Genomic DNA, 49262 nt, shown 5'->3' on the forward strand with positions numbered 1-49262 from the left:
GAGGGCCGCAGCGAACATCAGATACATGTTCGGGGTGGTGCCGAAGTAGCCGCCGCCGTGCAGATACAGGATGGTCTTGTCGCGCGCCTTCACCTCCGGATCGGCCTCGCGCACGGCGACCTTCTCACGGCACCAGACGCCCTCCTGGCCGCCGACGACGTCGCTCTCGATCTCGACGCCGCCGAAGTATCCGACCACCGGATGGAGGATGGCCCCGCACACGGTGTCGAGGATCTTCTCCATGGAGCGGAAGTCCTCGATCGGCAGGCTGACCGAGTATCCCAGGAACGATCGGACCGTGGCCCGGGTGACGGACTGACCTATGTTGTCGAGGATTCCCCCTGCGCCCTGGAAAGGCCGACTGAAGGGCACCCGAGCCAGCCCGTTGAGCATGTTGTCGACCAGACCCAGCACCGTCAGCGCGGTGATCGGTCCGGAGGCTGTCTTCACACCGTCGCGGTCTGCCATAACCATGGCTCTCAGGATAGTGACAAGACCGTGCCGGACCGCGGTATCGGCCGACCACCGCATTCTCGATCCGATGCGGCGTCGGGGTTTGACGCCCGTGCACACGGGTACTCACTGACTGTGGGGGAGAACGCCCCACCTGAGGGAAGGAGAGTTCTCATGGCAGATCCGAACAACCCCGGCCAGTTCGGTAACCGGTCGGACACAGAGGAGCAGGCCCGCAAGGGCGGAGAGTCCAGCCCCGGTCAGTTCGGTTCGTCCGAAGGCGCAGACCCGCATGAGGCGGGCAAGAAGGGCGCCGAGAACGAGCCCCACGAGGCCAAGGTCCGCGGCGGCGAGCACAGCCACGGCGGCGGAGGCGGTCAGAGCTGAGTCGACTGACCGTCGGCGGCGGACGGGGATCTCCCTGTCCGCCGCCTTCTGGCCGTTGCACAGCAGACCGACGGAAGGAGAGCCGACATGGCGGTCTGTGACATATGCGGAAACGAGTACAAACATGCGCTGCTGATCTCGGTGGAGGGCCGTGAAGGACGCGGCGTCTACGACAGCTTCGAGTGCGCGATTGCGGGACACGCGCCCCGCTGCACGGTCTGCGACACGCCGATCATCGGGCACGGCGTGCAATCGGACGGCAGGGTGTACTGCTGTGTGCACTGCGCCCAGCGCGGCGGAGACACCGAACTGGTCGACCGGGTCGGCACGGCGACGCTGCATTGACCTGCGGCGACCCGCGGCCTCGGCCCGCACGACAACCGCCCACCTCTACGTCGGGGTGGGCGGCTTCGCGTGTGCGCGTCGAGCCTAGACCGGTGTGATCGCACTCGCGATCGCCGAGCCGGTGAACGCCATCCGGCGGCCGTCCTGCTCGAACTGCACCTCGAGGAAGTCGACCGGGAAGTGCCGCACGGCCACCACGACGCAGTCGGCGACGTGACCGGACGCCAGACGGCACCGCACGCTGGTCCCGGGGGCGTATTCCACAGTTGTCGCGGTCATGACGTGCTCCTTCGGTTCGCTGTCGGTGAGTCCTCTCCGGCTACCCCGAGCGGAGCGATCCCAAACACCGGCGATCGATGGTTGGCCGTGCGGTGATCCGGGTACTCGTCGGTGGTCCGACGAACCGAGCCTCAGGAGGAAGCCATGCTGGCAAAGAGCACGAGTTCGCTCGTCGAGAAGACTTTCGCGACGGTGGCCGGTCTGCGTCACGGCCGCGCCGTCCATCGACACGGTCTGGTGTGCGCCGGCGACGCCACAATCGAAGCCGAGCAGCTGCCGCTGGCATCGGGTCCGACAGTGGTGCGGATATCGAAGGGACTCGGCACCCCGGCCGGGCTGCCCGACCTCGTCGGGGTGGCCCTCCGACTGCCGACCGGAGACACCGACGCCGTCGGCGAGCCCCGGCACTGGGATCTCCTGCTGTCGGGTCCGGTGCGCAGAATCGGTGTCGTCGACGTCCCGACCCCGACTGCCACGTGGAACGACCTCGAGGTCTCGACGATCAGTCCCTTCGCGTGGAATGGCGAACAATGGACGGTGTCGGCGCGACTGCTGGCCCCGCACGTCCTCGGAGGCCTTGATCTCGCCTCGCTCGCCGACGCACTGCAGGCGGGCGGTGGCCTGTCGTTGGAGGCGCGACGGACAGATCACCGCACACCGCTCGGGTTCGTCGATCTGACGCGGGTCGGCGTCGATCCCGATGTGGCCTTCGATCCGGTCGACACGATGCCGTCGGGTGTCGAACAGGTACCCGCCTGGCTGGGCTCGCTGCGGCGTAACGCCTACCGGGGAAGCAGGCGCGGCCGGCCGGCTCCGCCTACTTCGCGGTCGGCATGACGAATTCCGCAGCGGAGCTTCGCCCCTGCGGCCAACGGATCGTCGCCGTCTTGTACCGCGTGTAGAACCGGACGCCCTCCCTGCCGTGGATATGGTGGTCGCCGAACAACGAGCGCTTCCAGCCGCCGAAGGAGTGAAACGCCATCGGGACCGGAATCGGGACGTTGATCCCGACCATCCCTGCCCTGACTCGCGAAATGAACGTGCGCGCGGTACCGCCGTCGGCAGTGAACAACGCAGTCCCGTTGCCGAATTCGTGGTCGTTGACGAGTTCCAATGCCTCCTCGAACGACTCGGCTCGCACCATCGCGAGAACGGGCCCGAAGATCTCCTCACGGTAGATCCGCATCTCGGGAGTCACATGATCGAACAGTGAAGCACCAAGGAAGAAGCCGGGTCCATCGCACCGGTCTCGGCCGTCCACAACGAGTTCCGCACCGTCTTCCACACCGGCCGACAGGTAGGAGATCACCCGATCGCGATGCTCGCGTGTAATCAACGGACCCATCTCCACGTCGGGCTCGGTGCCCGCACCTACGCGCAATGCTGCGATCCGCTCGACGAGTCTGTCGCGGACTGCTTGCGCGACCCCGTCTCCGATGGGCACGACGACGGAGATTGCCATGCAGCGCTCGCCGGCCGAGCCGAAGGCCGATCCCATCAGGGCATTGACCGCGCTGTCTATGTCCGCGTCCGGCATGACCACGAGGTGGTTCTTGGCGCCGCCGAGCGCCTGCACGCGTTTGCCGGACTCGGTAGCGGTCCGGTAGATGTGCTCCGCGATGGGCGTCGACCCGACGAAACTGACGGCTTCTACTCGCGGATCCGTTATCAGGGCGTTCACAACCGTCTGACCGCCTTGGACGACGTTGAAGACTCCGTCCGGCAAGCCCGAGTCGGCGAGCATTGATGCCATCTTCAACGCCAACGTGGGCACCTTCTCGGATGGCTTGAGAACGAAAGTGTTGCCGCAGACCAGTGCGATCGGGAACATCCACATCGGAACCATGGCCGGAAAGTTGAACGGAACCACACCGACCACCACGCCGAGAGGCTTCCTCATCGACATTCCGTCGACGTTCGTTCCGACGTTCTCTGTGAACTCGCCTTTCATGAGATCAGGTATGCCACAAGCGAATTCAACGACTTCGATACCGCGTTGCAGCTCGCCCCTCGCATCGTCTAGAACCTTGCCGTGCTCGTCGCAGATGATCGCGGCGAGATCGTCGATGTCGGCGAGCAGGCGGTCCCGGAACGCGAACATCACCCTGGCGCGAATGTGGGGCGGTGTAGCAGACCAGCTTTCGAAGGCTCGGTGCGCCGCCGCAACCGCGGCCTCGGCGTCGGTACGGGAACCCGCGGGGACCCGTTTGGTCACCTCGCCGGTGGCAGGACGGTAGACGTTGGTGGCGTCGGGACTGTCGGAGGTGGCAGTGCGGCCGTTGATCCAGTTCCCGACGGTATCGATGGTGGTTGAAGGCATGGGTACTCCTCAGGTGTGCATGTAGGCAGGGTGGAAGTGATTCCGAACAGTGTCGAAGTAGAGAGTCAGTACACGCGCCGATAGATTTCGCAGATCTCGTCGGTGCTCGGAACTACCGGATTGTTCTGCGGGGAGCCCGATGCGAGTGCCTGTTCGGCCATGGTCGGCAGAAGCGCGGACCAGCGCTCGGGCTCGATCCCCAACTCGCGCGGGCTGGGTACGCCCAGATCATGGTTGAGGTGCTTCAATTCGTCGAGGAACAGCCTGCTCGCGACCTCGTCCGAATCTTTGTCGCCGGCGACGCCGTATGCGCGGGCACAGTCGGCGTAGCGGGATAGGGCACCCGGCAACGAGTACTCGGCGACCGTCGGAAACAACATCGCGTTCGACAGTCCGTGACTGATATGGAAGTGAGCCCCGAGAGGCCGGCTCAGGCCGTGCACCAGAGCAACACTCGAATTGGAGAACGCGATGCCGGCTTGTGTCGCCGCCAGCATCATCTGCTCGCGCGCATCTTCGTCGGAGCCGTCCGCATAGACACGACGCAGGCAGGAGCCGATAGTCGAAATTGCGGTGAGGGCGAACCCGTCGCTGAACGGATTCGACTTCACGCTGACGTACGCCTCCACCGCGTGCGTCAGAGCGTCGATGCCGGTGTCGGCGGTGAGTCGTGGCGGCATCGACATGGTCAGTTTGAAATCGATGATCGCTGCTGTCGGCAGGAACGCCAGGCCGGGGCACAGCATCTTCTCGCCGGTCTCCGAATCCGTGATGACCGTGAACCGCGTGGCCTCCGACCCACTGCCCGCGGTCGTCGGAATCGCGATGAGTGGCAGCAACGGTTGATCGGTCGACGTCGGAGCTTTGAAGTCGCGCATCGGGCGATCGGTGGTGGCGAGCAGCGCAACCGCTTTCGCTGTGTCGAGTGAGCTGCCGCCGCCGAAGCCGATCACGGCGTCGCACCCATCGGCGCGCACCGTCTCGGCGGCGGGCTGCAGGGAATCGGTCGTGGGATCGGGGATCACGCGGTCGAAGACGCTGCAGTCGACGCCGGCAGCCGACAGGGCTCCGGCGATCCGGGCCACCGCACCCGTCGACGTCAGAAACTGATCGGTGACGATCAACGGCCGTCGACTCCCGAGATCGGCGAGAACTGCGGGAAGATCGTTCAAGGAGTCGGCGCCGACCCGCAGGATGCGGGGCAAAGCGATGAGGTTGGACATGAGACGGCCTCTGGTCGGGAAACGGGTCGACTGTGACTCTGCTTCACCGCAGACGGCTCGACAACGGCCAGATCCACACATCCCTGTGCGTTGTTGCACGACCTCCCGCAGCCTTCGCCAAGCACGCGAGCAAGAGCAATGCTCATATTTCGCTGGTATGGCCCGACGCGGGTCGGTCTACACGGTGATTCCGTACTCCTTGATGTGGTGGTAGAGAGTGCTGCGACTGATGCCCAGGTAGTCGGCCGCGTGGGCCTTGTTCCCGTGGCATATCTCCATGGCTCGCATGATCGCGTCGCAACTCGCCTGCTGCCACGGTGTCATCTGCTTCGTCGTGGCCTTCATCCGCAAGGCGATCGGCAGATCAGTGACATCGATGAGAGTGCCCCGAGAGCGCTCCAGCGAGCGCAACACCCCTGCGAGTTCCCGGTGGTTGCCTGGCCATGAGTACGATTCCAGGACACGGGTGGCGTGAGGTGTGAAGCGGTACCGGACGCCAGGTCCCGCGACTTCATTGAGCAGATCGATGAGCTCGGAACGCTGATCGCGGAGAGCCGGCAGATCCAGACGATCTTCGAACAAGTCGAGCAGGCGGGCATTGTCAGCGTCCCCCGGTCTCGGGGCGGATGTGGCGGCTAGAACTCGCTGCGCCTGACCGACGAGCAGATTCTCGGTGAGGTTGCGGGCGGACTGGGGCAGTAAGTCGAGATTGTCGATCGTCAGCACTTCGCGACCGGGATCGTTGATCAACGACCGCAGTCTGTTCTCGACCTCGGTGGGATCATCGGTCCGCCCGTCGATCGCATGGCGAGCCCGCCCGCCAGCCGCGCCGGCCAATGCTGTGGTGCGACCACTACCCGGCTCACCCACGATCACGCCCGAGCGGCAGCTGTCTCGAATGTCGTCGACCCAGTTCTGCACCCGGCTCCAATAGCGCAGGCGGTCGGCAGTGCGAGGTACAGCCGGACGTTGACGAGCCTGTACACGGATCAGGACTCCATCGGCGCCGTCGATCGGCTCCATCTCGACACGGGCGGTGTTGCCACTGGTCAATTCGAGTTCCGTACGTGTGGCTGTCCGCACCCCGTCGGCCAGTTGCTGCAGGGCCGAGACGTCGGTTGCGGACAGAGTGCGAGCTGCCATCGAACTCTGCAGAACCATTGCCCTAGAGAGCGCCACGACGACTGCGGCGGGGTGCCGGGCCGCGTCCTCGAAGGCTCGGATCACTGACCGTGTGCTGCCACTCGAGGTGCTCCGAATGTTCCGTTCGATCTCCGCGATCGCCGTGTCGATGAACGGTCGCATCAGTCCCGATTCGGCTCCGGCGACACTCATGATGTCGAGTACGCCCATCAGTCGGCCGTTCAGCGGATTGAAGATCGGCCGGCCGTAGCAGCTGTAGCCGTGGAGATCTTGTACGTAATGCTCAACGCCGCGGACGAACAGTGGGCGCCGGGTCTCGAATGGGGTCGCCAGCGCGTTGGTGCCGGTTGTGTCTTCGCGCCACACAGCTCCCGGCGTTGCGCCGATCCTTTCGACCACGTGATCGATCTGGGCGCACCCGTTCACCGTGGTCAGGATCTCTGCTTGAGCGCCGATGAGCATGACGGACAAACGTTCGCCCTCGATCCCGGCGCACATACGGCGAAGCACGGGAGTTGCAGCGCGGAAGAGCCGGCTCCCCGTGTCGATGCCGTCAGTGGTCGGCGGATCCATCGGTTTGGACGGGTCGAGTCCGTACTGCTGAGACCTCATCCACGACGCGTGCAGCGCGCGGTCGGACCAGAGCGCTCCGCGCGATGTGAGTGTGACTGCGTCGTTATTGCTCATGGGGTCGGACCTCTCGCTATCCCGACTGGGAAGACCAGCGCATGCATACGCGATGGCCTGACATGCCGCCTGTTCCTGTGAGTTCCATCACTGGAGTTCAAAGCCAGTCTATCGAATGTTCTGCCGACGGAAACCGGCGATTTCAGGTGTACGGATACCGAACACATACGTGTGACGCAAGTCGCAACACTGAATCGTGTCGCTCTTCCCGGTACGCCGACCGGACCCGCCGTGGCTCTCACGAAGCGCTGTGCGAGGCGACCTCCACTGTGCCGGGTGGCACTCGAATCGAGAGGAATGCAATGACCTCAGTTACACCTCCAGCCACTGCTCTGACCTTCGATCTGGCGACGAAGAGGTACGGGCAGTTGATCAACGGGCGGCTCGTCGACGGAGCTTCCCAGGTGTCGGTGATCGACCCGGGGACGGCCCAGCAGGTCGCGACCACGCCGGCGGCATCGGTGGAACAACTCGATGACGCCGTGGAAGCGGCGAAGCGGGCGCTGCCAGGGTGGTCCGCGCTCAGCGTCGATGCGCGCGGTGCGATTCTGCATCGGATTGCCGACGTCCTCGTCGAGCACCACGAGAAACTCGCGCATCTGACCACCCTGGAACAGGGAAAGCCGATCGCGCAGGCGCGTGACGACGTCAGTTGGTCGATCGACTTCACTCGGTACTTCGCCGACTATCGACTGCCGAACGAAGTACTGCGTGACGACGAGAACGGCTACGTCGAACTGCGTCACCGACCGGTCGGTGTGGTCGGTGCGATCACTCCGTGGAATTTCCCGCTGTTCCAAGCGCTCTACAAGCTCGCTCCCGCATTGATCGTCGGAAACACGATGGTCCTGAAGCCGTCGCCGACCACTCCGCTGGCGACGATGCACTTCGCAGAACTCGTCCGCGACGTGATTCCGCCCGGCGTGTTCAACGTCGTCGGAGATGCCGGCGACCTCGGAGCCCACCTCACCGGGCATCCAGGCATCAACAAGGTGTCGTTCACCGGCTCAACGGCGACTGGCCGCCGTGTGATGGAGGCCTGCGGCCCCACTCTCAAGCGGCTCACCCTCGAACTCGGTGGCAACGACGCAGCGATCGTTCTCGACGACGCGGATGTCGAGAAGACCGCCGAAGGGCTGTGCACCTGGGCCTACGCCAATGCCGGACAGGTCTGCGTCTCGATCAAGAGGATCTATGCACCCTCGTCGATGTACGACCCGCTGGTGGAGGCCCTCGCTCGGCGAGTGTCGGAACTGACCGTCGGGCACGGCCTCGACGAGGACACTCGGCTGGGCCCGGTGCAGAATGCGGCGCAATACGAGAAGGCCCGCGCCAGCCTGGAGTTGGCACACGAGCACGGGACGGTCGTCGCCGGCGGCCACATGCTCGACCGGCCCGGTTACTACGTCGAACCGACGCTTCTCCGTGATGTCGACGAAGACAGCCCATTGGTCAGAGAAGAGACCTTTGCTCCGATCCGTTCGGTTCTCCGCTACGACGATCTCGAGGACGCGATCGACCGTGCCAACGACACGCCGTATGGCCTGGGGGCCTCTGTCTGGGGGACTGACACCGACCGAGCCGTCGCAGTCGCCGACCGCCTCGACGCCGGGACCAGCTGGATCAATCATCACTTCCAGCTGACCCCCGACGTGCCGTTCGGCGGAGTGAAGCAGTCAGGCCTCGGCGCGGAGTTCGGTCGCATCGGCGTCGAGGGATTCGTCGACGTCCACGTGGTGAACCTCAAGCGATCCTAGCCGGGTCGATACGCACCTACCCGTCCCTCCGAACGTGCCGCATGCGGTGCGGTCGGGCCGCATCCACCCATTAATCAGTCCCCACCACAAGGAGAAGTCATGAAAACTCTCGCAGCAGTCGTCGTAGAGCCCGGAAAGCCGATCGAGATCGAGGAACTCACGCTGGCCAAGCCGGGTCCGCACGAGGTCTTGATCCAGTACCAGTACGGCGGTCTCTGCCACTCGGACGTGCACATCGCGATCGGTGACACCATCGCCAGGCTGCCGATGGTGCTGGGTCACGAGGGTGCGGGAATCATCCAGGAGGTCGGCCCGGGCGTCACCCGCGTCAAGCCCGGCGACCACGTCATCTGTTCGTTCACCCCGGCCTGCGGCCGCTGCAAATACTGCGCCACCGGCCGGCAGTCGGTGTGCGACATGAACGCCGCGATGCTGGAAGGTCATCTGGAAGGGCCGCGTTGGCCCATCAGTGGTCCGCGCGGACAGTACGGTGCCATGTGCACCCTGGGCACTTTCAGCCAGTACAACGTGATCAACGAGTACTCCGTGGTGAAGGTCGACGACGATATTCCGCTCGACAAGGCCGTGCTCGTCGGTTGCGGCGTCCCTACGGGTTGGGGTTCGGCGGTGTACGCCGCGGACACCAAGCCCGGTGACATCGTGGTGATCTTCGGTATCGGAGGCATCGGCATCAACGCGGTGCAGGGCGCCAAGCACGCCGGTGCCGAGCACATCATCGTCATCGACCCGCTCCAGAACAAGCGGGACAAGGCCATCGAACTGGGCGCGACCCAAGCATTCGACAATGCCGCCGACGCGAAGCTAGCCGTTGATGAATTGACCAACGGCCAGGGCGCCGAGTCGGCCATCATCACGACGGATCTGATCACTGCGGAGCAGGTCAGTGCAGGATTCTCGATGATCGGGCGCTGCGGCACTCTCGTGCTCACCGCGTTGAACCGGATCGATGAGATCACGGTCAAGGTTCCCAGCACTGAGATGAGCTACTTCCGAAAGACGATCAAGGGCTCGCTGTTCGGTGACTGCAATCCCACGTACGACATCCCGAAGCTCGTCCGGATGTATGCCGACGGAAAGCTCAAGCTCGACGAACTCGTCACGAGGGAGTACAGCCTCGAGCAGGTCAATGAGGGCTACGACGACCTCCTCGCGGGCAAGAACATCCGCGGAATCATCAAGCACCAGCACTGACCGATCGCGCTGCGGCGCCGCGTCGTCGATCCCACTTCGATCGGCGGACGGCGCCGCAGCGGCGCACGCCAGAACCTTATGTGAGGAACCACCATGACACTCACCGTGAGCGAACTCGTCGGTGCGGCCGGCGGGGGTGCGCTCGGAGCAGCGCTGGGCGCAATCGGCGCCTTTTCGCTGATGGGCGTGATAGTCGTCGTCGCAACGCTGATGACAGCGATCAGTCCAGACGCCGAACTCGTCCAGAACCTGGCGTTCGGGCCCGTCTTCGGTCCGCACGTGATGTTCGCCGGCGGCGCCGCCGCTGCGGCGTATGCGGCGCACATCCGTCGTCACGAATCCGGCCGCGACATCGCCAAGCCACTGATCACCTATGACGCGATGTCGATCATCGGGGTCGGGGCCGGCTTCGGAGTCGTAGGCCAACTGCTGGCCCGTGCAGTCGAGCAGCTCCCGACGTGGCATGCATCGGACGGTTCGGAGGTCGCATTGGTCGATTCGCTCGCGGTGAGTGTCGTGTTGACCGCGTTGATCGCCGCGGTGCTCTGGGCGCGTACGCCCGCGCCGGTGCGCCTCGAGTGGTTGCCCTGGCAGCACCGACTGTCGTCGGTGCTCGTCGTCGGCGCAGCCGGTGGGGCGATCGCCGGGTCGGTGTTTCTGGCATGGCCGCAGGACTCGCGGCCGATGGTCGGACTGTTTCTGTACGGCGCGTCTGCGGTGACCCTGTTGGCACTGGTGTTCGGCGCGGCGGTGCCGGTAACGCACCACCTCACTCTCCCCGCGGCTCTGGCGGCAGGTGTTGCAGCAGCGCACACCGGCGAGTCCACGTGGATTCTGGTGTCGGCTGTGCTCACCGGCATCGTCTCGTCGCTTGTCGCCGAGGGCTGGGCTCGGCTGATACTGGAACGCTGCAGGATCCATCTCGATCCGCCCGCCTTCGCGATCGCGGTCATGGCGACGCTGTTGGCGTTGATCAAGATCGGGGTCGCGTGATGGGTCCGGCTCGGCCATTGCACGGGAAGGTCGGCGCGGACGATCTGCTGATCCTCCTCGCAGTCGCACGCAACGGTTCCATCACCGGCGCCGCGGCCCGCCTCGACGTCGATCACTCGACAGTGAGTCGACACATCGCGCGGATGGAGAGAAAGGTGGGACGGCGGCTGTTCGACCGATCACCGAACCGATGGCAGCTCACGGAGACGGGACGCCGGCTGCGGGCTATCGGAGAACGGATTGAACACAGCATCGACGATGCGGTCCGGGTCGTCGACTCAGACCCCGGGGACGGAGTGTGCGGACCCGTACGCCTCCTCACTCCCGATGCCTTCGGTTCGTACCTGGCCCCGCATGCGCTCGCATCGGCACTGCGCAAGCACGGATCGCTGCGGATCGAGTTGCTCACGTCGACCACCCAACTCGATCTGCGCAATTGCGAGTACGACGTCGCCGTCTCGTTGGAACCGCCTCCCTCGCGCGCGGTCGTCTCTCGGAGCCTGTGCACCTATTCCTTGGGGCTGTTCGCGTCCGTGGAGTACATGGCGACGCACGGTCCGATCGCCGGAATCGAGGATCTGCGGGCGCACCCTCTCGTCTACTACCTCGACGGCTGCCTCGATATCGCCGCTCTGCGAGTACTGGACGGCCTCCTGCCCGGCGTATGCCCGCGGGTGCAGTCGAACAGCGTCGGCGCTCAGATTCAGTCGGTCCTCGCCGGTCACGGCATCGGATTGCTTCCGAACTACGCCACCTCATTCCATCCGGGCCTCGTGCCCGTGCTGCCCGACTGTGTCGCGGTCGGACAGCAGTACTGGATCGTCGTGCCTTCGGCGGTTCAGCGGGCGCCCCACGTCCGCGTCGTCGTGGACGCCCTGATCGAGAGGCTGTCCGGGCATCTCGACCCCTCATCCGCGTCCCCTGGCCAAAGTCCCTTCACACAAGGAGTTCTCCTCAGCGATGTCCGAATATGACACTCTTACTCTCGCCGTCGGCGATGACCGCGTGGCCCTTCTGACTCTGAATCGGCCCACGGCGCTCAACGCGTTGAGCTCGCAGATGATGCGGGAATTCACCGAGGCTCTCGACGAGGTGACACGCGCTGACGCTCGCGTCCTGGTACTCACAGGGGCCGGGCGGGCGTTCGCCGCAGGCGCCGACATCGCCGAGATGCGCGATCGCACGTTCGGAGAGATGACCGACGCCGACCATCTCTCCGCTTGGGAGCGGCTCGCAGCACTGCGTATTCCCACGATCGGTGCGGTCAACGGGTTCGCGCTCGGTGGCGGTTGCGAGATCGCCATGATGTGCGATCTTCTGTTCGCCGGTGAGGGCGCTTCGTTCGGACAGCCCGAGATCGCACTCGGGATAATCCCCGGCATCGGCGGAACGCAGCGGCTGACTCGCGTGGTGGGCAAGCCACAGGCGATGGATCTGATCCTCACCGGGCGTCGGATAGATGCCGATGAGGCCTTCCGTCTGGGTCTGGTCAGCCGTGTGGTACCCGACGACGAGGTTCTCGACTCGGCGATGACCGCCGCACGTCAGATCGCCGGCTTCTCCTCGAGGGCGGTCCGGGCGGCCAAGGAATGCGTGCTGCGCGCTGATCAGACATCGCTCTCCGAAGGTCTCCTCTTCGAACGCCGGTGGTTCCACTCGTTGTTCGCATTCGCAGACCAGACAGAAGGCATGACAGCGTTCCTCGACAAGCGTCCGGCGAGGTTCAGTGATGACTGACAATCGTCCATCCCAGGGCAACGAGCCCGATCGATACACGCGCGCAGCCGCCGACGCGGCACACGACCTCGGCCAGTTCTGGTTATCGGCGGCGCGTGACATCGACTGGGAGAACCGGCCACATGATCCGTTCCATGAGAGGACCGACGGCACCGCCGACTGGTTTCCCGGCGCGAGCATCAACACGGCCTACAACGCGCTCGATCGTCATGTCGCCGCAGGGAACGGTGACCGTGCTGCGCTCGTATATGTCTCACCGCTGACCGGCCGCGAAGAGACCATCACCTACGCACACCTGCTCGACGACGTCCGCCGTGCCGCGGGCGCGCTGAGCCGACTCGGGGTCGGCGTGGGAGATCGCGTCCTGGTCTACTTGCCGATGATCCCGGAGGCGGTGGTCACGATGCTGGCCTGCGCCCGACTGGGCGCGGTGCACGCGGTGGTCTTCGGGGGCTTCGGGTCCGCCGAACTGGCCGTACGGATCGACGATGCGCGGCCGACCGTGATCGTCACCGCGACCGGGGGCTTGGAGCCGGGACGAACGGTCCCGTACCTGCCGTTGCTCGATGCGGCGCTGGAGGAGGCCGGCCACTGTCCGCGGCACGTCATCGTCGTCGATCGGCCGGAAGTGCCTCCGCCCCCAGACAGGGTCGTCGTCTGGCCCGCGGACGAATGGGCCGAGCACGACTGGGCAGAGTTGCTGGCCTCGGCCGGACCAGTCGACCCGGTGCCGGTGCCCTCCGCGGCCCCGCTGTACATCCTCTATACGTCGGGCACCACTGGACTGCCGAAGGGAGTAGTCCGTGACAACGGCGGCCATGCGGTTGCCATGGCGTGGTGCATGCGTCATGTCTACGGCGTGGAGCCGGGGGACGTGGTCTTCGCCGCCAGCGACATCGGATGGGTGGTGGGCCACTCATTCATCGTCTACGGCCCCCTCATCGTCGGTGCGACGACTGTACTGTTCGAAGGCAAACCGGTGGGGACGCCCGACGCCGGTGCGTTCTGGGACATCGTCGAACGGTATCGGGTCAACGTGCTCCTCACCGCACCGACCGCGATGCGTGCTGTTCGGCGCGAGGACCCGAATGGAACCATGCTCGCCGAGCGCGATCTGTCCAGCCTGCGCGGCTTGTTCCTGGCCGGGGAGCGTCTTGATCCGGACACTCAGCGCTGGTTGGGTGAGGTGCAGTCGTCTCCGGTCATCAACAACTGGTGGCAGACCGAGACCGGATGGCCCGTGATATCGAATTTCCTCGGTCTGACGTACTTCGAACCCCGTCCGGGTTCGTCGACCAAGCCCGTTCCCGGCTTCACTGTGGAGATCCTGGGACCCGACGGCGATCCGGTTCCCCAGGGCCGAGAAGGAGCAGTGTGTCTGCGTCTCCCGCTGCCTCCAGGCGCACTGATCGGCATATGGGGTGATGAGGGCCGACTGGCGCAGACCTATCTGACGGAACATCCCGGCTTCTACAGTTCCGGCGACGGAGGCTGTATCGACGCCGATGGTTACGTCTACATCCTGGGCCGGACCGACGATGTCATGAACGTCGCCGGCCATCGAATGTCGTCCGGGCAGATAGAGGCCGCGATCTCAGAGCACCCTGGTGTGGCCGAGTGCGCGGTCGTCGGAGTCCGCGACGAGCTGAAGGGTCAGCGCCCGCACGCGATTCTGGTGCCGGCCATCGACTACACGGACCGGACAGGCGAATTGCAGAGTGATGTTGCGACGCTGGTGCGCAACAGAGTCGGTCCGATCGCATCGCTCGGCGGAGTCCACGTAGTCGGCGCACTCCCGAAGACCCGGTCGGGCAAGATCGTTCGCCGCTGCCTTCGCCAGCTACTCGACGGCGCAGATCCAGATGTCCCACCCACGATCGAGAACCCGGCCGTCGTCGCCGATCTCGTACGAATTCTCGATACGCGGCGCGCGAATGACCCAGCACGCCGCGGCAACACCTAATTCCAGGAGGAATACATGTCCACTTTCCAGGCCCTCACGGCCGTTCTCGACGAGGACTCGATCCGCGCAGAGTTCGCCGACCGCGAGCGGCAGCCCCTTAGTCCAGGCGACCTGCGTCTCGAGATCGCCTATTCGAGTGTGAACTTCAAAGACGCTCTCGCATTCGCGCCTCGCGGGGGAGTGGTCCGCAACTACCCGATCGTCCCGGGAATCGATATCGCAGGTGTGGTCACCGAGTCGGCGTCACCAGACTTCGCGGTCGGCGACCACGTGATCGCCCATGGTTACGAGATCGGCACCGCTCGCGATGGTGGTTACGCTCAGGAATCTGTGGTTCCGGCCGACTGGGCGGTGAAGCTGGAGACCCTGACATTGCGCGAGGCCGCCACGATCGGCACCGCGGGTTTCACTGCTGCGATGAGCGTTGCCGCAATTCTCGACTGGGGCGTCGCGCCTGCTTCGGGGCCGGTGATTGTCACCGGCGCCACTGGTGGAGTGGGTTCGGCAAGTATCGATCTGCTGGCCGCAAAGGGATTCGACGTGGTCGCGTCGACGGGGAAGTCGACAGAGGCAGACCGTTTGCGCGCATACGGCGCGAGTGAGGTCATCGGTCGTCTGCCCTTGGATCCGGACGCTAAGCCGCGCCCCCTCGGCCGTGCGCGGTGGGCCGCGGCGGTGGACTGCGTCGGGGGCGCCACGCTGGCCGACATTCTCAGTACCACTCACTACGGAGGCGTGGTCGCGGCCAGCGGACTGACGGGCGGCGCCCAGCTCAGTACCACGGTCATGCCGTTCATTCTGCGCGGAGTCGGCCTTCTCGGCATCGACTCGGTGCAGATGCCGATCGATCGTCGGCGTGCACTGTGGCGTCGGATCGAAACCGAATTGAAGCCGCGCAACCTGGACTCGATCGGAGTCGGTGTGCACATCGGGGAAGTGCCGGACGTCGTCGAACGCCTGCGTCGAGGTGAGTTCACCGGACGCGCGGTGATCGACATGAGCCGGGGGTGGCCGTGATGGAACTGCTGAACGCATCGGTACCGCGCCTGGAGCCCGGTCGGGTGAAAGTACGCGCCGCACGCCGTGGCGAGTTGCTCGAGGGCGACGGACTGCTGTCGTGGTTCGTCAGCCAGGACGGAAGCATCTCCCTGGTACACAACTTCACCCCGACCACCCTCCGTGACGACACGCTGGTGGGCGCGCTCTCCTCGTTGGTCGACATCGGGGCTCTGGCGGGACAGGCCGAGTTCGAAGCGGCGGCCGTGGAGATCATCCAGACGTCCGGCCCTACGGCGTCGCAAGGATGGAAGGCCTTCTACGACAACACCCTTCGCAGTCTCAGTGACGGCACAGCGACCTTCGCACCGATCCACCGACGTGCGCGGTCGCTCGTCGAGGGCGAATCGGTTCTCGAGGTCGGCAGTTGCTTCGGCTTTCTCGCTATCCAGTTCGCGCGGGACGGCAGAGCCGTCTCCGCATGCGATGTGAGTCCCGGTGCGATCTCGTTGTTGGACGACGCGTCGCGTCGGTACGGGCTGAGCGTGAACTGTGAAGTCGCAGACGCGACTGCACTGCCTTATCCGAGCGCGAGCGTCGACACGGTGACTCTGATCCACCTCCTCGAGCACCTGGAGTCGGCAGAGGTGCTCGCCGCGGTCTCCGAGGCCCTCCGAGTCGCTCGCCGCACGGTGGTCATTGCGGTGCCTCTCGAAGAGACGCCGAGCGAGCACTTCGGTCACCGGCAACGGGTCACGATGGAGACGCTTCATTCGTGGGCAGATCAGGTCGCACACGCAGGAGCGGAGGTATTCGCCGATCATGGCGGCTGGTTGGTGCTGAGGCCTGTTTCGGAACCAGTCCAGTCCTGACAGTCCTCCGGCCGGCCTAACGGCGACCGAGCACGATCAAGTCGAACTCGCTTCGGGTCTCCCGCGGCATCTGGGCGTTCCGGATCGCGGATTCGACGATCGCGTCGCACAGATCCTTGAGCTTGATGTTCTCCTGTTGTGATCGCCAGCGCAGCACGTCGAAGGCGTGCTCGGCGGTGACCCCGTAGACCACCATCAGCATCCCCTTGGCCTGCTCGATGGTGGCGTGCGACTGCCGGAAGTCTTCGATGTGCGCGGCCACCTCGGCGCGGACGGTCTCGTCGGGAACGGTGACGTCGACGTAGTAGCCCTCCGTGCCGATCGGGGTTCCCGACCCGCCGTCGAAGGTACGGCCGATGACGGTCACGTCATGGACTCGCCCCTGCACGTCGATGATTCGGTGGCGGCTGGACAGGTGCGTGTGTTCCCGGTGCACCCGGGTCAGTTCGTATTCGAAGGCACCGCGGTCGTCGGGGTGCTTATGACTGATGATGAGTTCCGTGGTCGGTTTCACGCTGCCGGGCCGATAACCGTGCATGCGAGCCACCTCGTCGGACCATTCCCATTCGTCGGTCGCGAACAGATACCGGAAACTGCCGACCCGGGAGTCCTGGGAGTGCTCAGTGGTGTCCCCGGTCATCACAGCCCCTTCTCGGGTTGCGGTCCGCGCACGCACGAAGCGTTTGGCGACCCGATCATTCGGATGCGAACGATGTGAGTTCAACATCTACCACGTGGGCCGGGCTCGGACCCGGCGTCGGCGTCAGTCGGCGCCGGGTCGGACCGTCACGACGTCGTCGTCGACGGAGACGACGTCGCACCACGGGATCAGCCGGGACCCGCGCTCGCGCCATCTCAAGAGCCGCGCGATGATCGAGGGCCGCACGCCGTCGAACCGGTACGAGCCGAAGAACGAGGCTCGAGGCCGCCGGCCGACGACGAGTCCGGCGATCAGCAATGCGCCGCCGTCGTCCTCCCGCAGGCGCACATCCATCACCCGTCCGATCGATCGGCCGTCGCACCGGACCTGCGTGCCGAGGAGTGTCGAGGCCCTCATCGCCGGCCTCCGGAGCCGGGGACGCGGGAGACGATCTGATCGCGGAACCACCGTTCGGGCCAATTCGAGAGCAGGTCCTCTCCGCTGCCGGTCAGCTCGACCGTCACTCCCACGTCGGCGATCGCCTCCGCCGGGATCGATTCCAGCGCGGTGGTGTCCGGTGTTTGCGCCACCAGCCGGTCGAGCAGGGCCCGCCCGGTGAGCAGGGCCACCACTCGTGGCGTCTGCCCACCGGGCGACATGTCGAACTCCACGTCGTCGACCACACCCACCGGCACGCCGTCACAGTCGATGATCTGGCGATCGAGGAGATGCACCCGCAGATCGAGGGTGCGTTCGGAGTCCGTCATCGGCCCGCTCCCGTCGCGATCATCAACGGGATCGCCGCCGCCGACGCCACGAGGACGACGCCGAGGAAGATCAGGCCGAAGAAGTTGGTGACCCGGCCGTTCACTTGGTCGCCCATGTACTCGGGATCGTTGGCCACCACGAGGATCGGCAGATAGGTCAGCGGCAGTGCCACCGCGGAGAAGACCACCGAGTACTCGGTGACGGCGATCGGATCGACGCCGGTGGCGAGAATCGCCGCGGCGATGAGGATGAACACGCCGATGGTCACGTGGAATCGGGCGGCCTCGCGCGGCGGGCGGGACGCCCCCCACGACCACCCGGCGTACTGGGCCAGTGCGTAACCGGTCGACAGGGCCGTCTCGAGTGCGGCGCCAGTGGTCGCCGCGAGGATTCCGACCAGCGCGAAGCCGACTGCGACCAGGCCCCCGGCCTGCGCCACCGGAAGCATCAGTGCCGACAGGGAGTCGACCTCGACCGACATCGGCTGGAAGGCCACCGCAGTGACACCCATGATCGCGAGGGCGCCGAGACCGCCGAGCGGGAATCCGACGAAGACGTTCAGCCGCATGCGCCGCAAGTCGCGGGCTCCCCAGCGTTCCTCCACACCGCCCGACGAGAAGAAGAAGACTTCGTACGGTGTCATCGCGGCGCCGAACAGCGCGATGGCGTAGTACCAGTACGCCGGAACCGTCTCGTCTTGCGGCACCGCGGGAACCAGATCGCCGGCGAGCTCCGGCGCCGGCCGCAACAGGAAGAAAACGACGGCGAAGACCATCAGGAACAGTCCGAGCAGACCGGTGACATTCTCCATCGCCGAATACTTCGCTCGCCAGAGGATGATCCAGACCCCGAAGGCTGCGACCGGGATCCAGAGGAAGGGCGCCACACCGCTGACCAGCTGCAGAACCAGCGCGATGCCGCCCAGTTCGGCCGTGAGGGTGAGGCCGGTGACCGCCAGCGAGGCGAGCAGGTTGAGCCCGCCGACTCGAGGTCCGAGACGCTCGCGAATGATCTCGAACGTCGCCCGGCCGCTGCACGCCACCACTCGCCCCGACATCTCGGCGAACAGGATGATGCCGACCACGCCCACCGGAACCACCCACGCGAGAGACAGACCGAACCGCGAGCCGACCACTCCGTCGGTGACGATGTCGCCGATGTCGAGAAACCCACCGATCGCGGTGAGGATCCCGAGTGACGCGGACGTGATGCGAATCTTGTTCTGCTGCAACATCATCGACCACCACTGACGTATTCGGACAGCGTGTCGAGGCCGGATGCGACCCGCTCGAGCCGACGTTGCGCGGACTTCGCGGCCGCGGATCCCGGGTCGCCGAGCAGCACGCCGCGAGCCTCCACCGCGGCTTCGACCGACGAGGCCAGAGCCGCGCGCACTCGCGCCCGGACCCGCTCGTCATCCGCCGACTCGACCTTCAGCGCGACGATGATCCCCTGAGCTTCGAGCGCATGCGAGACGGCGTCGTCGAGCACGACGCGGGCGGTGGGGCGCAGCAGGTTCCGCTGATTCCACTCGTCGATTCCCCAGGCTGCGGTCAGCACCGCCGACCTCGAGCTGCGCAGCGATTCGGCGAACTCACCCGCCGGTCCTCCCGGAGCACTGGCGCAGGCGCAGATCCCCACCGCGGTCACGATCGCGCAGACGGCTGCCACCGTGCGCCGCGCAGTCCTCCGCCGTCGTGACGGCGTACCGGTCACCGGCACCCGATCAGGCGATCTGGGTGCGCAGCTGACCCAGCGAGGACGCCAGAAGACGAGAGACGTGCATCTGAGAGATACCCATTCGCCGCGCGATGTCGCTTTGTGAACGACGCTCGAAGAACCTCATGCCGACGATCCGCCGGTTCCGTTCGGGGAGGCGGCGCAAGGCCGGCCGGAGAGTGAGCGAGCGTTCCACTTGCTCGTAGCCGGGCTCGTCGGAGCCGACCGTCTCGAGCAGCGAGCGTGCGTCGTCGGTACCCGACGTGCTGCCGTCGAGAGAGACGGTGGACTGCGCGGCCGACGCGGCCTGCGCACGTCGTACAGCGGACTCCGGCTCGTCGAGCGCCTCGGCGATCTCGGCGACGCCGGGCATGCGTCCGTGTACCTGGGCGAAGGACTCCTCGGCCTCCCTGATTCGGCTGCGGAGTTCACCGGCGCTGCGTGGAATCCGGATCGACGCCGATCGGTCGCGGAAGTGCCGTCGCACCTCGCCGGTGATGGTCGGTACCGCGAAGGACAGGAAGTCGGTCCCCATCGAGGGATCGAATCGGTCCACCGCGTGCACCAGCCCCACGCGCGCCACCTGGATCAGGTCGTCCATCGACTCTCCGCGTTCGCGGTACCGCTGGGCGATGTGTCCGGCCAGCGGCAGACAGGCTTCGATCGCCTCGTCGCGGAGACGGTCGTTCCGCGGGTCGGTGACGGGGATGTCCGCGCGTCGGCGCAGAAGTTCACGGACACGGTGGTACTCGTCGGTCATCTGCTGAGCTCCTTTGATCGCACTCTCGCCGTCGCGCGGCGGGTCCGAAAAAGGAGCGGCCGCGCGCGGCGGATCGGAGAGTTCTTGCTCGACGAGAGCGGGAGAATCCGCCGCTCAATCGTCTGCGGGAACCCGGCTGTGCGTTCAACCGAGTGATATCGACCCTACCGACCGGGCAGGTCCGCGACAACCGCTTGAAGGGATCAATCCTTCTTTCGCGCCGAACGCGTCGCCTTGCGGTTCGCCTTCTCGATGGCGTCGACGAGTTCCGCCTTCCGCATACGCGACCGACCCCGGATGTCGAGCTTGCGGGCGACGTTCATCAGATGCTCCTTGGTGGCCTTGGTGTCCACTCCGCCGGCGCTCTTGCCCGATGGATTGGGCCCGCCGCTCTCGTCGCGGGAGTCGGACGGTCCGCGCCTGCTCTTGGCCTCCCAGTGGTCGCCGACCTTCTCGAACGAGTGCTTCAGCGCGCTGTAGGCCACCCGATGCGCTCGCTCTTCCGAGCCGTACTCCTCGAGCGCCGCATCATGGGCCTCGGCGAAGGTGCGCTGAGCCTTGGCGGGCGATCGTTTGATCGTGTCGGGGAGTTCGGACTTCTTCGGTCGGTTCTTCTCATCGGTCTTGGGCATGACCGTCACCTTCCTCTCGGATCAGCCGGGCAGTGTCTCGCCGCCGGTGGGCGCGAGAACCTCTCCCGTGTAGTACGACGACAAGCGGTCTGCGGCGAAGAAGACGTACGAGGGCGCGATCTCATCCGGCTCCGCGGCGCGGCCGTACGGGGCCTGCTCGCCGAACCCCTCGACCTGGTCGGGAGGCATGGTGGCCGGGATCAGCGGTGTCCAGACGGGACCGGGCGCGACGCAGTTCACCCGGATCTCGCGATCGAGCAGGGCCTGCGCGAGCGAGAAGGTGAGGGCGTGCACTGCGCCCTTCGCGGCCGAATAATCGATGAGCTTGCGGTTTCCCCGCAGACCGTTGATCGAGCCGGTGTTCACCACCGTCCCGCCCGGCGTCAGATGCTCGAGAGCCGCATGAGTGGTGTGGAAGACGGCCGCGACGTCGACGGCGAAGGTACGGTTCCACTGCTCTGCAGTCAGCTCCGCGAAATCGTCCACCACCGTCTGAGTGCCCGCGTTGTTCACCAGCAGGTCCAGGCCGCCGAGGGCGTCGACGGTGCCGTCGACGATCCGGCGGCATTCGGCGGCCTCGCCCAGATCGGCTCGCAGGGCGACGGCGCGTCGTCCGGTCTGTTCGACCAACGCGACGGTGTGCTCCGCGTCCGCGTCCTCAGACAGGTAGGCGATCGCGACGTCGGCGCCCTCCTTCGCGAAGGCGACGGCCACCGCGCGTCCGATGCCCGAGTCGCCGCCGGTGACCAGTGCGCGCCGGCCCTCGAGCAGACCGCTCCCGACATAGCCGCGCATCTCGTCCTTCGGCTGCGGATCCATGTCCGCGGTGTCGCCGGGATACGCGATGTTCTGCCGCGGCGCGCCCGCGCCGCTGCGTTCGGTGCTTGCGTTCATGGTCGAGGCTTCCCGGTACGCCCGCTTCTGAAACATTCGCCAGTGAGCCCGACGGTACTCGGCCGCCGCCGTCGGATCCGCGGAATCGCGGGTACGTCGAACGGCCGACACGTACCGTCGACGAACATGAGATCGGGTATTCGCGGAACACTGGCGGGCCGAATCTTCGTGCTGGTGGCGCTGGTGGGGACGGCCCTGGCGCTCGTGCCGGGGACCACTCGGGCGGCGCCGTCGAACTCGGCGGGTTCGGTGATCGACGTGGTGACCCGACCGCCCGGCTGGCGCGGTCTCCAGAACGGCCGCGCCATCGACTACTGGACTCAGGACCCGCAGGGACGACCGGTACCGACCAGCGGCGCACTGTTCGTACCGGCCGGACCGGCGCCGAAGGGCGGCTGGCCGGTGGTGGCGTACACGCACGGCACCTCCGGATACGGTCCCGGCTGCGGAGGCCAGAGCGCACCGGACGCCGAGCCGAATCGGTACATCACCCGCCTCGTGCACTCCGGCTACGCCGTGGTCGCCACCGACTACGTGGGCTTGGGCCGCTTCGATACAGGCGTTCACCCCTACCTGAACACTCGCAGTGAGTCCGCCGCGACCATCGACATGCTGCGCGCGGCCCGCAGCGTCGAACCCACGCTCTCGAACCGCTGGGCCGTGACGGGCGATTCGCAGGGTGGCCGGGCCGCACTGGCGACCGCGCATCGACAGCGGTGGTACGGCCCGCGCACGGACTTCCGCGGCACCGTCTCCCTCGATCCGGAGTCGGACGTCGAGAAGGTCATGCCCTTCCTCGGCCCGTACATCCCGGCGATGCCGACACCGCTGAACGGCTCGTACAACTTCCTGCTCGCGATTCTCGCGGGCCTGCGAGCGGCCGACCCCGCTGCGGACGTGAACACCTATCTCACCCCGAAGGGGGAGGCGCTCGTCGATCAGGTCGGCCGGACATGCGACGGTCCGGCCGTCGACCCGGGGATCGCCTTCGGTTCGCTGCTGTCGCGGCCGCTGGGCACCGGGCCGCTGGCACCCGCGCTGATGAAGTACATGGCGGTGCCGGTGTCGGAATACGACGCGCCGATACTGCTCCTGCTCAACACTCGGGACACCACCGTGCCGTCACCGCTGCACGCCAAGCTCGCGGCGGACTTCGCACTCAATCGAGTCGATTACCGAATGGTGGTGGGCAACGGCTCACACACCGACATGGACGCCGCCCAGTGGGCAGCGTTCGACCGCTTCTTCGCGACTCACTTGAAGCGAGTCTGAGTCAGATCAGAATCCACAGGTACGCGAGCAGGCCCAGGACCACGAAGACGATCCACAGCCATCCGATGATGATGGCGGCGGTCGCGAACTCGCGGCCGAGCTGCCGCTTCGCATCGATCTGCCTGCGGGTCTTGTAGCCCAGCCAGATGCCGACCGGCGACAGCAGACCGATCGCGGACAGGACGAAGGCGATCACCGCGTTCCAGTTCAACGGGGCGGCGACTGACGATCGAGCGGTCGATGCGTTGGTCACGGGCTGGGAGTCCTTGTCGGTGACGGGCGACGGCTTGGCCGGTGCGGGCGCGCCGGCCGCCGGAAGGGCGGTGGTGGGGTCGGGTCGCTGCTGATCACCGACCGCCGAGTAAGCGAGTGCGGGTCCCGCACCGGGGCGTTGACCGCCGGTGGGGGGAACAGGGCTGTTCGGCGGCGGAGAGCCCGCCGGCCGTTGCTGCGCCGGAGGCGGGGGAACGCTGCCCGGGCGGGGCTTTGCCGCGCTGGGAGACGGACCTCCCGGCCGGGCCGCCGACGGCGCCGGACCGCCGGTGGGCCGGACCGTCGGCGGTGGCGTGGGCGCCTGCGGAGTGGGGGTCGGTGCGTTTGCGTGACTCGGCCGCCTCGGCGGGCCGGCGGGAGCGGGTCGCTGCCCGGGTGCCGTGCTGGGGGCGACCGGCGGCTTCTCCCACGGCGCGGCCTGCCGGCCGGGCTGCGGGGTCGGCGGTGCCGGGGGCGTCGAACCCGGTCCCGGAGCGGGATTCGGGCTCTGATCGCGCGAGTCGTCGGAAGTCACGATCTACAAATTACCTGTCGGCGGTCAGTCACCGCTCCCGCGCACGTCTTCGATACGCGGTACCGCGGCGGCGACGGGCGGATGCGCGGTCCGCGACCGACGCAGCACCACGGTGATGGCGGTCAGCAGTAGAAGCAGCGTGGAGGCGAGGGCGACCAGGAGTTTGTTCGGCATCCGTCCAGCGTGCCAGGAGGCACCCGGTGCACGCCACTGCCGGTCACGGTCGGCGCCGACGTGGTTTCATGGAGCGTGTGAGTGAGCAGAACAAGACCGCGACCCTGCACACCAATCGCGGCGACATCGTCATCGAACTCTTCCCGAACCACGCGCCCGTGACCGTCGAGAACTTCGTCGGGCTGGCCGACGGCTCCAAGGAGTACTCCACCCAGAACGCGAAGGGCGGCACCAGCGGGCCGTTCTACGACGGCGCCGTCTTCCACCGTGTGATCGACGGATTCATGATCCAGGGCGGCGACCCGACCGGCACCGGCCGCGGCGGCCCGGGCTACCAGTTCAAGGACGAGTTCCACCCGGAGCTCCAGTTCGACCGCCCGTACCTGCTCGCGATGGCCAACGCGGGACCCGGCACCAACGGCTCGCAGTTCTTCATCACCGTCGGCCCGACCCCGCACCTGAACCGTCGCCACACCATCTTCGGCGAGGTCAAGGACCCGGCGTCGCAGGCCGTCGTCGACGCGATCGCGACGACCGCGACCGACCGCATGGACCGTCCGGTCGACGCCGTCGTGATCGAGAGCGTCGAGCTCAGCTGAACTTGACCCAGACCTGTTACCGGCACCCCGACCGCCCGACAGCGCTGTCCTGCACACGCTGCGGGCGGTCGGCCTGTCCGGACTGCCTCCGGCCCGCCTCCGTCGGGCAGCACTGCGTCGACTGTGTGAACGCGGCCAACGCCACCGCCCGTGTACGGACCGACGCTCCCGTCGTCGACGCCTCGGCCGCCGCCCGCAGACCGATCGTCACGTACGGTCTCATCGCGGTGAATCTGGCGGCGTTCATCGCTGTGGTGCTGCAGGCGGGCGGGACGTCGAACCTGCTCCTGAAGTCGAGCATCATGCAGCAGGGCGCCCTGGTCACCGGACTCGGTCTCGAGAACGAGTACTGGCGACTGCTGACTTCCGGCTTTCTGCACTGGTCGATCCTGCATGTGGCGATGAACATGATCTCGCTGTACCTGATCGGCGCCGATCTCGAACGCGTCCTCGGTCCGGCCCGCTATCTCGCGGTCTACCTGATCGGCCTCTTCGGCGGCAGTGCGGCGGTGGTGGCGCTGGGTCCGGAACTCGCTGCGACCGCCGGCGCGTCGGGTGCGATCTACGGCCTTCTGGGTGCGCTGCTGATCGTCGTCATCCGGCTCAAACTGCCCGCGACCACGCTGATCACGGTGATCGTGCTGAACGTGGTGCTCTCGCTCAGCATTCCGGGTATCTCGATCTGGGCGCACTTGGGCGGTTTCGTCTTCGGAGCGGCGAGCGCGGCCGCGATCATCTGGCTCCCGGTCAAGGTACTGCCGCCCGAGAAGCGGACGTATCAGCAGGTAACGCGCGTCGGGTGGATCGGTCTCGCGGCGCTTCTCGTGATCGCGCTGGCGATCGGAACCGGGTTCGCCGCAGCCATCGGCTGAGCGCTTCGGTTCTCAGTTCGTCGAGTCCTTCACCGGCAGGCCCGCGGCGCGCAGCTTCTCGGCCACGGCTGCCGGCTCCTCGCCGAGATCCCACCGGCCGAACACCAGCAGGCGGTCGTCCGGCAGGTCGATCACCAGTTGGCGGCTGCGTCCCACGATCCGCCGCGTGGTCAGCACCGACACCGCGGCGATATCGCCTGATCCGAGGCGGACGGTTCCCCGGAGCGTTCGCACTTCCAACTCCGGACCGTCGAGCAGGACCAGCCGCGGGCTGCGGAGCAGGGAGACCGCGCCGGAGACGATCAACGCCACCGCGGCCAGCCCGATGAAGACCATCGCGGGCGGTTCGGCGTAAGACGCGGCCGCCGCGGCGCCCAGCGCGATGCCCGCTCCCACGAGTGCGAGGGCGGCGGGAAGCGGCGTCGCCCACTGTTCATGCACAGCCAAGTCGTTGTTATCCACAGGATCTATCCACAGTGGGGATGAATAACATGTGTGTCATTTCGGCAGCGGCAGTCGCGACCTGGGACTTCGTCGTTTCGGCAGCGGTCAGCGCCAACCCATGGTCATCAACAGGCCGACGACCATGAAGCCGAATCCGATCAGCATGTTCCACGGGCCGAGCGAGGTCATCCAGTCGAGCGCCGAGTACTTCGCCGTCGACGCGCCGAGGTAGTACACCATCAACCAGACCAGACCGATGAGCATCAGGCCGAACATGACGATCTGGTACCAGAGGCCGGACGGTCCCGCCTTCACCTTCACCGGAGTGCGGCTCGCGGTGTTGATGGTGTAGTCGGTCTTCTTCCGGACTTTTGACTTAGGCATATGTCTACGGTAACTGAGTCGAAGCCCAGGTGGGGAACCCGTTAATCTGGACGACGTGCGCATCCTCGTCATCGACAACTACGACAGCTTCGTCTACAACCTGGTCCAGTATCTGGGTCAGCTGGGTGTGGATGCCGTCGTGTGGCGCAACGACGACGAGCAGCTGGCCGACCTGCAGAAGGTGGTCGGCGAATTCGACGGAATCCTGCTGAGCCCCGGGCCCGGAACCCCCGACCGTGCGGGTGCCACCGAGCCGATCATTCCGGTCGCGGCTGCCGCGGGCACCCCGATCCTGGGCGTCTGCCTCGGCCACCAGGCGATCGGGGAGGCGTTCGGCGCCACCGTCACCCGGGCACCCGAACTCCTTCACGGCAAGACCTCGCTCGTCTTGCACGACGGCGTGGGTGTGCTGGAGGGACTGCCGCAGCCCTTCGTCGCGACCCGGTACCACTCGCTGACGGTGGCACCGGAGACGATCCCGGACGAACTGGAGGTGACCGGCCGCACCGAGACCGGCATCGTCATGGCGATGCGGCACCGGGAGCTGCCGATCCACGGAGCGCAGTTCCACCCGGAGAGCGTGCTGACGCAGGGCGGTCACCGGATGCTGGCGAACTGGCTCCGGATCTGCGGCCTCACAGTTCCCGAGGGCAGGGTCGCCGAACTCGAAGATCAGATGGCGAAGGCGCTGGCCGGCGCCGAGTAGCCGGCGTCCCGGTCAGCCGGGGAGCAGGCTCGCCCGGCCGATGACCACCGACACCGTCGCGTTCTTGCGCAGCTTGCTGCCCGCGGCCGGGCTCTGCGAGATGACCTTGCCGTCGTCCTTGCTGGCGAGACCGACGCCGCGCTCGCTGGAGCTGAGAGTGTTCGGCTCCCAGCCCGCGTCCTCGAGCGCCCGCTGGGCGTCCTCGAGACTCTTGCCGCGCAGATCCGGCATCACGAACATGTTGCCGCGCGAGACCTGAACCTGGATCACGCTGCCGACCTCCACCGTCGCTCCGGGGTTGGGCGAGGTGCTGACCACCTGTCCCGCCGGAAGCTCGGAATCGACCTGCACGGTCTTCATCTCCAGTTGGAGCTGGTCGAGCACGTTCTGGGCCTGGCCGGAAGTCTGGCCGCGCAGGTCCGGAAGGGTGACCTCCTTGGGGCCGGTACCGATGTACAGGATCACCGGTGCGTTCACCGCCGCGGGAATGCCCGTGCGCGGATTGGTCCGGACCACCTTGTCCTTGAGCGCGACCGTGGATTCGGAGTTCTGCGTCTTCACCTCGGTGAATCCGAGCACCTTGAGAGCTTCGGTGGCCTCGTCGGCGGATTTGCCGCGCAGATCGGGGATGGGCTGTCGCTGGGGCCCGGACGAGATGTACAGCGTCACCTCGGAGCCCTTGGGGGTCGGGACGTCGTCGCCGGGCGCCGTCCGGGTGGCCAGGCCCGCCGCGATGTCGGTGCTGGCCTCCTCGGTCCGCTTCACCGTGAAGCCGGCCTGCTCCAGGTTCGCCTGTGCGGCGTCGGCGGCCAGGCCGGCGACTTTCGGAACGGCGATGAGCGGCGCCGTGGTCTTCCACGGCGACCACGCGAACAGACTGATCAGGAGCACGACGATCGCAGCGATAGCGATCGCCACCTGCACGCGCCCGCGCCGCAGCAGACCGCCGCGTCCTCCGGTCTCCTCCTCATCGCCGCCGTCTCCGGTTCCGCGACGGCTGGGCAGGGTCTCGTTGCGCACCGCGAGGCGCGGCGACTCGATGAGGGCGGTCTGCTCCTCGTCGGTCAGCAGCATCGGCGCGGACGGTTTGCCGCCGGCGAGGACCTTGATGAGGTCGGCGCGGAAATCGGCCGCGGTCTGGTACCGGTTGGCCGGGTTCTTGCTCATCGCCTTCATGATCACCGAATCGAGTTCGGGGGTGATCTCCGGCCGGATCGACGACGGGCGCCGCGGATCCTCGTGCACGTGCTGGTGGGCGACGGCGATCGGCGAGTCACCGGTGAACGGCGGTTCTCCGGTGACGAGTTCGAACAGCACGCAGCCCATCGAGTAGATGTCGCTGCGGGGATCGACCTTGATGCCGCGCGCCTGCTCGGGCGAGAGGTACTGCGCCGTCCCCATCACCGCGGACGTCTGCGTCATGGTCGCCGACGTATCGTCCATGGCGCGGGCGATGCCGAAGTCCATCACTTTCACCGCGCCCGTGCGGTCGATCATCACGTTGGCCGGCTTCATGTCGCGGTGGACGATGTTGTTCCGGTGCGAGAAGTCCATGGCCGCGGCCACGTCGGCCATCCAGGTCATCGCCTGCTTCTGCGCGATGTGTCCCGACGAGCGCAGCAGATCCCGCAGAGTCTCACCCTCCACGTACTCCATGACGATGAACGGCAGCGGGCCCTCGTCGGTCTCCGCTTCGCCGGTGTCGAAGACCTGCACGATGCTCGGGTGGTTCAGCTTCGCGGCGTTCTGCGCTTCGCGGCGGAACCGCAGATAGAACGTGGGGTCCCGGGCGAGATCGGCACGCAGGACCTTGATGGCCACGTCACGGTGCAGCAGCAGGTCGCGCGCGAACTGCACCTCGGACATACCGCCGAAACCGAGTGTCTCACCCAGCTCGTAGCGGTCAGAGAGATAGTGCGGATCGATCATGATCGCTCACCCCCCGCCGCCGGGCAGGCCCGGAATCGTGATCGGGGGGAACAACGGCCGCGTCGTCGGCTCCTCCGTCGTCGGCTCCTCGGAGGTCGTCGTCGGCTCCTCGGTGGTGGTGGGCTCCTCGGTGGTGGTGGTCGTGGGCGTGTCCGACGTCGTCTCACGAGTCCGGGTTGTGGTCTCGTCGGTCGTGGTCTCCCGCTCGGTCACCGTGGTGGTGACGTGCGAAGACGAGGGCGTCGGTGCGGTGGGCGTGCGAGGGCTGGTGGTGAGCCAGTAGGCGACGAGCGCGATGGCTGCGAGCAGCAGCAGTGCGGCCACCGCCGTGAGCACCTTGTGCGTGGTGCTCCATCCGCCGTCGTCGACCGGCGTGGCGGCCGTCGAGACGCCGGTCTGCGGCGGCTGCTGCAGGCCGGGCGAAGTCATCGCACGGGTCGACGGGCGCGGTGCCGCGGCAGCGGCGGCGACTCCGGCGGCGCCGAGAGCGCTCCGGGGAATCGGCGGACGGTTGCCCGCGCGGACCGCGGCGACGGCGTCGGCGAACTCGCCGCCGGTCGCATACCGCTGCGCGGGGTCCTTCGACAGCGTGATCTCGATGAGTTCACGCACCGGTGCCGGCAGGTTCTGCGGCAGCGGCGGCGGAGGCTCCTGAATGTGCTTCATCGCGACGGTGATGGCACCGTCGCCCAGGAAGGGCCTGCGGCCGGTGAGCGCCTCGTATCCCACTACGCCGAGCGAGTACACGTCCGATGCGGCGGTCGCCTCGCCCCCGGTGGCCTGCTCCGGAGAGATGTACTGGGCGGTGCCCATCACCATGCCCGTCTGGGTGACGGGCGCGGCGTCGACCGCCTTGGCGATGCCGAAGTCGGTGATCTTGACCTGACCGGTGGGCGTGATGAGGATGTTGCCCGGCTTCACGTCGCGGTGCACGAGACCCGCCGTGTGCGCGGCCTGCAGTGCGCGGCCGGTCTGCTCCAGCATGTCGAGGGTGTGCGGCAGCGAGAGGTGGCCCATCCGGGCGATCACCGAGTTCAGCGGCTCACCGTCGACGAGTTCCATCACCAGGTAGGCCAGCGGGTCGCCGCCGTTGCGATCGGGGGTCTCGCCGTAGTCGAAGACGTTGGCGATGCCCGGATCGTTGAGCCGCGCGGTGGTCTGCGCTTCGGTGCGGAACCGGCCGAGGAACTCCGAATCGTTGGAGTACTCGGCCTTGAGCACCTTGACCGCCACCCGGCGGCCGAGACGTGTGTCCAGGGCTTCCCAGACCTGGCCCATGCCACCAGTGGCGATCAACCGGACCAGTCGGTACCGGTCGGCGATGATGGTGCCGTTCTGCAGGCTCATCGAGCACCTCCCGCGTATGCGTTGATGACAGCGCGTCCGATCGGGGCCGCTGCGAGGCCGCCGTACGAATTCTGTCCCCTATTGCCGTTTTCAATGATGACCGCGACCGCGATCCGTGCGTTCGAACTCGGCGAGAACGCGATGTACCAGGCGTACGGCGTCTCACCTCCGCCGGCCGTGTCCGAATGCTCTGCGGTGCCCGTCTTGGACGCGATGCCCGCCTGGGCGCCGGACGTGTGCTGCTCCGACTTCACCATCATGTCGGTGATCTGATCGGCCTCCTCGGCCGTCAGCGGCCGGTTGAACGCCGACGGCGCCGTGGTGGAGATGGTCCGCAGGTCGGCGGTCTGCAGCTTGTCGACGAGATACGGGCGCATGCGGACGCCGCCGTTGGCGACGGTCGCGGCGATCTCCGCGTTCTCCAGGACGGTCAGCCGCACATCGCGCTGTCCGATCGCCGACTGCGCCAGCGCGGCCCGATCGTCGCCGATGTCGCCGACGGTCGACTTCGCGACGTCCATCGGAATCCCAGGGGGATCCTCGCCGACGCCGAACTGCTTGGCCGTGGCGGTGAACTCCTCCGACGCGTCACCCGGCACCTTCTCGGTCATCAGCTGGGCGAAGGCGGTGTTGCACGAGTACTCGAAGGCCTGCGTCAGGGTCACCGTGCCGTTCGAGGCGCCGGGACACGTGCTGCCGCTGTCGTTCGAGAGGGTCGCGGTGCTGTCGGGAAGCGTGATGACCGACGACGAGGTCAGCCGTGCGTCCGGCGACACCCCGGCCTTGAGCGCGGTCGCAGTGGTGACCACTTTGAAGGTCGAACCCGGCGGATACAGCGCGTTGATCGCACGGTTGGTCAGCGGATCGTCGTTCCCCTCCGCGTTGAACTTCTCCCACGCCTTCTCGGCCTTGCTGAAGTCCTGGGTGGCCAGCGCGTTCGGGTCGTAGCTGGGAGTGGACGCGAGCGCGAGGATCTTGCCGGTGCTCGGTTCGAGCGCGACCACCGCGCCGCGGCACGGCCCCTCGCAGCCGGCGTCGGTGAGTTCGCGGTAGGCCACTCGCTGCAGCTTCGGGTCGATGGTCGTCACGACGTTGCCGCCGCGCGGATCGCGGCCGGAGAACATGTCCATGAACCGCTGGGTGAAGAGGCGGTCGTCGTTGCCGTTGAGGATCGAGTCCTCGGCGTACTCGATGCCGCGGTCGGCCCGGTACACGAACGAGAAGTAGCCGGTGACCGGGGCGAACGTCGTCGGATCGTTCGGGTACTGGCGCAGGTACTTGAAGCGGTTGTCGGTGGGGACCGATTCCGCGAGCACTGTGCCGTCCGCGGCCACGATCACGCCGCGCTGACGCGCGTACTCGTCGAGCAGGACACGTGAGTTGCGCGTGTCGGTGCGGAGCTTGTCGGCCTTGAAGACCTGCACGTAGGTCACGTTGGCGAGCAGGGCCACGATCATGACGATGCAGGCGATGGCGACCTTCTGAATGGGACGGTTCACTGGCGACGCACCGCCCGGGTGGCCATCGCGTCGACCGGACGGCTCGGGCGCGGCTTCGGAACGTCGGGCTCGCGCGAGGCGTTCGAGACCCGGATCAGCAGTGCCAGGAGGATGTAGTTCGCCAGCAGCGACGAGCCGCCGTAGGCCAGGAACGGCGTCGTCAGACCGGTGAGCGGGATCAGCTTGGAGACGCCGCCCAGGACGACGAAGACCTGGAAGACGATCGTGAAGCTCAGGCCGGCGGCGAGCAACTTGCCGAAGCTGTCGCGGACGGCGACTGCCGCGCGGAGTCCGCGGATCGTGACGATCAGGTAGAGCATCAGGATCGCCGCCACGCCGACCAGTCCGAGTTCCTCGCCGAACGAGGTCAGGATGAAGTCGGTGTTGGCGAACGGCACGATGTTGGGACGCCCGGAACCGAGTCCGGTGCCGAACATGCCGCCCGTCGCGAAGCCGAACAGGCTCTGCGCGATCTGGTATCCGTACGTGTCGTACTGCGCGAACGGGTCCTGCCAGATGGAGACGCGGATCCGGAGGTGCTCGAACAGCTGGTAGGCCACCGTGGCGCCGAGGGCGAACAGCGTGACGCCCAGCATCAGCCAGCTCACCCGCGAGGTGGCGATGTACAGCATCGTCAGCACCGTCGCGAAGATCAGCAGCGGCGTGCCGAGGTCGTTCTCGAGCGCGAGGACGCCGATCGCGATCACCCACGCCGCCAGCAGCGGACCGAGGTCGCGCAGGCGGGGGAAGTCGATGCCGGCGAACTGCTTGCCCGCAGTGGTGAACAGGTCGCGCCGGGACACCAGGAACGCCGCGCTGAAGATGATGATGAGGATCTTCGAGAACTCACCCGGCTGGATGCTGAACCCCGGGAGGATGATCCAGTTCCGCGAGCCGTTGACCTCGGCCATCGACGCGGGCAGGATCGCCGGGATGGCGAGGAAGATCAGCCCGCTGACACCCAGGGTGTACGCGTAGCGCGACAGCGTCCGATGGTCGCGCACCACCATCAGGGTGACGCAGAACGCGACGATGCCGAGGACCGCCCACAGCAACTGCTGGTCGGCGTTGTGGGTCACCTCGTCGGCCTTGACGACTTCGTCGTGCCGTGACGATCCCAGGTCCAGACGGTGGATCATCACCAGGCCGAGGCCGTTGAGCAGGGCCACGCACGGCAGCAGCAGCGGATCGGCGTAGGGAGCGAACCGGCGGATCGCCAGGTGCGCGACGCCGAAGAGCGCGATGAAGGCCGCGACGTACTTGACCAGATCCCAGCTGAGGGTCTGGTCCTGCGCGGCCTGAACCGTCAACAGCGCCGCGAAGACCACGAAGACCGCGAACGAGAGCAGCACCAGCTCGGTGCGCCGTCCCGCGCTCTTGGGCCGCGGAGCGGGAGGTGCGTGGACAGGTGGAGCCGACGTCATCCGTCGCTCCTGCAGGTGTTGTGGCCGTCCGCACCGACCGTAGGAATGGGCGCAGACGAGGTCTCACCGGACTTCGGCGCACCGCTGGGTTTCGGGGCCTCCGGCTTCGACGTCTCGGGCCTGGGCGTCTCCGACCGCGGCTCGCCCGGCTTGGGTGCTTCGGGCTTGGGAGTCGCCGGCGGCTCGGGCGGTGCGCACTTGGGCAGGAACTCGAGTCCGCGGACGCGGTCCCGGGTGCTCTCGAGTGAGTTGTTCTTGATGCTGTTGGAGGTCACGGCGCTGCGGCCGATACCGGTGAGGTCGTCGACCTTCATCGGCGTGCACGACGCGGTCGAGTCGGACGGCTGGAACCGGACGGTCGGCGAGTCGGCGGTCAGGTCGTCGACGCAGACCCGCTCCTTCGGCGCCCGCACTGTGAAGAACAGCAGGTTGTCGGGGGTTCCGGAGTAGATCTCGACGTTGCCGTCGACCGCGGTGACGAAGGTGCTCGCCATCGCCTTCGACCGCACCACGAAGAACGCGGTCACCAGAAGTCCGATGATCGCGAGGACCGCGATGATGAGGACCGGCCAGCGCCAGCTCGCCTTCTTGGCGGGCTCGGGTTCGGTGGCGGTGATGGTCGGGCGCGCCGGTGCGGGTGCGGGCGGGCGGAGGGCGGCCGCGCGACCGGCCGCCGTGGCCGGATTGGGGACGTATCCCGCGGAATCGTCCTCGCCCGCGGCGCCGCCGACGATCGGCGTCGAGTCGCCGTACTCGTCGTCGACGACGTCGGCCACCACGACGGTCACGTTGTCCGGACCGCCGCTGCGCAGTGCCAGCTCGATCAGCCGGTCGGCGCAGGCCTTGTGGTCTTCGATGGAACCGAGGGTATCGGCCAGCGTCTCTTCGCTGACGACGTCCGACAGCCCGTCGCTGCAGAGCAGGTAGCGGTCGCCGGCCCGGGCTTCGCGCATGATGAGTGTCGGTTCCACGGCCTGCCCCGTCAGGGCGCGCATGATCAGGGAGCGCTGCGGGTGGCTGTGAGCCTGCTCGGGGGTGATCCGGCCCTCGTCGACCAGACTCTGGACGAAGGTGTCGTCACGCGTGATCTGGCTCAGCTGGCCGTCGCGGTACAGGTAGCCGCGGGAGTCGCCGACATGGCACAGGCCGATCCGGCTGCCGGCGAAGAGGATGGCGGTGAGCGTGGTGCCCATGCCGTCGAGTTCGGGTTGCTTGGCGACTTGCTCGGCGATGGCCGCGTTGCCGTCGGCGGTGGCGCGTTCGAGTGCCGACAGGAGATCGCCGCCGGGCTCGTCGTTGTCGAGCGGTCGCAGCGCCTGGATCACCAGTTGGCTGGCGACCTCGCCCGCCGCGTGACCGCCCATGCCGTCGGCGAGCGCGAGGAGTCGCGCGCCGGCGTAGACGGAGTCTTCGTTGTTCGAGCGGACCAGGCCGCGGTCGCTCCGCGCGATGTAGCGCAGCACTAGGGTCACGGGCGTAACTCAATCACGGTCTTGCCGACCCGGATCGGTGTGTTGATCGGAGCGCGGACGGCGGTGGTCACCTTGGCACGGTCGAGGTACGTGCCGTTCGTCGAACCGAGGTCTTCGACATACCAGTCGTCACCGCGCGGAGAGATGCGCGCATGACGCTCTGAGGCGTAATCGTCGGTGAGAACCAGCGTGGAATCGTCGGCCCGCCCGATCAGGACCGGTTGCGTGCCGAGGGTGATGCGGGTGTTGGCGAGAGCGCCCGCCGTCACCACCAGATAGCGCGCGGTACCGCGGGATCGCGCGGCCCGCTGCTTGCGCTCGGCTCGTCCGGAGGTCAACGGCATCCGTGCGCCACCGGCCGCGGCCAGATCGGCGCGCATCGCCCGGATGATGGCGTACACGAAAAGCCAGAGCAGGATGAGGAATCCGAATCGGATCACCTGCAGCAGGATGCCCTGCATCTACTCCCATCACCTCCCTCACAGACGGGTATCCGGTTCCTCGTACCCCCGGATGCATTCAACGGTCGGGTGACCGTGCAGTCACCCGATGAGCATCTTATGCGGAAACTACTACTGGAACCGGACGGTGATGTCCGAGTGGCCGAGCCGGATGCGGTCGCCGTCGGCGAGCTCCCAGCTGCTGACCTGCAGGTCGTTGACGGTGGTTCCGTTCGTCGAGTTGAGGTCGGTCAGCATGGCGGTCTGACCGTCCCAGCGGATCTCGACATGGCGGCGCGAGACGCCGGTGTCGGGCAGGCGGAACTGCGCGTCCTGACCGCGGCCGACCACATTGGAGCCCTGCCGCAGGGAGAAGGTGCGGTTGCTGCCGTCCTCCAGCACGAGGGTGATGGCCGACGGCGCGTAGCCGGCCGGCTGACCGTAGGCGGCCGGAGCGTACCCCTGCTGCTCGTAGGGCGGCTGCTGCGGAGCGTACTGCTGGTCGTACGCGGGCTGTCCGTACTGCGGCTGGCCGTAGCCCGGCTGCGCGTACTGCTGGTCGTAGCCGCCCTGGTCGTACTGCGGCTGCTGGCCGTAACCCTGCTGGCCCTGGTCGTAACCCTGCTGGCCCTGGTCGTAACCCTGCTGGTCGTACTGGGGCTGCTGGGCGTACTGCTGGTCGTAGCCGGGCTGCTGGTTGTAGTCGTACTGCTGGCTGTAGCCCTGATCGGCCGGCTGCTGCGGCGGGTACTGCTGCGCCTGCTGCTGTCCGTATGCCTGCTGGTCGTAGCCGCCGCCCTGGTCGTACTGCGGCTGCTGGCCGTACGGCTGCTGCGGTTCCTGACCCTGCTGCGGATACCCGCCCTGCTGGTTGTAGTCGTACTGCGGGTAGTTCGGATCGCCCTGCGGGGCGTAGCCGTAGTTCTGGCCGCCCTGGTCGTTTCCGGGGGGATTTGTCATGGCTCGGGCTCCTCGGTCGAGACTTTCAGGTCGGTATGTCGGCTGCTGCTCCGCCGGCGCACGGCGCTGTGCCAGTGGTCGTGGCGCGACGTCGGGGTCGACGACGCCACGAGTGTGGAACTGACCGGTGTGCAACGACGGCGCTTGTTCGAACTCTACGACGACAGACCCGTAAGTCTGCCACCCATTGTCCCGGATGAAGTCCTCCAAATGGCGCGAGAAGATCTTCCGGTTCAGTTCGTACTCGGTTGCGACGTGATCAAGATCCGAGTCGCTCAGCGTCACCACGTAGCTGTTGGCCACCAAGGTCGCGCCGTCGCCCAGGTCTTCGGCCGAGGTCTCGGCCTCCCGCTGCAGGGCGTGCTCGATCTCCTGCGGTGCGACCTTGCCGCCGAAGACCCGGGCGAACCCGCCGTCCACGGCGGACTCGAGCTTGCGCTCGATCCGGTCAAAGAAACCCACGAGATCTCGTGCCCTTTCCCTCGGTTGGCGTGTCGACGTGCATACCTTGTCTCAACATGTTACCGGCCGGAAAGACATGACGGAGACTCGTGAATGACTCCTGTACCGGGCGTCACAGGAGTAACAGGTGGGGCAGGCGGGCGCCAATGTGCGTCGTCGCAGGTCATCACCTCTGTGGAGGCGTGGTTTTTCATTTGGCCGGGTGTGCGTGCTATCTTTTTCAAGTCCACACGGACGCCGGTCGTTCGATCGACCAGCCACGGGCGAGTGGCGGAATGGCAGACGCGCTGGCTTCAGGTGCCAGTGTCCTTCGGGACGTGGGGGTTCAAGTCCCCCTTCGCCCACAGTTGTGATGAGTCGCGACATCGTTTACACACGATGTCGCGACTCATTGCTTTTCCGGGGGGTTCAGGTGTGGCCTTCCGGGCCGGAAACGCCCGAGACCTTTAACCACCCGATGGCTTGAGACCCAAGACCGGTAGGGCGAATCCTCTTGGTCGCAGCACGCACAAGACTGCCAGGACTGCCCACCTCCGCACGCGGAGGCGGGCAGTCCTGTGCGTGCACCTGCACGCTCGCGCCGCTTTCGTGACTGCTCCGGAGTGACGTGGTCAAACGCCCCGCGTTGGATCAGGGCGTGACGATGGAGAAGTCGGGGTCGCCCGGATCGATGACCGAGGCGAGTCGTTCCAGCACCGTCGTGTCACCGCTGAGTTCGATGCCCGCCTCGGTGAGACGGTCGGCGGAGAGGGCTCCGGTGGCGAGCACCGGAAGCGCCTGCTTCGTGGTCGTGATCGTCAGCTCCGCGTCACCGCTCTGGGGTGCGGAACTGTAGGTCAGGGCGCCGTTGGACAGCCGGAGCCGGTAGCGAACGTCGGCGTCGGTGAGCACGACGTCGATGCTCAGCTTCAGTTCCCACGCGCGCGGACCGTTGATCTGGATCGCGACAGCGTCGAAGAGCATCTCAGGGGTGAGCGCGGAGATCACGTCGGGCGACGCCGAGACGGTCGGCGTGCCGAACTTGCCTTCGCGGAGCTCGGTGGCGCCGGACAGGTAGATGTTGCGCCACACGCCGTTCTCGCATCCGTAGCCGAGCTGCTCGAAGGTATCGGCCAGGAGGGTGCGGGCCCCGGCGTGGTCGGGCTCGGCGAACACGACGTGACTGAGGACCTCCGCGGCCCATCGGAAGTCGCCTTCGTCGAAGGCCGCCTGGGCGTTCGCTACGGCCGCATCGGCGCCGCCCGCGAGCTTGACGTAGCGCTTGCCCTGCGCGACCGGCGGATGCTGCCAGAGGTGGGCCGGGTTGCCGTCGTACCAGCCCATGTATCGCTGGTAGATCGCCTTGAGATTGTGGCTCACCGAGCCGTAGTAGCCGCGCGCATGCCAGGCGTTCTCCAGCACGGGCGGGAGTTCGAGGTGCTCGGCGATCTCGATTCCGGTCCAGCCCTGGTTGATCAGCCGCAGCGACTGGTCGTGCAGGTAGGCGTAGAGGTCGCGCTGCTCGGAGAGGAACTTGACCACGCGCTCGTTGCCCCACGTCGGCCAGTGATGAGAGGCGAAGACCACCTCGGCCTCGCCGCCCCACAGGTCGATGGTCTCGGTCAGGTATCCGGCCCACGCATGCGGGTCACGCACCAGCGCGCCACGCAGAGTCAGCAGGTTGTGGAGCGTGTGGGTGGCGTCCTCGGCCGCGCACAGCGCCTTGTGCTCGGGGAAGTAGACCAGGAACTCGGCCGGCGCCTCGGTGCCCGGGGCCATCTGGAAGACCATTCGGACGCCGTCGACGACTTCTTCCTGGCCGGTGGTGGTGATGTCGAGTGTCGGCGCGATCAGAGTGATGTTGCCGGTGGCGACGGTCTGCGCCAGACCGGTTCCGATGGCGCCCTGGGGGCCGCGAGCGAGGGCTGCACCGAACATGTACGCAGATCGGCGGGCCATGGCAGTGCCCGCGTAGACGTTCTCCGACGCGGCGTGCTCGGTGAAGTGCTCGGGGGCGATGACCGGAACTCGGCCCGAGTCCACGTCCTCCTGACTCACGATGCCGCGAACACCGCCGAAGTGGTCGACGTGCGGATGGGTGTAGAGCACGCCGGTGACGGGCCGGTCGCCGCGGTGTTCGCGGTACAACTCCAGTGCGGCCGCGGCCGTCTCCTCGGTCACCAGCGGGTCGAGGACCAGAACACCGGTGTCGCCCTCGATGAAAGTGACGTTGGAAAGATCGAACCCGCGAACCTGGTAGATCCCAGGAACGACTTCGAAGAGGCCCTGGATCGAGTTCAGCTGCGACTGTCGCCACAGGTTCGGATTCGCGGTGTCGGGGGCTTCGCCCTGCAGGAAGTCGTAGGTGTCGTTGTCCCACACCACGGTTCCCTCGGCGTTCCTGATCGCATTCGGAACGCGCTTGCCGAGCAGACCGCGATTGGCGTCCTCGAAATCCTGCGTGTCAGAGAACGGAAGCCGTTCTCGAAGTGCGGCGTTCTGCGCGATGATGGTGGCCGTCGCCTCGCGTGAATTGGATGACATCATTTCCTCTCATAAACCGCCGGTTCGGCTTCACCGTAGGTCCGCACGATCGGACTCAGTGGAACCACTCACCGGCAACGGGTGACCATCCCAGGGCGAAGACTGCACATCCGGAATTCGCGGTGTCGAGTGCGCCGAACTCCTGAGAGATGCCAGGATCACCACACGTCTACCGAGTGGTGTGGGAGTCCTCGGCCACGTCTCGGAGATTCTCGGGATCCCGGCGAACTGCGCGACAACCGAGCGGTACCGCACAGCGACTCCACCGGCACGATCATCCACCCGAGCCGTTGTTCAGGGCGCCGAGGCGGCCATGAAAGGCAGGATCAGCGCCGGCAGCATCATGGTCAGCAGCAGCCAACCGACGCCCTGCCACTCCACCCAGCTGCGTCCACGGCGGTATGCACGGAAGGCCATCGCCAGAGCGACGAGGCCGCCCACCCCCAGGACTCCGGGGACGGCGGCCGCCAAACCGATCGGGGCGCCGCCGATCACGAAGGCGACCAGTACACCCAATGCGATCACCACAACGGCGCCGAGGAACAGCGCCGGCGACCTCAAGTCCTTCGGGTGGCCCCAGCGCTTCTCCGCATCTCTGCGCGCGGCGTCCGGCCTGCTGTTCATGCCGGACGGATACCCACGTGAGGCCGGGATCAACCATCCTGTGGCCCGGAGTTTGATCCACGTCACAGTCGGGTATCCGACACCAGGTTCCCCGTGTCGGGGACGAGGTGGACAGGAGTGACGATATGGCTTCTACTGCACCGGGATCGGTTCCTGGATCGCCGGCTCGACGCCGATTGACCTCCGGTCACCTCGCCGATCGCGACGTGGTCGTTCACAACGGTCTGCGCACGACGTCGACGGGCTCCGCCGTCGCCACGACGATCACGTCAGTCCGATGAGGGCCGCGTCATCGGTCGATCGCCCGCTGCTCCCGCCCGCTCGAGGCCCGGTCTCCGACGTGGTGATCGACTGTCTTCGGCGGAACCGCGAAGCGGCGGTCATCTCGTACGACCGGACCGTGTGTCTCTCCGAAGCGTGGTCCGACGACGCGATGCTCGCGCTCGTGGTTCTTCACGAACTCCACTACCGCGGGTGGCACGGGGTCGACTCGGAACGTTGTTCGGACCGGCATCTGACGAAGATTCGCCTGCTCCTCGAAGATCGATTCTTCACGAAGGTCTCATCGAGGTATTGCGGCGCTCGGGGTTCGACGCGCGGGGTGCCGAGCACCGAGCCCGCACACTCGTCCGGCGGCGACGCCTTTCTCGCGCTGGACGGGTATCTCGCCGAGGTGGCCGATCTGCGGGAGTTCGCCGACTATTTCGCGGTGGGCTCGTTGTTGTCTCCGCGGGGTTCGTCGTCGCAGCGGGAAGTGTTCGACGGAGTACTCGAATCGTTCGGGCTCGACACGGGCTATCTGGCTTACCTGCCGACGGCACCGGCTGCGGCGCTCGGCCCGCTGGTATTGACCGATTGCGTGCGAATACGGCCGACGTGGCGCAGCGCTGCGGTCGGCCGTGCCACCGCGGCGGAAGTGAACGCCACGACGAGGTCCGCCGGCATCCTCCTCGGACTGCAACGGCTCGGAGCGGCCGACGCCGCGATCCATCGCTATCTCGCGCAACTGCAGGGACAGGCAGGCCCTTCAGGAGACGTGCGTCGAACCGGCCTCGACACCTTCGAACCCGGCGAGCAGGAGGTGGTCGCGGGTATGCGCGCCCATCAGACCGTGGAGGAACGATTGTCGATCGCCTTCCGCGACGCCTGGCGCCGCGGCCGCACACTGGTGACCTGACCGCTCCGCAGCCGGGCCCGGGCCTTCGGAGACGACCGCTCGACGCAAGATCAAACGAGACGACGCGGAATCCGCCGATCCCAGCTCTCCGCGTACACCCGACGAGAGCCTCGATCGTCGAGCTCGTAGGCATCGAGTTCGGCGGTCAGAATGAATTCGTTGCTCGTCGAAGAGAGCACGGTGTGCGTCTTCACCTCGATACGCCAGTCGCCGCGTTCGACGCGCCGCACCGTGCGCGTGGTACCGCGCGCGGATGTCACGTCGTTGTTCCGGTACTCGAACCACTCGGTGGCCGACCGCGTCACCGCGGTGTCGGTCTCCTCGATCAGGGTGGTTCCCTGATCGTCTTCGATCTCGACTGTGGTGGTGCCGAACGCGAGGTCGCGGGTGGTGCGCCAATGGTGCCGACCCGACTCCAGGTTCCGGCGAGCCATCGGCGGCGCGCTCTTCGGCGTACCCAGGTCCTTGAGTAGGGCGTCGGCGTCACGCGGAGGACGCACCGGGACGCTGAGCCGGGATTCGCCGGTGTAGACGGTGACGGTCGCCGGCTCCGGCGGCGGCCAGGCGAGCGGGAAGTACGAGGTGGACAACGACAGCCGCAGTCGGTGCCCGGCGGGCAGACGCTGTGCCAGTCCGTTGAGTTCGACGTCGATTCGGTATTTGGTTCCCGGTTCCAGAGGCTCCGGCGCAGCGCTCGAATTCCGGTGCGTGAGATTGCAGAGACCGTAGGTGATGCGGGTGGCCTCTCCGTTCGGGGCGATGTCGGAGAGACGGGCCGCGATCTGAGCGACCGGCTTGTCCGCCTCAACCGCCGCGGTCAACGTCGGTCGCCCCAGGATCTCCATGTCGTGTGCCATCGGCTCTGTCTCGAACACGAGTGCGCCGCCGTCCTCGTCGCGCTGGTCGGTGGGGAGGTCCGGCGTCGCGGCGTACGACGCCCACTTCCCGCCCGATCCACCGACCGACAGCGGCGACAGGATCGCCAACGGTCGCGGCCGCACCTCGGTGCTGTCGACGAAGTCGTCGAGCGTGTATCGAGTGAGTACGTACTCGTGATCGTCGATGCGCGACGACGGCCAGCTGTCCTCGCCGACCCAGCGGCCCGGCCGTTCGTCGTACGCGGGGTTCGGCGCGATGCTGTCCTGCATCCAGGCCCGCAGCATCGGCCCGTCCATCGCTCCGTTGTCGATGCCCTTGAGCCAGTGATCCCACCACCGGACGGTCTCGTTCAGGAAGTCGATCGCCGGACCGGGCACACCGAGGTGCGGATACTTATGACCCCACGGGCCGATGAGCCCCTTGCGCGGAACGTCGAGGTTCTCCAGCAGGCGGAAGATGGCGTTCGTGTAGCCGTCGGCCCAGCCGCCGACGGACATCACCGGCACCTGGATCTGTGAGTAGTCCTCCGAGACGGACGCGCGCTTCCAGTAGTCATCGCGATGCTGGTGCTCGATCCACTCCGCGGCCCAGAGACCGCTGCCCTCCAGTCGTTCGCGCCACATCTCGCGCCACCGCGGTCCGACGATGTCCGGATCCGGGGGGAGGCTGTTATTGACGAACATGACGGTGGCCTCCGAGAGATTGTCGGAGAGGAGGCACCCGCCCATGTAGTGCATATTGTCGACGTAGAGGTCGTCGGTCGCGGATGCGCTGATGATCGCTCTCAGCGCCGGTGGTCGGCGCGCCGCAACGTGCAGGCTGTTGAAACCGCCCCACGAGATGCCCATCATCCCGACATTGCCGTCGCACCAGGGCTGCTCGGCGAGCCAGGCGATCACTTCGCAGGCGTCCTCCTGCTCGCTCGGCAGGTACTCGTCCCGCAGCACTCCGTCGGAGTCGCCGGTGCCCCGGATGTCGACGCGCACGGACGCATATCCGTGCCCGGCGATATAGGGGTGATGCAGACTGTCACGCTCACGCGTGTCATCACGCTTGCGGTACGGGAGGTACTCGAGCACTGCGGGCACCGGTTCGGAGTTCGCGTCCTCCGGCATCCACACGCGGGCGGCGAGCCGTGTCCCGTCATGCATCGTGATGAACAGGTTCTCGATCACTTCGACGCGGCGGTCGAACCGGTGACAACCTCCATGCTCTATCCTCCCCGTAGGTCACTCGAACGTGAACGGCAAGAGTTCCGACGCTCGCTCGTAGGCCTGCTCCAGATCGTCCACCTCCTGACCGCCGACGTACACCGTCGCCAGGACGTAGCGGTAGGGGTCTTGGTTGGGCAGTTCGCTGAGACGATCGCCCGGCTGCACATCCACCTCGACTGTGCATCCCGGTTCCTCTGCGCGCAGCCGTGCCAGATCGTGCTGGGTCGGCGTCGACGTCACGACCCCGTCGTCGGCGCGGCCGAGCAGACACTTGGACGCCATCCGGTACGGGCCGCGCCGAGAGCCGGGTTCGGGCCGTCGCCCGAGAGCCACATCGATGGCGTACTCGTGGTTCGACGTGCCGTCCACCCGCAGGAACAGCTCACTGTGCGACTGCGAGATTCGTGTGTTGACCTCGATCACCCAGAGTTTGTCGATCTCGTCGTCCCACATGAATTCGACGTTGAAGCAACCGTTGTCGAACCCGATGTGTCGCAGGTAACGTTCGCTCACGTCGAGCATCCGGGCGATGAGTTCGTCGCCCACCGAGCCCGCCGGGTAGTCCAGTCGGTCGAAGGTGAGACCGTTGGAGCTCTTGCGCATGTCGAAGACGCCGTGGGTGATGAATTCTCCTCGGTACATTGAGCCTTCGGGCGCCACCTGCCGTCCCGAGATGATCTGCTCGGCAAGACAGCTGTTGCCGCTGAAGCGCTCGATCTCCGGAGGTAGGTCGACCATGCCCAACGCCTGATTGAAGGCGTCGCCGATCACCGTGATCTCGCGGCGGATCTGGGCCACCGCCTCGTAGAACTCGTCAGCGTCGTGGATTTCGAAGCCTAGTTGCGATGAGTGCGACTTCACCGGCTTCACCCAGAACGGGAATGCCACCTCGATTCCGCTCAGCGGGTCGTCGTCGAAGGGGTCGAACGCCGCGAAATCCGGGACGCACTCGGGTACTGCCTCGGCCTGCATCAATCGAGACCAGTACTTGTGTTCGCACGTCAGGAAGCTCTTGAGACTGGGCGACGGTATCGAGTTCTCCATGGCCAGGATCGGCACCAGGATGCTGGTCGGAAAGTCCCAGTGGGCGACGATGGCGTCCACCCGGCCCAGCGTCGCGAGTTCTTCGCGGGCTCGGTCGAGCAGCGACTCGAGGTCGAAATGAGGCGCGGCGGTGAGCGTCTCGACGTCCAGGAGACTGTGGAACCGCATCTGGTCGGCGCCGGGCAGTGCCTCGAGTTCGGCTCGCTGCCGGTCGCTGAGGCCCGGGACCACCACGTTGACAGTCACTGCATCGACCCCTTCGAGGTCGTGGATCGTCCCCGCAGGTGCGACCCTCCGTCTTCGAGACGTTCGGAAATGAAGGCCTCGAGTTCCCTGCGCGCCCGACTGGCCTCCGGGATCTTGTGCATGATCCAGTTGTGGAACATGCCCGGATGCTCCTTGAGGCTGATCGTGGCGCCTGCTGATCGCGCCCGGCCGACGAAATCGCGGGCATCCGGGTTGAGGACGTCGCGTGTGCCCGTGAAGACGATCGTCGGGGGCAGCGCCGAGAGTCGCTCGCCGTCGACGGGCCCGAAGTCGGTGGGCGGCGCGTTCCCGGCGAACCACCGTCCCGCTTGACGCAGACCGGCGATCCCGAGTTCCGGATCATCGGGGTCGATCGCGTCGGCTTCCGGCATCGAGACCGTGAGATCAATCCATGGCGAGAGCAGTACGACGGCGTCCGGTTCGGTTCGCAATCTCCGATCACCGCAGCACAGTTCGAGAGCCAGTCGGCCGCCTGCGGAGTCACCCGAGAGCACAGTGGGCCCGGGTGCGCCTGCTAGATAGGTGTGCGCCGCATCGGCCACCGCCGGGATGATCGTGCGGTGATCCGCCGATGGGCAGAGCGGATAGATAGGCATGATCACAGAGGCGTCGGCGGCCCGCGCCAGCCACGCGAGGAACCGCCAATGATGGCGCTGCGGCTCCTCGACGAAGCCACCGCCATGAAGGTGCAGTATGCGGGTGTCGCCTGCACCGTCGCGCGGTTCGATGCGGTAGCAGCGCATGTCGCCGACGTGTTCGAGAGAGACCTGCACCGTGGGCAGCCACGGCGGCGTGGTCATGCTCTTGCGCTGGTGCCGGGGGAGGCGCTCGGTCATCACCGCCGGGTCTGCATAGAACTTCTTGCTCCTCGTCGCGCGCAGTGAGGCCATCGTCAATCGAGCCGGTATCGAGACCATCGGGTCCCTTCCCTTCCGTGTCCGTTCAATGTCCTGGGGCACGGGGTTCCCGGGTCGCGGTTGCGCGAAACGTGGGGTGCGGCGACTGCCAGCCGGCGGAAACGGGAGGGTGCGAATGCCTCAGGACTTCGCGACCGCGGCGTCGTTCCGGTGATGCCAGGACGCGGAGGCGACTCCGGCGGCGAGGATCGCAGCGACCAGCGCGGCCAGCACGAGGAGCTCGATACCTGTCGATGCGGCGACAACGCCGATTGCCGCCAGGACGGCGAGGGTTGACGCCGTGACAGTCGATTCGAAGCGGTCCAGGCCGCCGATCGACGCCACGAAGAGCGCGAGGCCGATGTAGAACAGCGCCGGGCCACCGGCGAGGAGCAGCGCGTAGACGGTGGTCGTCTCATCGTGGGGATGCGCGAGCATCTTCTCGGTGCCGACGGCGGTCACGATCACGCCGCCGACCAGGATGGCGTGCGCATATGCGAAGCCTCCGCGGGCGAGGGCGGTCGGATCGTCGGCCTCTTCGAGCCGTCGTTCGGTGCGCTCCGAATGGTGGGCGAAATACAGCCACCAGAAGGCGACCGGGACGGCGAACGCCACCCCCAGTGCAACGAATGAGTACAGGCTCGATTCCATGTGCATGAACTCGCGCCCGATGGAAAGGACCGTCTCGCCGAGCGCGATGATGAAGATCAGCCGATTACGTTCCACGAGATGTGCGGGCGTCAATTCCCACATCCGCATGTCGATTCCGCCGAACCGCGGCAGCCAGGTGCGCAGGAGCGGGGCGGCGACGTCGATGGCGAGGGCGACGATCCAGACGATCAGCCGGGTGTCGGGTTCGCAGAACGCGCCGATCACCCACACCGCGGCGGCCACGGCGGACCATGCGAGCAGATGCGCGTAATTGCGGCCGATCTGCTGTCCGCGCATCGCAATCGCGATGAACAACGGCCTGACCACCTGCATCGCAGCCAGCGCGATGGCGAACTGGGGTCCTCGGTCGCCGAACGCCTCAGGGATGGACGCGGCCATCACCAGGCTCAACAGCATGAGGACGACCAGCAGGATCCGGACGGGGATGCGGGCTGGGTCGACGAAGTTGGTGGCCCACGCGGTGTAGTTCCACACCCACCAGACTCCGCCGAACATGACGATCACCTCGACGGTCCCGCGGCCGGTGAGGTGCTCGGCGAAAAACGATGCGAGTTGGCTGAACGCGAATACGTAGACGAGGTCGAAGAACAACTCGATGGTCGCGACCTCGCCGCCCTTGCTGCGTGCTCGCCCCAATGCCGGCATAGCCACGGCCGACCCCCTTCGTCGAACTCCCTGACGGTGCGGCTCAGCGTAGCTTGACGCCGACTCGAGCTGAGGGCGTAACGACGTCGCGGGGAGTGCCGATGCCGGTTTCACGTGGAACCAGTCGGCAGAATCTCTCAGCGCCACTCCGGTGCGCTTGCTCCGGGAGTACCGTCGAACGACGATGGCACTCGCTGACGCGTTGGAGCAGCAGGGCTGGCCCCAAGTGGGTGAGCTGGTACTCGCGTTTGTCCTCAGCGCGCTGATCGGGCTTGAGAGACAGCTTCGCGGGCGCAGTGCCGGGCTCCGCACTCAGGCGATCGTGGGCACTTCCGCCGCACTGTTCATGCTGATCAGCAAGTACGGATTCATGAATGTGCTTTCGGACGAAGTGGTCGTCGATCCGTCGCGAGTGGCCGCTCAGGTGGTGTCGGGCATCGGCTTCCTTGGAGCGGGCATCATTCTGACGCGCCGGGGTGCGGTGCGCGGCCTCACGACTGCGGCCTCAGTGTGGGAGACCGCAGCGATCGGCATGGCGGCCGGCGCCGGCCTGTGGCTGCTGGCCGTGGTGGTGACCGCGCTGCACTTCGTGACGGCGTATGGACTGCGGGCCCTGTCGCGACTGTTGCCCGGGCAGGTCTCCGAATCGCAGATCGAAGTCACCTACGCCGACGGGCACGGATTACTGCGGCAGATCATCGAGTCGATCACCAGCGGCGGGTGGACGATACGGCAGGCCCGGCCTCAGGACGTGGAAGTCGACGGCACCGCCGCACTGATCCTGGAGGTGGCCGGGGGAGCGAGGACGGAGGCGTTGGTCGCGGCTCTCGCCGAGATCGACGGCGTCCGTGAGGTGCAGGTCCTATCCGAGCAGGAGTCGGAATAGCTACCCTGGGCCATCGCGAGTGCGAGGAGACCAGGGTGGCGGAAGTGGCGAGCGGCAACCGACTGCGCAGCGGTGTGCGCGGGTACGCGGCGCCGCTCGCCCTGGCGACCGCGGCACTGGTGGTGACGGTGGCGCTGCTTCTCCATCTGACGTGGAACACGAACTCTGCCGCGGTGCAGCCCGCCACGCATGCCGCGGCGGTTCCGGCGAGCACGATCTCCGATCCCGCCGCCATTCGCGCAGCAGGAAGTGCCGAGTGCCGGACCAACGCGCCCGGACGACGACTGATCCGAGTCAGTCTGTCCCAGCAAGCCATGTGGATGTGCGACGGGCGACGTCCGGTGTCGTCGTCACCGGTGACGACGGGGAACGTCGCGCGCGGTGACGGCACGCCGACCGGCACCTGGACCGTTCAGAGCCGAGAGACGAATCGGGACCTCGTCGGACCCGGCTACCGAGACCATGTTCGCTACTGGCTGCCGTTCTTCGGTGACTTCGGATTCCACGACGCACCGTGGCAGAAGACGGCGTTCGGCGACCGCGAAGCCTTCAAGACCGCGGGATCTCGCGGATGCGTCCACGTTCCGGGACCAGAGATGAAGCATCTCTACGACTGGGCCGAGGTCGGCACGACGGTGACCGTGGCCGAGTGAGGCGCTACTCCCGCGTCCACTCGTCATAGAACTCCGGCATCCGAGACGCCTTCGAATCGAACTCGGCCGGTCGCTTCTCGAGGAAGGCTCGAACACCGTCGTCGCCGTCGCCGATGCTCGTGTAGAACATCGCGAGCGAATCGATGCGATGGGCCTCTGTCGGATGTTCTTGCGCCGCGTTGCGGTACAGCATCTGGCGGGCGAGCGCGACGGCCACCGGCGAACGGCCCTGAGTCCAGGAGTCGGCGAGCGAGCGCGCAGCGTCGAGCAGATCCTCCGGCTCGTGGACGCTCTGTGCCAGGCCGGCGTCGAGTGCGCTCTGCGCATCGAGGATGTCGGCGCGGTACACCAGGTCGAGCGCTTTCGGGAGGCCGACCACTCGAGGGAGGAACCACGATGACGCCGCCTCGGGAACGATGCCGAGACGTCCGAACACGAAGCCGATCCGGCCCTTGGTCGATATGAGTCGAGCGTCCATCGGCAGCGTCATCGTGGCGCCGATGCCGACTGCGGCGCCGTTGACGGCCGCGATCACCGGTTTGCGGCAAGCGTAGATCGCGAGCGTCACCCGCCCGCCGGTGTCGCGAATCCGCGCGATTCCGGGATCATCCAGATCGGCCATGTCCGCGAGCGTGGGCCGCTTGGCGCCGTCGAGCCCGAACACATTGTCGCCCTCGGTCGCCAGGTCCATGCCGGCGCAGAACGCACGTCCGTTGCCGGTGACGATGACAGCCCGAACGGAGTCGTCATCGTTGACCGAACGGAAGGTGTGCTCCAATTCCTGCGCCATCTCGACGGTGAAGGCGTTGAGATGGTCGGGGCGGTTGAGCCGGACTGTGAGGATGCCGTCTTCGTTCTCGTGCGTCAGCGTCGTCAGTTCCATGCGATGTGCTCCCTGGTCGGCGGGTGTGTCGATTGCAGCTTAGAAGCGCGGCGCACCTTGGGAGGACGCGTCAGGCCGCGGCGTGGGGTGACTGGGCAGATTCGGAATCTGCCGGGGGAGCTTGTGACTCCTGCGGTGGAGTCCGAGGCGGCGGATGCGCCGGCGGTGGGCCCGATTCTTGCCGATGCAGTTCTGGCGGGTGCAGGTGCCGTGCTTGTCCGGCGTGGTGGATGGGGTTCAGGCGCCAAGGTTGATCGGTGGTGGCCGGTCGCCAGCCCATGCGTCCGGCATCGGGTCCGTCGGTGAGGGTGGTGGTCTCCCATTGTCCGCGGTTGGTGCCGACGGCGC

49 protein-coding genes, 1 tRNA gene and 1 pseudogene (1 of these 51 cut by a window edge) are annotated in these 49262 nt (G+C 66.7%); 19 read left to right on the forward strand and 32 right to left on the reverse strand.

Annotated features, from left to right (window positions below):
• On the reverse strand, positions 1-474 hold the start of the coding sequence (locus Y710_RS10735; protein WP_062367456.1) for an alpha/beta hydrolase. Its footprint begins 645 nt before the window's first position; the window shows 474 of its 1119 coding nt (coding positions 1-474); it begins with the start codon at positions 472-474; the stop codon falls past the left edge of the window.
• Positions 475-627: 153 nt separating this feature from the next.
• Here Y710_RS10735 and Y710_RS10740 point away from each other — a divergent pair, with 153 nt between their 5' ends.
• Together Y710_RS10740 and Y710_RS10745 are read left to right on the forward strand one after the other, a co-directional pair.
• The gene (locus tag Y710_RS10740; RefSeq protein ID WP_006896780.1) at positions 628-840 is read left to right on the forward strand and encodes a hypothetical protein; all 213 of its coding nucleotides are present in this window, start codon (positions 628-630) and stop codon (positions 838-840) included.
• Positions 841-927: 87 nt separating this feature from the next.
• The gene (locus tag Y710_RS10745; RefSeq protein ID WP_062367457.1) at positions 928-1185 is read left to right on the forward strand and encodes a hypothetical protein; all 258 of its coding nucleotides are present in this window, start codon (positions 928-930) and stop codon (positions 1183-1185) included.
• A gap of 84 nt (positions 1186-1269) precedes the next feature.
• Here Y710_RS10745 and Y710_RS10750 read toward each other — a convergent pair whose 3' ends face one another.
• On the reverse strand, positions 1270-1464 hold the full coding sequence (locus tag Y710_RS10750) for a hypothetical protein (protein ID WP_006896782.1): 195 nt from the start codon (positions 1462-1464) through the stop codon (positions 1270-1272).
• Positions 1465-1608: 144 nt separating this feature from the next.
• On the opposite strand from Y710_RS10750, the gene Y710_RS10755 reads away from it, so the two are divergent.
• On the forward strand, positions 1609-2301 hold the full coding sequence (locus Y710_RS10755) for a hypothetical protein (RefSeq protein ID WP_062367458.1): 693 nt from the start codon (positions 1609-1611) through the stop codon (positions 2299-2301).
• Here Y710_RS10755 and Y710_RS10760 read toward each other — a convergent pair.
• The 3 genes from Y710_RS10760 to Y710_RS10770 all read right to left on the reverse strand — a co-directional run bounded on the left by Y710_RS10760 (position 2282) and on the right by Y710_RS10770 (position 6837).
• Entirely contained in the window at positions 2282-3784 is a 1503-nt protein-coding gene (locus Y710_RS10760) for a CoA-acylating methylmalonate-semialdehyde dehydrogenase (protein WP_062367459.1), read from the reverse strand. The two genes, Y710_RS10755 and Y710_RS10760, sit on opposite strands and share 20 nt — an antisense overlap.
• 65 nt (positions 3785-3849) lie before the next feature.
• Positions 3850-5007 (reverse strand): iron-containing alcohol dehydrogenase, encoded by a 1158-nt coding sequence (locus Y710_RS10765; protein ID WP_006896785.1) that lies wholly within the window; start codon positions 5005-5007, stop codon positions 3850-3852.
• A 177-nt stretch (positions 5008-5184) separates the two neighbouring features.
• The gene (locus Y710_RS10770; RefSeq protein ID WP_006896786.1) at positions 5185-6837 is read right to left on the reverse strand and encodes a sigma-54-dependent Fis family transcriptional regulator; all 1653 of its coding nucleotides are present in this window, start codon (positions 6835-6837) and stop codon (positions 5185-5187) included.
• Between the two features lie 302 nt (positions 6838-7139).
• Here Y710_RS10770 and Y710_RS10775 point away from each other — a divergent pair, with 302 nt between their 5' ends.
• From Y710_RS10775 to mftM, 8 genes are all read left to right on the forward strand, one after another.
• Positions 7140-8594 carry an aldehyde dehydrogenase family protein gene (locus Y710_RS10775; RefSeq protein ID WP_006896787.1) on the forward strand — a complete coding sequence of 485 codons (1455 nt, stop codon included), beginning with the start codon at positions 7140-7142 and terminating at the stop codon, positions 8592-8594.
• Between the two features lie 99 nt (positions 8595-8693).
• Positions 8694-9806 carry an NDMA-dependent alcohol dehydrogenase gene (locus Y710_RS10780; protein ID WP_006896788.1) on the forward strand — a complete coding sequence of 371 codons (1113 nt, stop codon included), beginning with the start codon at positions 8694-8696 and terminating at the stop codon, positions 9804-9806.
• A 93-nt stretch (positions 9807-9899) separates the two neighbouring features.
• Positions 9900-10799, forward strand: coding sequence for a DUF7973 family transport facilitator (locus Y710_RS10785; protein WP_062367460.1), 900 nt, complete (start codon positions 9900-9902; stop codon positions 10797-10799).
• Positions 10799-11773 carry a LysR family transcriptional regulator gene (locus Y710_RS10790; protein WP_006896790.1) on the forward strand — a complete coding sequence of 325 codons (975 nt, stop codon included), beginning with the start codon at positions 10799-10801 and terminating at the stop codon, positions 11771-11773. Before Y710_RS10785 ends, Y710_RS10790 begins: the two co-directional genes overlap by 1 nt.
• Positions 11760-12536 (forward strand): enoyl-CoA hydratase-related protein, encoded by a 777-nt coding sequence (locus Y710_RS10795; protein ID WP_006896791.1) that lies wholly within the window; start codon positions 11760-11762, stop codon positions 12534-12536. The genes Y710_RS10790 and Y710_RS10795 overlap by 14 nt, the downstream gene beginning before the upstream one ends.
• Positions 12529-14499 carry an AMP-binding protein gene (locus Y710_RS10800; protein ID WP_062367461.1) on the forward strand — a complete coding sequence of 657 codons (1971 nt, stop codon included), beginning with the start codon at positions 12529-12531 and terminating at the stop codon, positions 14497-14499. Before Y710_RS10795 ends, Y710_RS10800 begins: the two co-directional genes overlap by 8 nt.
• A 15-nt stretch (positions 14500-14514) precedes the next feature.
• Positions 14515-15516: an acrylyl-CoA reductase family protein gene (locus tag Y710_RS10805; protein WP_006896793.1), complete on the forward strand. Its 1002-nt coding sequence runs from the start codon at positions 14515-14517 to the stop codon at positions 15514-15516.
• Complete coding sequence (gene mftM, locus Y710_RS10810) at positions 15516-16367, forward strand: mycofactocin oligosaccharide methyltransferase MftM (RefSeq protein WP_082781296.1); 852 nt, start codon at positions 15516-15518, stop codon at positions 16365-16367. Before Y710_RS10805 ends, mftM begins: the two co-directional genes overlap by 1 nt.
• A gap of 16 nt (positions 16368-16383) precedes the next feature.
• On the opposite strand, the gene Y710_RS10815 is transcribed toward mftM, so the two are convergent.
• The 8 genes from Y710_RS10815 to Y710_RS10850 all read right to left on the reverse strand — a co-directional run bounded on the left by Y710_RS10815 (position 16384) and on the right by Y710_RS10850 (position 21780).
• Entirely contained in the window at positions 16384-17007 is a 624-nt protein-coding gene (locus Y710_RS10815) for a PAS and ANTAR domain-containing protein (protein ID WP_062367463.1), read from the reverse strand.
• Between the two features lie 123 nt (positions 17008-17130).
• Complete coding sequence (locus Y710_RS10820; RefSeq protein WP_045538781.1) at positions 17131-17424, reverse strand: PRC-barrel domain-containing protein; 294 nt, start codon at positions 17422-17424, stop codon at positions 17131-17133.
• On the reverse strand, positions 17421-17774 hold the full coding sequence (locus tag Y710_RS10825; protein ID WP_062367464.1) for a hypothetical protein: 354 nt from the start codon (positions 17772-17774) through the stop codon (positions 17421-17423). The genes Y710_RS10820 and Y710_RS10825 overlap by 4 nt, the downstream gene beginning before the upstream one ends.
• Positions 17771-19009, reverse strand: coding sequence for an NRAMP family divalent metal transporter (locus tag Y710_RS10830; protein ID WP_045538790.1), 1239 nt, complete (start codon positions 19007-19009; stop codon positions 17771-17773). Before Y710_RS10830 ends, Y710_RS10825 begins: the two co-directional genes overlap by 4 nt.
• Positions 19009-19446, reverse strand: coding sequence for a hypothetical protein (locus tag Y710_RS10835; protein ID WP_062367465.1), 438 nt, complete (start codon positions 19444-19446; stop codon positions 19009-19011). The genes Y710_RS10830 and Y710_RS10835 overlap by 1 nt, the downstream gene beginning before the upstream one ends.
• Before the next feature lie 55 nt (positions 19447-19501).
• Positions 19502-20254 carry a SigB/SigF/SigG family RNA polymerase sigma factor gene (locus Y710_RS10840; protein WP_062367466.1) on the reverse strand — a complete coding sequence of 251 codons (753 nt, stop codon included), beginning with the start codon at positions 20252-20254 and terminating at the stop codon, positions 19502-19504.
• A gap of 203 nt (positions 20255-20457) precedes the next feature.
• Positions 20458-20886: a ChaB family protein gene (locus tag Y710_RS10845; RefSeq protein ID WP_006896801.1), complete on the reverse strand. Its 429-nt coding sequence runs from the start codon at positions 20884-20886 to the stop codon at positions 20458-20460.
• 21 nt (positions 20887-20907) lie between these two features.
• Complete coding sequence (locus tag Y710_RS10850; RefSeq protein WP_006896802.1) at positions 20908-21780, reverse strand: SDR family oxidoreductase; 873 nt, start codon at positions 21778-21780, stop codon at positions 20908-20910.
• Positions 21781-21906: 126 nt separating this feature from the next.
• Here Y710_RS10850 and Y710_RS10855 point away from each other — a divergent pair, with 126 nt between their 5' ends.
• Complete coding sequence (locus tag Y710_RS10855; protein WP_062367467.1) at positions 21907-23052, forward strand: alpha/beta hydrolase family protein; 1146 nt, start codon at positions 21907-21909, stop codon at positions 23050-23052.
• Position 23053: 1 nt separating this feature from the next.
• On the opposite strand, the gene Y710_RS10860 is transcribed toward Y710_RS10855, so the two are convergent.
• On the reverse strand, positions 23054-23305 hold the full coding sequence (locus Y710_RS10860; RefSeq protein WP_039867575.1) for a DUF4190 domain-containing protein: 252 nt from the start codon (positions 23303-23305) through the stop codon (positions 23054-23056).
• 558 nt (positions 23306-23863) lie between these two features.
• Positions 23864-24013, reverse strand: coding sequence for a hypothetical protein (locus Y710_RS18945; RefSeq protein WP_169317717.1), 150 nt, complete (start codon positions 24011-24013; stop codon positions 23864-23866).
• Between the two features lie 68 nt (positions 24014-24081).
• Here Y710_RS18945 and Y710_RS10865 point away from each other — a divergent pair, with 68 nt between their 5' ends.
• Positions 24082-24612, forward strand: a complete 531-nt coding sequence (locus Y710_RS10865; protein WP_006896805.1) for a peptidylprolyl isomerase — start codon at positions 24082-24084, stop codon at positions 24610-24612.
• A 125-nt stretch (positions 24613-24737) separates the two neighbouring features.
• Positions 24738-25484, forward strand: a complete 747-nt coding sequence (locus Y710_RS10870) for a rhomboid family intramembrane serine protease (protein ID WP_062367468.1) — start codon at positions 24738-24740, stop codon at positions 25482-25484.
• A 12-nt stretch (positions 25485-25496) separates the two neighbouring features.
• Here the strand turns inward: Y710_RS10870 and Y710_RS10875 are convergent, their stop codons facing one another.
• Together Y710_RS10875 and crgA are read right to left on the reverse strand one after the other, a co-directional pair.
• On the reverse strand, positions 25497-25925 hold the full coding sequence (locus tag Y710_RS10875) for a PH domain-containing protein (RefSeq protein ID WP_231875725.1): 429 nt from the start codon (positions 25923-25925) through the stop codon (positions 25497-25499).
• Between the two features lie 108 nt (positions 25926-26033).
• Positions 26034-26312: a cell division protein CrgA gene (gene crgA / locus Y710_RS10880; RefSeq protein WP_006896808.1), complete on the reverse strand. Its 279-nt coding sequence runs from the start codon at positions 26310-26312 to the stop codon at positions 26034-26036.
• A gap of 55 nt (positions 26313-26367) precedes the next feature.
• On the opposite strand from crgA, the gene Y710_RS10885 reads away from it, so the two are divergent.
• Positions 26368-27018 carry an aminodeoxychorismate/anthranilate synthase component II gene (locus Y710_RS10885; RefSeq protein WP_062367470.1) on the forward strand — a complete coding sequence of 217 codons (651 nt, stop codon included), beginning with the start codon at positions 26368-26370 and terminating at the stop codon, positions 27016-27018.
• Between the two features lie 12 nt (positions 27019-27030).
• On the opposite strand, the gene pknB is transcribed toward Y710_RS10885, so the two are convergent.
• The 7 genes from pknB to Y710_RS10920 all read right to left on the reverse strand — a co-directional run bounded on the left by pknB (position 27031) and on the right by Y710_RS10920 (position 36551).
• Positions 27031-28947, reverse strand: coding sequence for a Stk1 family PASTA domain-containing Ser/Thr kinase (gene pknB, locus Y710_RS10890; RefSeq protein ID WP_062367471.1), 1917 nt, complete (start codon positions 28945-28947; stop codon positions 27031-27033).
• 6 nt (positions 28948-28953) lie between these two features.
• Positions 28954-30294, reverse strand: a complete 1341-nt coding sequence (locus Y710_RS10895) for a protein kinase domain-containing protein (protein WP_062367472.1) — start codon at positions 30292-30294, stop codon at positions 28954-28956.
• Positions 30291-31793: a peptidoglycan D,D-transpeptidase FtsI family protein gene (locus Y710_RS10900; RefSeq protein ID WP_006896812.1), complete on the reverse strand. Its 1503-nt coding sequence runs from the start codon at positions 31791-31793 to the stop codon at positions 30291-30293. The genes Y710_RS10895 and Y710_RS10900 overlap by 4 nt, the downstream gene beginning before the upstream one ends.
• Complete coding sequence (locus Y710_RS10905; RefSeq protein ID WP_006896813.1) at positions 31790-33217, reverse strand: FtsW/RodA/SpoVE family cell cycle protein; 1428 nt, start codon at positions 33215-33217, stop codon at positions 31790-31792. Before Y710_RS10905 ends, Y710_RS10900 begins: the two co-directional genes overlap by 4 nt.
• Positions 33214-34689, reverse strand: a complete 1476-nt coding sequence (locus Y710_RS10910; RefSeq protein ID WP_006896814.1) for a PP2C family protein-serine/threonine phosphatase — start codon at positions 34687-34689, stop codon at positions 33214-33216. Before Y710_RS10910 ends, Y710_RS10905 begins: the two co-directional genes overlap by 4 nt.
• Positions 34686-35150, reverse strand: a complete 465-nt coding sequence (locus Y710_RS10915; protein WP_006896815.1) for an FHA domain-containing protein FhaB/FipA — start codon at positions 35148-35150, stop codon at positions 34686-34688. Before Y710_RS10915 ends, Y710_RS10910 begins: the two co-directional genes overlap by 4 nt.
• Before the next feature lie 111 nt (positions 35151-35261).
• Positions 35262-36551 carry a DUF3662 and FHA domain-containing protein gene (locus Y710_RS10920; RefSeq protein WP_062367473.1) on the reverse strand — a complete coding sequence of 430 codons (1290 nt, stop codon included), beginning with the start codon at positions 36549-36551 and terminating at the stop codon, positions 35262-35264.
• Positions 36552-36812: 261 nt separating this feature from the next.
• Here Y710_RS10920 and Y710_RS10925 point away from each other — a divergent pair.
• A tRNA-Leu gene (locus tag Y710_RS10925) sits at positions 36813-36895 on the forward strand.
• Between the two features lie 286 nt (positions 36896-37181).
• Here the strand turns inward: Y710_RS10925 and Y710_RS10930 are convergent.
• On the reverse strand, positions 37182-39077 hold the full coding sequence (locus Y710_RS10930) for an alkyl/aryl-sulfatase (protein ID WP_197078053.1): 1896 nt from the start codon (positions 39075-39077) through the stop codon (positions 37182-37184).
• Between the two features lie 291 nt (positions 39078-39368).
• A complete protein-coding gene (locus tag Y710_RS10935) occupies positions 39369-39698 on the reverse strand; it encodes a hypothetical protein (RefSeq protein ID WP_045537527.1) in 330 nt (109 codons plus the stop codon).
• A gap of 277 nt (positions 39699-39975) precedes the next feature.
• Here Y710_RS10935 and Y710_RS10940 point away from each other — a divergent pair, with 277 nt between their 5' ends.
• On the forward strand, positions 39976-40875 hold the full coding sequence (locus Y710_RS10940) for a hypothetical protein (RefSeq protein WP_045537525.1): 900 nt from the start codon (positions 39976-39978) through the stop codon (positions 40873-40875).
• Between the two features lie 50 nt (positions 40876-40925).
• On the opposite strand, the gene Y710_RS10945 is transcribed toward Y710_RS10940, so the two are convergent.
• The 4 genes from Y710_RS10945 to Y710_RS10960 all read right to left on the reverse strand — a co-directional run bounded on the left by Y710_RS10945 (position 40926) and on the right by Y710_RS10960 (position 46492).
• Complete coding sequence (locus Y710_RS10945) at positions 40926-42905, reverse strand: CocE/NonD family hydrolase (RefSeq protein WP_062367478.1); 1980 nt, start codon at positions 42903-42905, stop codon at positions 40926-40928.
• Positions 42906-42983: 78 nt separating this feature from the next.
• Entirely contained in the window at positions 42984-44258 is a 1275-nt protein-coding gene (locus Y710_RS10950) for an ATP-grasp domain-containing protein (protein WP_006897922.1), read from the reverse strand.
• Positions 44255-45196 (reverse strand): alpha/beta hydrolase, encoded by a 942-nt coding sequence (locus tag Y710_RS10955; RefSeq protein WP_006897923.1) that lies wholly within the window; start codon positions 45194-45196, stop codon positions 44255-44257. The genes Y710_RS10950 and Y710_RS10955 overlap by 4 nt, the downstream gene beginning before the upstream one ends.
• Positions 45197-45316: 120 nt before the next feature.
• On the reverse strand, positions 45317-46492 hold the full coding sequence (locus tag Y710_RS10960; RefSeq protein WP_006897924.1) for a low temperature requirement protein A: 1176 nt from the start codon (positions 46490-46492) through the stop codon (positions 45317-45319).
• Between the two features lie 184 nt (positions 46493-46676).
• Here Y710_RS10960 and Y710_RS10965 point away from each other — a divergent pair, with 184 nt between their 5' ends.
• Both Y710_RS10965 and Y710_RS19125 read left to right on the forward strand, forming a co-directional pair.
• Positions 46677-47378 carry an MgtC/SapB family protein gene (locus tag Y710_RS10965; RefSeq protein ID WP_006897925.1) on the forward strand — a complete coding sequence of 234 codons (702 nt, stop codon included), beginning with the start codon at positions 46677-46679 and terminating at the stop codon, positions 47376-47378.
• A 35-nt stretch (positions 47379-47413) separates the two neighbouring features.
• Positions 47414-48031 (forward strand): L,D-transpeptidase, encoded by a 618-nt coding sequence (locus Y710_RS19125; RefSeq protein WP_006897926.1) that lies wholly within the window; start codon positions 47414-47416, stop codon positions 48029-48031.
• Between the two features lie 4 nt (positions 48032-48035).
• Here Y710_RS19125 and Y710_RS10975 read toward each other — a convergent pair whose 3' ends face one another.
• Positions 48036-48914, reverse strand: coding sequence for a crotonase/enoyl-CoA hydratase family protein (locus Y710_RS10975; protein ID WP_006897927.1), 879 nt, complete (start codon positions 48912-48914; stop codon positions 48036-48038).
• Between the two features lie 70 nt (positions 48915-48984).
• Positions 48985-49262: pseudogene (locus Y710_RS19130) on the reverse strand (HNH endonuclease); the annotation flags it as partial.

Origin of the sequence: Gordonia sp. QH-12 (assembly GCF_001578675.1) — a bacterium.
GTDB lineage: Bacteria > Actinomycetota > Actinomycetes > Mycobacteriales > Mycobacteriaceae > Gordonia > Gordonia sihwensis.

Excerpts from the sequence above, each read along its gene's own strand:
- Y710_RS10765 (WP_006896785.1), bottom strand. The coding sequence starts at position 5,007 with ATGTCCAACCTCATCGCTTTGCCCCGCATCCTGCGGGTCGGCGCCGAC.
- Y710_RS10785 (WP_062367460.1), top strand. The coding sequence starts at position 9,900 with ATGACACTCACCGTGAGCGAACTCGTCGGTGCGGCCGGCGGGGGTGCG.
- Y710_RS10825 (WP_062367464.1), bottom strand. The coding sequence starts at position 17,774 with ATGACGGACTCCGAACGCACCCTCGATCTGCGGGTGCATCTCCTCGAT.
- Y710_RS10845 (WP_006896801.1), bottom strand. The coding sequence starts at position 20,886 with ATGCCCAAGACCGATGAGAAGAACCGACCGAAGAAGTCCGAACTCCCC.
- crgA (WP_006896808.1), bottom strand. The coding sequence starts at position 26,312 with ATGCCTAAGTCAAAAGTCCGGAAGAAGACCGACTACACCATCAACACC.
- pknB (WP_062367471.1), bottom strand. The coding sequence starts at position 28,947 with ATGATCGATCCGCACTATCTCTCTGACCGCTACGAGCTGGGTGAGACA.
- Y710_RS10800 (WP_062367461.1), top strand. The coding sequence starts at position 12,529 with ATGACTGACAATCGTCCATCCCAGGGCAACGAGCCCGATCGATACACG.
- Y710_RS10865 (WP_006896805.1), top strand. The coding sequence starts at position 24,082 with ATGGAGCGTGTGAGTGAGCAGAACAAGACCGCGACCCTGCACACCAAT.
- Y710_RS10930 (WP_197078053.1), bottom strand. The coding sequence starts at position 39,077 with ATGATGTCATCCAATTCACGCGAGGCGACGGCCACCATCATCGCGCAG.
- Y710_RS10850 (WP_006896802.1), bottom strand. The coding sequence starts at position 21,780 with ATGAACGCAAGCACCGAACGCAGCGGCGCGGGCGCGCCGCGGCAGAAC.
- Y710_RS10770 (WP_006896786.1), bottom strand. The coding sequence starts at position 6,837 with ATGAGCAATAACGACGCAGTCACACTCACATCGCGCGGAGCGCTCTGG.
- Y710_RS10955 (WP_006897923.1), bottom strand. The coding sequence starts at position 45,196 with ATGGTCTCGATACCGGCTCGATTGACGATGGCCTCACTGCGCGCGACG.
- Y710_RS18945 (WP_169317717.1), bottom strand. The coding sequence starts at position 24,013 with ATGCCGAACAAACTCCTGGTCGCCCTCGCCTCCACGCTGCTTCTACTG.
- Y710_RS10895 (WP_062367472.1), bottom strand. The coding sequence starts at position 30,294 with ATGAGCCTGCAGAACGGCACCATCATCGCCGACCGGTACCGACTGGTC.
- Y710_RS10905 (WP_006896813.1), bottom strand. The coding sequence starts at position 33,217 with ATGACGTCGGCTCCACCTGTCCACGCACCTCCCGCTCCGCGGCCCAAG.
- Y710_RS10935 (WP_045537527.1), bottom strand. The coding sequence starts at position 39,698 with ATGAACAGCAGGCCGGACGCCGCGCGCAGAGATGCGGAGAAGCGCTGG.
- mftM (WP_082781296.1), top strand. The coding sequence starts at position 15,516 with ATGGAACTGCTGAACGCATCGGTACCGCGCCTGGAGCCCGGTCGGGTG.
- Y710_RS10755 (WP_062367458.1), top strand. The coding sequence starts at position 1,609 with ATGCTGGCAAAGAGCACGAGTTCGCTCGTCGAGAAGACTTTCGCGACG.
- Y710_RS10855 (WP_062367467.1), top strand. The coding sequence starts at position 21,907 with ATGAGATCGGGTATTCGCGGAACACTGGCGGGCCGAATCTTCGTGCTG.
- Y710_RS10795 (WP_006896791.1), top strand. The coding sequence starts at position 11,760 with ATGTCCGAATATGACACTCTTACTCTCGCCGTCGGCGATGACCGCGTG.
- Y710_RS10960 (WP_006897924.1), bottom strand. The coding sequence starts at position 46,492 with ATGCCGGCATTGGGGCGAGCACGCAGCAAGGGCGGCGAGGTCGCGACC.
- Y710_RS10915 (WP_006896815.1), bottom strand. The coding sequence starts at position 35,150 with ATGCAGGGCATCCTGCTGCAGGTGATCCGATTCGGATTCCTCATCCTG.
- Y710_RS10760 (WP_062367459.1), bottom strand. The coding sequence starts at position 3,784 with ATGCCTTCAACCACCATCGATACCGTCGGGAACTGGATCAACGGCCGC.
- Y710_RS10750 (WP_006896782.1), bottom strand. The coding sequence starts at position 1,464 with ATGACCGCGACAACTGTGGAATACGCCCCCGGGACCAGCGTGCGGTGC.
- Y710_RS10840 (WP_062367466.1), bottom strand. The coding sequence starts at position 20,254 with ATGACCGACGAGTACCACCGTGTCCGTGAACTTCTGCGCCGACGCGCG.
- Y710_RS10940 (WP_045537525.1), top strand. The coding sequence starts at position 39,976 with ATGAGGGCCGCGTCATCGGTCGATCGCCCGCTGCTCCCGCCCGCTCGA.
- Y710_RS10815 (WP_062367463.1), bottom strand. The coding sequence starts at position 17,007 with ATGACCGGGGACACCACTGAGCACTCCCAGGACTCCCGGGTCGGCAGT.
- Y710_RS10740 (WP_006896780.1), top strand. The coding sequence starts at position 628 with ATGGCAGATCCGAACAACCCCGGCCAGTTCGGTAACCGGTCGGACACA.
- Y710_RS10775 (WP_006896787.1), top strand. The coding sequence starts at position 7,140 with ATGACCTCAGTTACACCTCCAGCCACTGCTCTGACCTTCGATCTGGCG.
- Y710_RS10820 (WP_045538781.1), bottom strand. The coding sequence starts at position 17,424 with ATGAGGGCCTCGACACTCCTCGGCACGCAGGTCCGGTGCGACGGCCGA.
- Y710_RS10830 (WP_045538790.1), bottom strand. The coding sequence starts at position 19,009 with ATGTTGCAGCAGAACAAGATTCGCATCACGTCCGCGTCACTCGGGATC.
- Y710_RS10745 (WP_062367457.1), top strand. The coding sequence starts at position 928 with ATGGCGGTCTGTGACATATGCGGAAACGAGTACAAACATGCGCTGCTG.
- Y710_RS10975 (WP_006897927.1), bottom strand. The coding sequence starts at position 48,914 with ATGGAACTGACGACGCTGACGCACGAGAACGAAGACGGCATCCTCACA.
- Y710_RS10790 (WP_006896790.1), top strand. The coding sequence starts at position 10,799 with ATGGGTCCGGCTCGGCCATTGCACGGGAAGGTCGGCGCGGACGATCTG.
- Y710_RS10965 (WP_006897925.1), top strand. The coding sequence starts at position 46,677 with ATGGCACTCGCTGACGCGTTGGAGCAGCAGGGCTGGCCCCAAGTGGGT.
- Y710_RS10780 (WP_006896788.1), top strand. The coding sequence starts at position 8,694 with ATGAAAACTCTCGCAGCAGTCGTCGTAGAGCCCGGAAAGCCGATCGAG.
- Y710_RS10805 (WP_006896793.1), top strand. The coding sequence starts at position 14,515 with ATGTCCACTTTCCAGGCCCTCACGGCCGTTCTCGACGAGGACTCGATC.
- Y710_RS10945 (WP_062367478.1), bottom strand. The coding sequence starts at position 42,905 with ATGCATGACGGGACACGGCTCGCCGCCCGCGTGTGGATGCCGGAGGAC.